At 62.3% G+C, this 55,423-nt stretch carries 59 protein-coding genes, 1 tRNA gene and 1 pseudogene (1 of these 61 cut by a window edge); 38 read left to right on the top strand and 23 right to left on the bottom strand.

Annotated features, from left to right (window positions below):
* Positions 1-349, bottom strand: partial view of an ABC transporter ATP-binding protein gene (locus X735_RS160920; protein WP_023809384.1) — the beginning only. It extends 1,460 nt beyond the left edge of the window; the window shows 349 of its 1,809 coding nt (coding positions 1-349); its start codon is at positions 347-349; the stop codon falls past the left edge of the window.
* 190 nt (positions 350-539) lie between these two features.
* Between X735_RS160920 and X735_RS160925 the strand changes: the two genes are divergently transcribed.
* The 8 genes from X735_RS160925 (at position 540) to X735_RS160960 (ending at position 8,408) form a co-directional block, all read left to right on the top strand.
* Positions 540-1,898 carry an LLM class flavin-dependent oxidoreductase gene (locus X735_RS160925; RefSeq protein ID WP_023809383.1) on the top strand — a complete coding sequence of 453 codons (1,359 nt, stop codon included), beginning with the start codon at positions 540-542 and terminating at the stop codon, positions 1,896-1,898.
* Positions 1,899-1,919: 21 nt separating this feature from the next.
* Positions 1,920-2,696 (top strand): DUF427 domain-containing protein, encoded by a 777-nt coding sequence (locus X735_RS160930; RefSeq protein WP_023809382.1) that lies wholly within the window; start codon positions 1,920-1,922, stop codon positions 2,694-2,696.
* 34 nt (positions 2,697-2,730) lie between these two features.
* Positions 2,731-4,368, top strand: a complete 1,638-nt coding sequence (locus X735_RS160935) for an ABC transporter substrate-binding protein (RefSeq protein WP_023809381.1) — start codon at positions 2,731-2,733, stop codon at positions 4,366-4,368.
* 7 nt (positions 4,369-4,375) lie between these two features.
* Positions 4,376-5,335, top strand: a complete 960-nt coding sequence (locus tag X735_RS160940) for an ABC transporter permease (protein WP_023809380.1) — start codon at positions 4,376-4,378, stop codon at positions 5,333-5,335.
* Complete coding sequence (locus X735_RS160945; protein ID WP_023809379.1) at positions 5,332-6,219, top strand: ABC transporter permease; 888 nt, start codon at positions 5,332-5,334, stop codon at positions 6,217-6,219. Before X735_RS160940 ends, X735_RS160945 begins: the two co-directional genes overlap by 4 nt.
* A gap of 70 nt (positions 6,220-6,289) precedes the next feature.
* Complete coding sequence (locus tag X735_RS160950; RefSeq protein ID WP_023809378.1) at positions 6,290-7,312, top strand: LLM class flavin-dependent oxidoreductase; 1,023 nt, start codon at positions 6,290-6,292, stop codon at positions 7,310-7,312.
* Between the two features lie 42 nt (positions 7,313-7,354).
* Entirely contained in the window at positions 7,355-8,002 is a 648-nt protein-coding gene (locus tag X735_RS160955; RefSeq protein WP_023809377.1) for a ThuA domain-containing protein, read from the top strand.
* Between the two features lie 61 nt (positions 8,003-8,063).
* Positions 8,064-8,408 (top strand): hypothetical protein, encoded by a 345-nt coding sequence (locus X735_RS160960; protein WP_023809376.1) that lies wholly within the window; start codon positions 8,064-8,066, stop codon positions 8,406-8,408.
* 341 nt (positions 8,409-8,749) lie between these two features.
* On the opposite strand, the gene X735_RS160965 is transcribed toward X735_RS160960, so the two are convergent.
* Positions 8,750-10,768: an amidase gene (locus X735_RS160965; protein ID WP_023809375.1), complete on the bottom strand. Its 2,019-nt coding sequence runs from the start codon at positions 10,766-10,768 to the stop codon at positions 8,750-8,752.
* Positions 10,769-10,914: 146 nt separating this feature from the next.
* Here X735_RS160965 and X735_RS160970 point away from each other — a divergent pair, with 146 nt between their 5' ends.
* A complete protein-coding gene (locus X735_RS160970) occupies positions 10,915-11,190 on the top strand; it encodes a hypothetical protein (protein WP_023809374.1) in 276 nt (91 codons plus the stop codon).
* A gap of 15 nt (positions 11,191-11,205) precedes the next feature.
* Here the strand turns inward: X735_RS160970 and X735_RS160975 are convergent, their stop codons facing one another.
* The 4 genes from X735_RS160975 to X735_RS160990 are packed head-to-tail and all read right to left on the bottom strand — an operon-like array spanning position 11,206 to position 15,094.
* Entirely contained in the window at positions 11,206-12,291 is a 1,086-nt protein-coding gene (locus tag X735_RS160975; RefSeq protein ID WP_023809373.1) for a Gfo/Idh/MocA family oxidoreductase, read from the bottom strand.
* A gap of 39 nt (positions 12,292-12,330) precedes the next feature.
* Positions 12,331-13,095, bottom strand: a complete 765-nt coding sequence (locus tag X735_RS160980; protein ID WP_023809372.1) for an ATP-binding cassette domain-containing protein — start codon at positions 13,093-13,095, stop codon at positions 12,331-12,333.
* Complete coding sequence (locus X735_RS160985; protein ID WP_023809371.1) at positions 13,092-14,093, bottom strand: ABC transporter permease; 1,002 nt, start codon at positions 14,091-14,093, stop codon at positions 13,092-13,094. The genes X735_RS160980 and X735_RS160985 overlap by 4 nt, the downstream gene beginning before the upstream one ends.
* Entirely contained in the window at positions 14,090-15,094 is a 1,005-nt protein-coding gene (locus X735_RS160990) for a substrate-binding domain-containing protein (RefSeq protein WP_023809370.1), read from the bottom strand. The genes X735_RS160985 and X735_RS160990 overlap by 4 nt, the downstream gene beginning before the upstream one ends.
* Before the next feature lie 407 nt (positions 15,095-15,501).
* On the opposite strand from X735_RS160990, the gene X735_RS160995 reads away from it, so the two are divergent.
* The gene (locus X735_RS160995; protein WP_023809369.1) at positions 15,502-15,735 is read left to right on the top strand and encodes a hypothetical protein; all 234 of its coding nucleotides are present in this window, start codon (positions 15,502-15,504) and stop codon (positions 15,733-15,735) included.
* A 120-nt stretch (positions 15,736-15,855) separates the two neighbouring features.
* The gene (locus X735_RS161000; protein WP_023809368.1) at positions 15,856-16,053 is read left to right on the top strand and encodes a hypothetical protein; all 198 of its coding nucleotides are present in this window, start codon (positions 15,856-15,858) and stop codon (positions 16,051-16,053) included.
* A gap of 107 nt (positions 16,054-16,160) precedes the next feature.
* On the opposite strand, the gene X735_RS161005 is transcribed toward X735_RS161000, so the two are convergent.
* Positions 16,161-17,117: a hybrid-cluster NAD(P)-dependent oxidoreductase gene (locus X735_RS161005; protein ID WP_196815301.1), complete on the bottom strand. Its 957-nt coding sequence runs from the start codon at positions 17,115-17,117 to the stop codon at positions 16,161-16,163.
* A 211-nt stretch (positions 17,118-17,328) separates the two neighbouring features.
* Positions 17,329-18,186: a LysR family transcriptional regulator gene (locus X735_RS161010; protein WP_023809366.1), complete on the bottom strand. Its 858-nt coding sequence runs from the start codon at positions 18,184-18,186 to the stop codon at positions 17,329-17,331.
* Between the two features lie 134 nt (positions 18,187-18,320).
* On the opposite strand from X735_RS161010, the gene X735_RS161015 reads away from it, so the two are divergent.
* From X735_RS161015 to X735_RS161040, 6 genes are all read left to right on the top strand, one after another.
* Entirely contained in the window at positions 18,321-19,403 is a 1,083-nt protein-coding gene (locus X735_RS161015) for an amidohydrolase family protein (protein WP_023809365.1), read from the top strand.
* An 11-nt stretch (positions 19,404-19,414) separates the two neighbouring features.
* The gene (locus tag X735_RS161020; protein WP_023809364.1) at positions 19,415-19,768 is read left to right on the top strand and encodes a Rieske (2Fe-2S) protein; all 354 of its coding nucleotides are present in this window, start codon (positions 19,415-19,417) and stop codon (positions 19,766-19,768) included.
* A 121-nt stretch (positions 19,769-19,889) separates the two neighbouring features.
* Positions 19,890-21,497: an ABC transporter substrate-binding protein gene (locus X735_RS161025; RefSeq protein ID WP_023809363.1), complete on the top strand. Its 1,608-nt coding sequence runs from the start codon at positions 19,890-19,892 to the stop codon at positions 21,495-21,497.
* Positions 21,498-21,585: 88 nt separating this feature from the next.
* Positions 21,586-22,632 carry an ABC transporter permease gene (locus X735_RS161030; protein WP_023809362.1) on the top strand — a complete coding sequence of 349 codons (1,047 nt, stop codon included), beginning with the start codon at positions 21,586-21,588 and terminating at the stop codon, positions 22,630-22,632.
* Positions 22,629-23,513 carry an ABC transporter permease gene (locus X735_RS161035; RefSeq protein ID WP_023809361.1) on the top strand — a complete coding sequence of 295 codons (885 nt, stop codon included), beginning with the start codon at positions 22,629-22,631 and terminating at the stop codon, positions 23,511-23,513. Before X735_RS161030 ends, X735_RS161035 begins: the two co-directional genes overlap by 4 nt.
* Positions 23,503-25,134: an ABC transporter ATP-binding protein gene (locus tag X735_RS161040; RefSeq protein WP_023809360.1), complete on the top strand. Its 1,632-nt coding sequence runs from the start codon at positions 23,503-23,505 to the stop codon at positions 25,132-25,134. Before X735_RS161035 ends, X735_RS161040 begins: the two co-directional genes overlap by 11 nt.
* Positions 25,135-25,244: 110 nt before the next feature.
* Here the strand turns inward: X735_RS161040 and X735_RS161045 are convergent, their stop codons facing one another.
* Positions 25,245-25,808: a TetR/AcrR family transcriptional regulator gene (locus tag X735_RS161045; protein WP_023809359.1), complete on the bottom strand. Its 564-nt coding sequence runs from the start codon at positions 25,806-25,808 to the stop codon at positions 25,245-25,247.
* Between the two features lie 103 nt (positions 25,809-25,911).
* Between X735_RS161045 and X735_RS161050 the strand changes: the two genes are divergently transcribed.
* The 3 genes from X735_RS161050 (at position 25,912) to X735_RS161060 (ending at position 28,740) form a co-directional block, all read left to right on the top strand.
* Entirely contained in the window at positions 25,912-26,727 is an 816-nt protein-coding gene (locus X735_RS161050) for an oxidoreductase (RefSeq protein ID WP_023809358.1), read from the top strand.
* 85 nt (positions 26,728-26,812) lie between these two features.
* Positions 26,813-27,679: an alpha/beta hydrolase gene (locus tag X735_RS161055; RefSeq protein ID WP_023809357.1), complete on the top strand. Its 867-nt coding sequence runs from the start codon at positions 26,813-26,815 to the stop codon at positions 27,677-27,679.
* Positions 27,680-27,738: 59 nt separating this feature from the next.
* Positions 27,739-28,740 carry an NADP-dependent oxidoreductase gene (locus X735_RS161060; RefSeq protein ID WP_023809356.1) on the top strand — a complete coding sequence of 334 codons (1,002 nt, stop codon included), beginning with the start codon at positions 27,739-27,741 and terminating at the stop codon, positions 28,738-28,740.
* Positions 28,741-28,760: 20 nt separating this feature from the next.
* Here X735_RS161060 and X735_RS161065 read toward each other — a convergent pair whose 3' ends face one another.
* The 3 genes from X735_RS161065 to X735_RS161075 all read right to left on the bottom strand — a co-directional run bounded on the left by X735_RS161065 (position 28,761) and on the right by X735_RS161075 (position 31,033).
* Positions 28,761-29,234, bottom strand: a complete 474-nt coding sequence (locus tag X735_RS161065; protein WP_023809355.1) for a VOC family protein — start codon at positions 29,232-29,234, stop codon at positions 28,761-28,763.
* Between the two features lie 43 nt (positions 29,235-29,277).
* The gene (locus X735_RS161070; protein WP_023809354.1) at positions 29,278-30,426 is read right to left on the bottom strand and encodes an amidohydrolase; all 1,149 of its coding nucleotides are present in this window, start codon (positions 30,424-30,426) and stop codon (positions 29,278-29,280) included.
* A 163-nt stretch (positions 30,427-30,589) separates the two neighbouring features.
* Entirely contained in the window at positions 30,590-31,033 is a 444-nt protein-coding gene (locus tag X735_RS161075; protein ID WP_023809353.1) for an SRPBCC family protein, read from the bottom strand.
* Positions 31,034-31,472: 439 nt separating this feature from the next.
* On the opposite strand from X735_RS161075, the gene X735_RS1000000167130 reads away from it, so the two are divergent.
* Entirely contained in the window at positions 31,473-31,616 is a 144-nt protein-coding gene (locus X735_RS1000000167130; protein WP_023809352.1) for a hypothetical protein, read from the top strand.
* 105 nt (positions 31,617-31,721) lie between these two features.
* Here X735_RS1000000167130 and X735_RS161080 read toward each other — a convergent pair whose 3' ends face one another.
* Positions 31,722-32,414: a DUF2270 domain-containing protein gene (locus X735_RS161080; protein WP_023809351.1), complete on the bottom strand. Its 693-nt coding sequence runs from the start codon at positions 32,412-32,414 to the stop codon at positions 31,722-31,724.
* Positions 32,415-32,572: 158 nt separating this feature from the next.
* Between X735_RS161080 and X735_RS161085 the strand changes: the two genes are divergently transcribed.
* Complete coding sequence (locus tag X735_RS161085) at positions 32,573-33,301, top strand: gamma-glutamylcyclotransferase (protein WP_023809350.1); 729 nt, start codon at positions 32,573-32,575, stop codon at positions 33,299-33,301.
* A 196-nt stretch (positions 33,302-33,497) separates the two neighbouring features.
* Positions 33,498-34,649, top strand: a complete 1,152-nt coding sequence (locus X735_RS161090; RefSeq protein ID WP_023809349.1) for an acyltransferase — start codon at positions 33,498-33,500, stop codon at positions 34,647-34,649.
* Here the strand turns inward: X735_RS161090 and X735_RS161095 are convergent.
* From X735_RS161095 to X735_RS161115, 5 genes are all read right to left on the bottom strand, one after another.
* Positions 34,636-36,615: a glycoside hydrolase family 127 protein gene (locus X735_RS161095; RefSeq protein WP_023809348.1), complete on the bottom strand. Its 1,980-nt coding sequence runs from the start codon at positions 36,613-36,615 to the stop codon at positions 34,636-34,638. The two genes, X735_RS161090 and X735_RS161095, sit on opposite strands and share 14 nt — an antisense overlap.
* Before the next feature lie 23 nt (positions 36,616-36,638).
* Positions 36,639-37,496: a carbohydrate ABC transporter permease gene (locus X735_RS161100; RefSeq protein ID WP_023809347.1), complete on the bottom strand. Its 858-nt coding sequence runs from the start codon at positions 37,494-37,496 to the stop codon at positions 36,639-36,641.
* Positions 37,496-38,422, bottom strand: coding sequence for a sugar ABC transporter permease (locus X735_RS161105; RefSeq protein WP_023809346.1), 927 nt, complete (start codon positions 38,420-38,422; stop codon positions 37,496-37,498). The genes X735_RS161100 and X735_RS161105 overlap by 1 nt, the downstream gene beginning before the upstream one ends.
* A 198-nt stretch (positions 38,423-38,620) precedes the next feature.
* Entirely contained in the window at positions 38,621-39,868 is a 1,248-nt protein-coding gene (locus tag X735_RS161110; RefSeq protein ID WP_023809345.1) for a sugar ABC transporter substrate-binding protein, read from the bottom strand.
* A 62-nt stretch (positions 39,869-39,930) separates the two neighbouring features.
* Positions 39,931-40,974, bottom strand: a complete 1,044-nt coding sequence (locus tag X735_RS161115) for a LacI family DNA-binding transcriptional regulator (RefSeq protein ID WP_023809344.1) — start codon at positions 40,972-40,974, stop codon at positions 39,931-39,933.
* 423 nt (positions 40,975-41,397) lie between these two features.
* Between X735_RS161115 and X735_RS1000000168595 the strand changes: the two genes are divergently transcribed.
* The 3 genes from X735_RS1000000168595 to X735_RS161125 all read left to right on the top strand — a co-directional run bounded on the left by X735_RS1000000168595 (position 41,398) and on the right by X735_RS161125 (position 42,064).
* A tRNA-Cys gene (locus tag X735_RS1000000168595) sits at positions 41,398-41,473 on the top strand.
* A gap of 190 nt (positions 41,474-41,663) precedes the next feature.
* Positions 41,664-41,867 carry a hypothetical protein gene (locus X735_RS161120; RefSeq protein WP_023809343.1) on the top strand — a complete coding sequence of 68 codons (204 nt, stop codon included), beginning with the start codon at positions 41,664-41,666 and terminating at the stop codon, positions 41,865-41,867.
* A 5-nt stretch (positions 41,868-41,872) separates the two neighbouring features.
* The gene (locus X735_RS161125) at positions 41,873-42,064 is read left to right on the top strand and encodes a hypothetical protein (protein ID WP_023809342.1); all 192 of its coding nucleotides are present in this window, start codon (positions 41,873-41,875) and stop codon (positions 42,062-42,064) included.
* A 28-nt stretch (positions 42,065-42,092) separates the two neighbouring features.
* Here the strand turns inward: X735_RS161125 and X735_RS161130 are convergent, their stop codons facing one another.
* Together X735_RS161130 and X735_RS161135 are read right to left on the bottom strand one after the other, a co-directional pair.
* Positions 42,093-42,359 carry a DUF1488 domain-containing protein gene (locus X735_RS161130; protein WP_023809341.1) on the bottom strand — a complete coding sequence of 89 codons (267 nt, stop codon included), beginning with the start codon at positions 42,357-42,359 and terminating at the stop codon, positions 42,093-42,095.
* On the bottom strand, positions 42,356-42,604 hold the full coding sequence (locus tag X735_RS161135) for a hypothetical protein (RefSeq protein ID WP_023760015.1): 249 nt from the start codon (positions 42,602-42,604) through the stop codon (positions 42,356-42,358). The genes X735_RS161130 and X735_RS161135 overlap by 4 nt, the downstream gene beginning before the upstream one ends.
* A 250-nt stretch (positions 42,605-42,854) precedes the next feature.
* On the opposite strand from X735_RS161135, the gene X735_RS0133635 reads away from it, so the two are divergent.
* The 3 genes from X735_RS0133635 (at position 42,855) to X735_RS161145 (ending at position 45,630) form a co-directional block, all read left to right on the top strand.
* On the top strand, positions 42,855-43,217 hold the full coding sequence (locus X735_RS0133635; protein ID WP_023809340.1) for a co-chaperone GroES: 363 nt from the start codon (positions 42,855-42,857) through the stop codon (positions 43,215-43,217).
* A 33-nt stretch (positions 43,218-43,250) separates the two neighbouring features.
* Positions 43,251-44,876: a chaperonin GroEL gene (groL, locus tag X735_RS161140; RefSeq protein WP_023809339.1), complete on the top strand. Its 1,626-nt coding sequence runs from the start codon at positions 43,251-43,253 to the stop codon at positions 44,874-44,876.
* 256 nt (positions 44,877-45,132) lie between these two features.
* Positions 45,133-45,630: a GAF domain-containing protein gene (locus X735_RS161145; protein WP_023809337.1), complete on the top strand. Its 498-nt coding sequence runs from the start codon at positions 45,133-45,135 to the stop codon at positions 45,628-45,630.
* A gap of 12 nt (positions 45,631-45,642) precedes the next feature.
* On the opposite strand, the gene X735_RS161150 is transcribed toward X735_RS161145, so the two are convergent.
* The 3 genes and pseudogenes from X735_RS161150 to X735_RS1000000169625 form a co-directional block, all read right to left on the bottom strand.
* Positions 45,643-46,698 (bottom strand): YeiH family protein, encoded by a 1,056-nt coding sequence (locus tag X735_RS161150; RefSeq protein WP_023809336.1) that lies wholly within the window; start codon positions 46,696-46,698, stop codon positions 45,643-45,645.
* A 139-nt stretch (positions 46,699-46,837) separates the two neighbouring features.
* Positions 46,838-47,215 carry an ester cyclase gene (locus X735_RS161155; RefSeq protein ID WP_023809335.1) on the bottom strand — a complete coding sequence of 126 codons (378 nt, stop codon included), beginning with the start codon at positions 47,213-47,215 and terminating at the stop codon, positions 46,838-46,840.
* 394 nt (positions 47,216-47,609) lie between these two features.
* Positions 47,610-47,726 (bottom strand): annotated as a pseudogene (locus tag X735_RS1000000169625) (cation transporter); the annotation flags it as partial.
* Between the two features lie 270 nt (positions 47,727-47,996).
* On the opposite strand from X735_RS1000000169625, the gene X735_RS161160 reads away from it, so the two are divergent.
* From X735_RS161160 to X735_RS161200, 9 genes are all read left to right on the top strand, one after another.
* Positions 47,997-48,476 carry a GNAT family N-acetyltransferase gene (locus X735_RS161160; RefSeq protein WP_023809333.1) on the top strand — a complete coding sequence of 160 codons (480 nt, stop codon included), beginning with the start codon at positions 47,997-47,999 and terminating at the stop codon, positions 48,474-48,476.
* A gap of 15 nt (positions 48,477-48,491) precedes the next feature.
* On the top strand, positions 48,492-48,875 hold the full coding sequence (locus X735_RS161165; RefSeq protein ID WP_023809332.1) for an ACT domain-containing protein: 384 nt from the start codon (positions 48,492-48,494) through the stop codon (positions 48,873-48,875).
* Between the two features lie 159 nt (positions 48,876-49,034).
* Positions 49,035-50,468: an aldehyde dehydrogenase family protein gene (locus tag X735_RS161170; RefSeq protein ID WP_023809331.1), complete on the top strand. Its 1,434-nt coding sequence runs from the start codon at positions 49,035-49,037 to the stop codon at positions 50,466-50,468.
* Positions 50,469-50,767: 299 nt separating this feature from the next.
* A complete protein-coding gene (locus tag X735_RS161175; protein ID WP_023809330.1) occupies positions 50,768-51,190 on the top strand; it encodes an MbcA/ParS/Xre antitoxin family protein in 423 nt (140 codons plus the stop codon).
* Positions 51,184-51,882 carry an RES family NAD+ phosphorylase gene (locus X735_RS161180; RefSeq protein ID WP_023809329.1) on the top strand — a complete coding sequence of 233 codons (699 nt, stop codon included), beginning with the start codon at positions 51,184-51,186 and terminating at the stop codon, positions 51,880-51,882. Before X735_RS161175 ends, X735_RS161180 begins: the two co-directional genes overlap by 7 nt.
* 65 nt (positions 51,883-51,947) lie before the next feature.
* The gene (locus tag X735_RS161185) at positions 51,948-52,280 is read left to right on the top strand and encodes a metalloregulator ArsR/SmtB family transcription factor (RefSeq protein WP_023809328.1); all 333 of its coding nucleotides are present in this window, start codon (positions 51,948-51,950) and stop codon (positions 52,278-52,280) included.
* Between the two features lie 93 nt (positions 52,281-52,373).
* On the top strand, positions 52,374-53,438 hold the full coding sequence (gene arsB, locus X735_RS161190) for an ACR3 family arsenite efflux transporter (protein ID WP_032908875.1): 1,065 nt from the start codon (positions 52,374-52,376) through the stop codon (positions 53,436-53,438).
* Positions 53,435-53,857 (top strand): arsenate reductase (glutaredoxin), encoded by a 423-nt coding sequence (gene arsC, locus X735_RS161195; RefSeq protein ID WP_023809326.1) that lies wholly within the window; start codon positions 53,435-53,437, stop codon positions 53,855-53,857. Before arsB ends, arsC begins: the two co-directional genes overlap by 4 nt.
* A gap of 63 nt (positions 53,858-53,920) precedes the next feature.
* Positions 53,921-54,241: a metalloregulator ArsR/SmtB family transcription factor gene (locus tag X735_RS161200; protein WP_023809325.1), complete on the top strand. Its 321-nt coding sequence runs from the start codon at positions 53,921-53,923 to the stop codon at positions 54,239-54,241.
* Positions 54,242-55,423: the final 1,182 nt, after the last annotated feature.

The following is a 55,423-nucleotide window of genomic DNA, read 5'->3' as shown; positions in this document are numbered from 1 at the left end:
TTTCGGTGATCTGCCGGCCGATCGTCATGCTCGGATTGAGGGCCGCGCCCGGATGCTGGTAGACGGCGGCGATGTGATTTCCCCGGAGCTGGCGCAGCTGCTCGGCGGAGAGGTCGCGGATTTCCCGGCCCTGGAATTCGAGCGCTGACACCGCCATGCGGGCATTCTTCGGCAGATAGCGCAGGATGGCGAGCGCCACCGAGCTTTTCCCAGATCCCGACTCGCCGACCAGGCCGAGCGCTTCGCCTTCGCCTATATGCAGCGACACGCCGCTGACGGCGGGATGCGATCCCTTGTGCCCGTCATAGGCGATGGACAGCTGGTCGACGTTCAGAACCGAGGAGGACATGGGGACTTGAAACCACTTTCTTCGCGGGCTGCGATCGAGGGCAATCGCTTCCGCTTTCGCAACGCATTATCTCTATAAAATTACTCGGATTAAGCCGGAGCGCAATCTACCTTTCTCGGATCAGCAGAGATTGTCGCCGCCTGCCGAAGCAGCGCGACGGTCTCCGGAGCAGATCTGGAAGGAGGCCGGCATGGCTCGAGACCACATGATCCTCAGCGCATTCTTCTTCAACCCGCAGGGCGATCATCGAATGTCGTGGCGCCATCCGCGGGCACCGGGCCGGGAAGTGCTGGACTTCGAGTTCTACCGCGATCTCGTGCAGGCGGCCGAGCGCGCCAGGATCGACACCATCTTCGTCGCCGACCACGTGTCGATCTGGGATTCGGTCAAGAGCGGCGTTGCCCACTATGCCAATGCCCGCCTCGAACCGCTGACGCTGTTGTCGGCGCTAGCCGGCGTGACCAAGCATATCGGCCTGATCACCACGGCGTCGAGCTCCTACAGCGAGCCCTACAATGTGGCGCGCATGTTCGCGTCGCTCGACCATATCAGCAAGGGCAGGGCGTCTTGGAACGTCGTCACCTCGGCTATGGACGAGGAGGCGCGCAATTTCGGCCGCGACGGCAATATCGAACATGCATTCCGCTATGAGCGCGCGGCCGAATTCCTCGATATCGTCAAAGCGCTGTGGGACAGTTGGGAAGACGAGGCGCTGCTGATCGACAAGGCGTCGGGCTATTTCGCCGATCCCGACAAGGTCCACCCCATCGACCATAAGGGCAAGCATTTCAAGGTGCGCGGGCCGCTCAACGTCTCGCGGCCGCCGCAAGGTCATCCGCTGATCGTCCAGGCCGGATCCTCCGAAGACGGCAAGAACTTCGCCACCGCCCAGGCCGATGCGCACTTCGCCATCTACAGCACCAAGGAGGATGGCATCAAATACCGTCAGGATATCAACGAGCGGCTGGCCCGCCACGGCAGGCGGCCGGAGAGCTTCAAGATCCTGCCCGGCATCCTGCCTGTTGTCGCCGCCTCCGAGGCGGAAGGCCGGGAAAAGCAGGAATATCTGCAGACCTTGCTTCCCGATCAGGTCGGCATCGACCTTCTGTCCAGCTGGAGCGGGTTGGACCTGTCGCTGTTCCCGCCGGACGGGCCATTGCCGCCTCTGCCGGACGAGAGCACGTTCAATGGCGGACGCACGTCGCTCAACCGGGTCAAGCAGTGGGCGAAGCAGAATCTCAGCCTGCGCGAGATCGCCCGCAAGCTTGCCAACAGCGGTTCGGTGCCGACCGTCGCCGGCACGCCGGTACAGATCGCCGACCAATTGCAGGACTGGTTCGTTTCGGGTGCCGCCGATGGCTTCAACCTGATGTTCCCGCTGCTGCCCGAGGACTGGGTGAATTTCGCCGAACAGGTGGTTCCGGAGCTGCAGCGGCGCGGCGTATTCCCCCTCGAATACGCGCCGGGAACGTTGCGCGACCGCTTCGGCCTGGCGCGACCAGCCAATCGCTTCGCCGAACAGCGCGACAATGCGCGCGCGGTGTCCTGACGTCAGGCCGGGAGAACGATCATGACCGTTGCACCAAGATTGCAGCCCCGCGAAGCCACCGCGCCGCAGCTCGTCAATGTCCTGCACAGCCCCAAGCGCGTGCGTGTCAAATTCGGCGGCCGCACCATCGCCGACAGCCGCAACGTGCTGGTGTTGCGCTCCAACCATTTCCTGCCGATCTATTTCTTCCCGCCGTCAGCGGTCGACCCGTCGGTGCTGAGACCCTCATTGCATCGCGAACCGCATCCGGTCGGTGGCGAGACAGCCTATTGGGATATTGATACCGGTGACAGGCGCAGCGCCAACGCGGCCTGGGCGTTCGTTTCGCCGCCGGATGAAAACCTGTCGCCGCTGGCTGGCCGCATCGCCTTCACCTGGAAGGCCGTCGACCAGTGGTTCGAGGAGGATGAAGAAGTCTTCGTCCACGCTCGAGACCCGTATGCGCGCATCGATGTGCTGCAGAGCTCCAGCCATGTGCAAATCTGGTTCGACGGCGAGCCAATCGCCGACAGCCACCGTCCGGTTCTGCTGTTCGAGACGCATCTGCCGACGCGTTTCTATCTGCCGGCGGAAGACATCCGGCTGGAGCGGCTGACGGCGTCCGTCACAACGACGCGATGTCCTTACAAGGGCATCGCCTCCTACTGGTCCGGCCTGCTGAGCGACGGAACGGTGCGCCCGGACATCGCCTGGAGCTACCGGGATCCGATAGAGGAAATGCCGAAGATCAAAGGGCTCATCGCCTTCTATCCGCAGGCCGTCGACCGCATCCATCTCGACGGCGAACCCGTCGCATAGCTTTTCAATCTTCATTTCAGAGCAGGGGTTTAACATGACCAAACGCAGAGATATCGACGCAGTTCGCAACCTGTCGGGGGACATCTGGAATGTCGCCGTCGACGAATATCAGGGCGGCTTTCTCAAGCGCCGCGATCTCCTGAAATACGCCGCACTGCTCGGCCTGACCGGCTTTGCCGCCTCGCAGGGGCTTGGAGGCGCACGCGCCGCGACTGCTGCCGGCGGCACGGTTCGCGTCGGGCTCGGCCAGCCGACCAAGGCGATCGATCCGGTTTCGGTGACCGATCCGGCCAGCATCGGGGTGATCAGCCAGGTCGGCGAGTATCTGATCCTCGACGATCCGAAGGATGGTCTGCAGCCGAAGCTCGCTCTGTCCTGGGAGGCAAACGAGACGGCCAGTCGCTGGACCTTCAAATTGCGGCCAGGGGTGAAATTCCACGATGGTCGCGCGGTCACCGCTAGGGATGTTGTGGCGAGCTTCGAGCGGCTGGTCGATCCGGCCAGCGGCTCGTCGGCCCTGTCGGCCTACAAGGGCATCCTGTCCAAGGGCGGCGCCAAGCTGGTCGACGACGAAACCGTCGCCTTCGATCTCGACGGCCCAAACAGCAACTTCCCCTTCTATGTCTCCTCAGACGTCTACAATGCCGTGATCCTGCCGGCCGACTATGCCGGCGATTTCGAGAAGAATTTCAACGGCACGGGTCCGTTCAAGCTGGAATCCTTCCGTCCCAAGCAAGGCGCCAGCTTCGTGCGCAATGAGGACTACTGGGGCGACAAGGCGCTGCCCGACCGGGTCGAGATCAAGTTTTTCGACGACGAGCAGGCGCAGGTGCTGGCGCTGCAGGCCGGCCAGCTCGACGTCATCCCGAGCACGACGCGCCTGGAACTCGCGATCGAAGGCAATCCCAACTTCAAGCTGCTCAGCGTGCAGGCAAGCTCGCATGACCAGGTGCATCTCAGAACCGACCAGGCTCCGTTCACCGACAAGCGGGTCCGCCGCGCGCTGGCGCTCACGCTCGATCGCGAGGCGATCGTCAAGGGCCTGCTGAAGGGCCGCGCCATCGTCGGCAACGACACCCCGTTCGCGCCGATCTTCCCATCGGCCGATCCATCGGTGCCGCAGCGCAAGCAAGACATTGCCGAGGCCAAGCGCCTGCTTGGCGAGGCGGGCGTGCCCAACGGCTTCGAGGTGACGCTGACCACCGAACGCGCCTATGACATTCCCGACTATGCGGTGATCATCCAGAACTTCGCCAGGAAGGCCGGCATCGACATCAAGCTCAATGTCCTGCCGCAGGACGCCTATTACGGCTCGGCGACCTTCGGCAGCTCACCATGGCTGGATTCGGTGCTCGGCATCACCGACTACGGCCATCGCGGCACTCCCGACATCTTCCTCAACGCCACGCTGAAGAGTTCGGGAGCCTGGAACGCGGCGCATTTCAACAACCCGGCCTATGATGCGCTGCTGCTCGATTACTCGAAGGCGCGTGATCTGCAGGCACAGCGCCTCGTTGCCGGCAAGATCCAGACCTTGCTGCTCGACGAAACGCCGGCGATCATCAGCTACTTCTCGCAATACAGCCGAATCGTCAGCTCCAAGGTCGAGGGCGTGCGCTTCACGGCGATCTCGCATCTGCTGCTCGACCGCGTTTCCTTCGTCCAGGCATGATCGAGACATGCTGACGGGCCGCACTTTGTCAACGCGTGTGGGCACACTTGTCCTCACGCTGTGGCTGGTCAGCATCCTGGTGTTCTTCGCCGGGCAGGTCCTGCCCGGCGATGTCGGCCGCGTGATGCTCGGTCCGTTTGCCGACGCGCAGGCGGTGGCGGAACTGAACAAGCGGCTCGGCGCCGACCAGCCGATTCTCGTCCAGTACTGGCTATGGTTCAGCAAGGCCGTGACCGGTGACTTCGGCACCTCGTTGTCTATGCGCGGGCCGGTGGCGCCGTTCGTGCTCGAAAGCCTCAAGCGCTCTGCTGCCCTTGCCGGCATTATTCTGATTTTTCTCGTGCCGCTTGGTGTAGGGGCCGGCGTCATCGCGGGTCTCAATGCCGGCCGCCTGATCGACCGGCTGATCGTGATGGCGGGCGTTTCCTTCGGCATCGTGCCTGATTTCGTTTCCGGGCTGATGCTCCTTATCCTCTTCGGCCTGTGGCTGAACTGGTTCCCGATCTCCGGCGTTGCGCCCGATGGCGCGGGCTTCTGGACGCATGGCTATTATCTGATCCTGCCGGCGCTGCCGCTGGTGCTGAACCTTGCCGGCTACATCGCCCGGATGACGCGGGCAGGGGTGATCGAGGCAATGGCCGCCGACTATACGCGCACCGCCGTCCTGAAAGGGCTGGAGCGGCGCGAGATCATCTTTCGGCACGTGCTGCGCAACGCGCTGACGCCGACCATCGCGGTGCTGGCGACGCAGACCGGCTACATGCTTGGCGGGCTGGTGGTGATCGAGGCGCTGTTCGGCATCCAGGGGCTTGGCAATCTGGTTCTGAATGCGGCCAAGGCACGCGATTTCCCGATGCTCGAGGCCGGCGTGCTGGTGATGGCGGCAATCTTCGTGCTGTCGGCGGCGGCCGGCGACCTCGTGCTGGCGCTGCTCGATCCGCGGCAACGCCGCCGGACCTCGCCATGACGGATCTGGCGGAGTTTCCCGCACCACGGCGCGCGGTGGCCGGCTTTCCGGCAGTGCGCAGGATCCGCAGTGTTTTCTCCGGACTGGCCCCGTCGGTCGTGGTCGGATCGCTGCTGCTTCTGTTCTGGGTCGTTTGCGCACTGTTCGGCAACCTCTTCGTTCCCTACGATCCCTATGCCGAGGATTTTCTGGCGATGCTGACGCCGCCCGATGCGCTGCACTGGTTCGGCACCGATCATCTCGGCCGCGACGTGCTGTCCCGCATAGTCGTCGGATCGCGCGATATCCTGCTGGTTGCGCCGCTGGCGACGCTGGCCGGCGTTGCCGCCGGCAGCATCATCGGTCTGGTGCTCGGCTATTTCGACGGCCTGGTCGATGCCATCGGCGCGCGGCTGCTCGATACGCTGATGGCGTTTCCGTTCATTGTTCTCGTCACCATGACGCTGGTGGCGATCGGCCCGTCGAACCTGACCGTCATCCTGGTGATCGGCATCGCCTACGCGCCGCTGGTGGCTCGCACCGTCCGCGCCGCCGTGCGCGAGCAGAAGGAGCGCGACTATGTCAGCGCTGCGCGGCTTGGCGGCGAGGGCCCGCTCGCCATCATGTTTCTGGAGATACTGCCCAACATCAGGGAAACGATCTTGATCGAGCTGGTCACAAGGCTGGGCTACGCGTTCTTTTCGATCGCGACGCTGAGCTTTCTCGGCCTCGGCATCCAGCCGCCATCGGCCGACTGGGGACTGGCCGTCGCCGACGGCTACGGCTTCCTGACCGGCGGCAAATGGTGGGTCGTCGTCTTCAATTCCGCGGCAATCGTCTCATTGGTCATGGCGACCAACCTTATCGCACAAGGCATCGGCGCCTTCGAAAACAGCGATGCATGAGCCTTGATCGGGTGCGTCGAAAAATCTCTTTGGCATTGAAGCCTGACGCGCATCCTTATATCGCATGGCTATGAAGAAAATCGGTTTCCTGTCGTTCGGGCACTGGACGCCCTCGTCGCAATCGCAAGTGCGCTCGGCATCGGACGCGCTTTTGCAATCCATCGACCTCGCCGTCGCCGCCGAACAGCTTGGCGCGGATGGGGCGTATTTCCGCGTGCATCATTTCGCCCGCCAACTCGCTTCGCCGTTCCCGCTGCTGGCCGCCGTTGGCGCCAAGACCAGCCGCATCGAGATTGGCACTGCAGTAATCGACATGCGCTATGAGAATCCGCTCTACATGGCGGAAGATGCCGGTGCCGCCGACATCATCGCCGGCGGCCGCCTGCAGCTTGGCATCAGCCGTGGCTCGCCCGAGCAGGTGATCGATGGCTGGCGCCATTTTGGCTACGCGCCACCGGAAGGCAAAAGCGACGCCGACATGGCGCGGCATCATGCCGAGGTATTCCTCGAGACGCTGCGGGGCGAGGGGTTCGCCCAGCCCAATCCGCGGCCGATGTTCCCCAATCCGCCCGGCCTCTTGCGCCTCGAGCCGCATTCGGAGGGTTTGCGCGAGCGGATCTGGTGGGGTGCGGCTACCAACGCCACGTCGGAATGGGCGGCCAAGCTCGGCATGAACCTGCAGAGCTCGACGCTCAAATTCGACGAGAGCGGCAAGCCGTTCCACATCCAGCAGGCCGAGCAGATCCGCATCTATCGCGAGGCCTGGAAGGCGGCCGGCCACAAGCGCGAGCCGCGCGTCTCGGTCAGCCGCAGCATCTTCGCGCTGGTCGACGATCACGACCGTGCCTATTTCGGCCGCGGCAACGAAAGCCGCGACCAGATCGGCTTCATCGAGGAGAACACCAAGGCGATCTTCGGGCGCAGCTATGCGGCTGAGCCGGATGTGCTGATCAAGGAATTGGCGCAGGACGAGGCGATCGCCGAGGCCGACACGCTGCTGCTCACCGTTCCGAACCAGCTCGGCGTCGACTATAATGCGCATGTCATCGAGGCGATCCTGACCCATGTCGCGCCGGCTCTGGGCTGGCGCTGACGCCGGATCGATCGAAGCGGAGTGCTCCAAGGGAGGTACACCATGCCAAAGAAGGCCTTGATCGCCTGGGGCGGCTGGGAGGGCCATACGCCGGAGCAGAGCGCGAAGATCGTTCGCACCTTGCTTGAGCGAAACGGCTTCGACGTCACGTTGGGCGAGGGCACGGCGATGTTCGCCGATCCGGAGCTGTCGTCATTCGATCTCATCGTGCCCGTCATCACCATGTCGACGATCGAGAAGACCGAACTGCAGAACCTGACGCATGCGGTTCTCGGGGGGAGCGGACTCGGCGGTTTCCACGGGACGATGGGCGACAGTTTCCGCAACGAGCCCGACTATCAGTTCATGACCGGCGGTCAATGGGTCGCGCATCCCGGCAACATCATCGACTATCACGTCGCCATCACCCGGCCGGACGATCCGATCACAAAAGGTATCAGCGATTTCGCCTACCGGTCGGAGCAATATTACATGCATGTCGACCCAAGCAACGAGGTGCTGGCGACCACCACCTTCACCGACGCGCATTTTCCGGGGATAGGCGGCGTCGTCATGCCGGTCGTCTGGAAACGGCGCTATGGGGCGGGGAAGGTTTTCTACAGTTCCCTTGGTCACACGGCGGATGAGTTCGCGGTGCCGGAAATGGCGCTGATGGTGGAGCGGGGTTTGCTTTGGGCGGCGCGGGGGTAGCAGCAGGCACGTTTTCGTGAAAACCTGGGTTGAATTCACAGGGCATCCATGGAGATATCAAATGAGTGATTTCGAGTGGTCCGGATCCGAAAAGAAGCTCGCGCGCCATGCCTTCGATACCGCTCTTGAGGCGGCGCTCGCAAAGACGATGGCCGACTTCAAAAGCAAGGCGAGTGCGGTGACGCAGCCCTCCGAGATGTGGGAGCTCGAAGGCTATTTGCGTGAACAGCGACGGGAAATCGATCGCACGTTCGACTATCGCTATTCGCAGCTTCTCTTCGTGTTCGCGCAGCTTATTCGAGCAGGATATCTCGATGAAAAGCTGCTTGGCGGTCTGTCGCAAGACAAGCGGGATGTCATTCAGCGGGACCTGGCCTATGTCGAGAGTCGCTTTGCAAGTGGATGACGAGGGGAACGGCGCTGCCAGAACTGCGAGAGGTTGGCGATCGTTGATTGACGACACTTTTGCGAACCCCACGCTTCGTCATCCTAGGGCGTAGCAGTCGCGAAGCGACGTGGCGAAGACCCTAGGATCCATGCCGCGACTTCCGTGCGGTGCGACGGTGGAGAACTTTCAGTCGCAATCGCTGCATCTGGAAAGAAAAGTTGACCTCAATTGCTCTGGACCGATGCATTCTTCGGTCACAGTCCTGGCATGGATCCTAGGGTCTGCGCCGCGTCGCTTCGCTCCTTGCTCCGCCCTAGGATGACGAATTCGGGGAGGCTTAAGGCACGAATTGCGCAACCTCACCCAATCCCGCCCGTAACCAGATAGGCGCCGGCGCTGCGCCCATCCTCCAGCCACACCACCGCTGTGACGATCGAACCGTAGGAGCCACGCCAGACGCTGTGGAAGCGCTGATGCTCGGCGGCCGGAATGAGCGCGTGCCCGCTGAAGCGCGCACCGCTTCGCTGCAGCGCGACGGCCTCTCCGTTGACATGTACCTTGAGGCAGGCCGTCCCAGACACCTCATTTGGCAGGTCGAGCGTGATGACGATCTCGTCCTGATCGCCGAAAGGCCGCGTCTCGGCGGCAAGCGTGATGGCGAACGCTGACGCCTTGCTGTCGGCTCGGGCGGGGCGGCCTGAAAACACATCGGCGGCAAGTTCTGGCGTGCGCGGCGGGCGGGTGCGGCGCTGCGTGGAGCGTTCGAAATCGCCGGCCATGCGCAGCAGCCTTTCGTCGTCATAGGCCTTGCCGGCGAAAGTCAGGCCGACCGGCATACCGATATCGGCCATCGTACCCATCGGCACGGTGACGGTGGGGATGCCGAAATGGCGCCAGACCAGATTGCCGTTGGCGACCCAGGTGCCATTGCGCCAGGCAAAGGCGGCGGACGCCTCGTCGATGTCTGCATCGGCCGGCCCGACATCGGCAGCGGCGGGCAGCACCACGGCGTCGATGCCTTGCGCGTCCAGCCAGTCCTCGAAATCGATCCGCCTTGTCGCTTCCAGTCCCTTCAGTCCCTCTTCCAGCGTTGGAATGTCCACGAGGGGCGTGACGCCGGACCGTGCCCGCTCGACATATACCCTCAGGTCGAAGCCGCCTTCGTATCGGTCGGACAGCGTGCCGGGCGGTTGCGGGAAGATCTTTGGGCCATCGACCGAGACGAGATCGGGAAGCGCCGGATCGGCATTGGCGCGCAAAAAGTCGTCCCAGCCCCAGATGCAGAGGTCCCAGAGCTCGCGCTCGGCGAACTCTGGGGGCACCAGCCCGCGCTCGACCATGCTGCGCGCGCCGGGGCGGTCGCGTTCATAGTTGGAGACGACGGGAAAATCGACCTCGATCACCTCGGCGCCAAGCCGCCTCAGATCGGCCGCCGCCTGCTCCCACAGGGCAAGTACCGAGGCGCGGGTTTCGATCGGCTTGTCGGCCTCGGTGTCGCGGCCGATATACATTCTGGGCACGCCAAGCCGCATGCCTTTCAACGACCCCGCCAGTGTGAGGTCGGTATAGCGCGGCGGCCGCACGTCGGAGCTTTTCGGCAGCTTGACCCAGGGCTGCGCGCGCCAGAAATCGCCGTGCGTCTCGGGGTCGTCGGCGACAATCACGTCGAGCAGTTCGAGCATGTCGGGGACGCTGCGCGTGTGCGGCGCGACGACATCCATGGTCGGGACCAGCGGCCAGTTGCCGCGCACCGAAATGACACCGCGCGACGGCGTATAGGCGACCAGCGCATTGTTGGTGGCCGGCGCGCGGCCGGACGACCAGGTTTCCTCGCCAAGCCCGAAGGCGCAGAAGCTGGCCGCTGTCGCTGTGCCGGAGCCATTGGATGAGCCCGATGCGAAGGCGGCGGTGAGATAGTCGCCATTGTACGGACTTTCGGCGCGGCCATAGACGCCGCGCTGCATGCCGCCATTGGCCATCGGCGGCATGTTGGTCAGCCCGATCAGCACCGCGCCGCCGGCCCGCAGCCGGGCGATGGTGAAGGCGTCCTCATTGGCAATGAGATGCTCGAAGGCCGGCGAGCCGGCGGCGACCGTCAGGCCTGATACCTTGTAGCTGTCCTTGGCGGTGTAGGGGATGCCGTCGAGTGGCCCGAGCACGGTGCCGTTGCGGCGGCGCTGGTCGGAGGCGGCAGCCTCCTCGAACATGCCAGGGTTGAGCAACGGGACGGCATTGAGGCTGATGCCGTGCCGGTCGAAATGCGCGATGCGCCTGAGATACGCCCCGACCAGTTCGACGCTGGTGACGGTGCCGTCATCGAGCGCGCGGCGCAATTGGTCGATCGTCGCTTCGACGAGATGAAAGCCGGCATCGGTCATCACGGGTCCCACATTTCCACGCACCATGGATGAGCGAGGCAGCTGGCTTCGGCAAGAGCCTATCGCGGTCATCTCCGGAACTTTTGTCCGGCTGGCGGTTTTGGATGTATGGTGTGATTCCGGAAATGGCCAGGAGGGTATTGGCGATGACCACGAAATGCGTTGCGATCCTAGCTCTCGCTGTCGCCATGGGCTCAAGCGTTTGCGCCCCGGCTTTCGCTGGCGACCGGTATCACGACCGCCGGGTCCACTCCGAACGCTACGTTCCCGCCGAAGGCGATCTCATCGACATCCTGTTCGGCGGCCCGCGCTACTACGATCAGCAGTTGGTCACGACAGCAGCCGGCGCGTGCTCCTATCATCGCGTCGGACCCGACGCGAATGCGTTGAACAAGATCAACGATCATCACTGTGGGAAGTAGGCGGCAGGCAGCGCCTCAGCGCCCGCCACTCTCCTTCATCCGCTCGATGATCTCGGCCATCAGCGCCAGGTCGCGGCGGGAATCGGCGAGGTCGGTCAGCGGCTTTGTGCCTTGGGTGATGTGGCGGTGGAAAGTCTCGAGTTCTTTCGAGAAAGCATCGCCGTAGAGAGGCCCGAGGGTTTTCGTCACCGGGCCGAACGGGCCGGCATCGGTGACCTCCAGCCGCGTCGGCAGGCTGCGGATGTAGGGCGTGTCGTAGATGATGCGCACCCGCCTGTTGTTCGAGCGCACCTCGATCATGGCGTCGAATAAGCCGAGATCGTCGACCACCGCGTCGTAGAGACAGGCGAAATGGCCGTAGTCGAAGGTGACTGATGTGTTGGCGCCGCCGTTGGTGCGGTGCGCGGCCAGCACGCGCGTCGGCTCGCCGATCAGCCCACGCATCGCCGAAATGTGGTGCGAGGAAAGTGCCGTCAGCCCGCGATAGGCGCGCACCAGATCGGCCGGCGCGTCGGCGCCCACCACCTCGCGGATCAGCGCGTCGCGTTCGCTTGCGCCACGCGCCAGCAGGGCAGGGTCGATGTCCTGGGGGTAAAGGACGTTCTGGCTCTTCTTGAGGAAATGCCGGCCCTCCGAGATCAGGTCGAAGATGCGGACATGGGTGATGTCGGCGAAGGCGGGCAGCTCGTCCCTGGCGGCCAGATAGGCGGGCGCATAGCGGCGCATATAGCCGACGAACAGGGTCTTGTCGTAGCCCGGCATCAGCGCCAGCAGATCGTCGATTTCGCGCACCGTGAGGCAAGCGGGCTTTTCCAGCAGGATATGTTTGTTGGCAGCAATCGCCGCCCGCACGAAGCGGCTGTGGGTATCGTCGGATGACAGCACGAACACAGCGTCGATGTCGGGCGAATTAATCAGCGCCTCGGCCGTGTCGAAGGCCTTTGCCGTCGCAAATTCGGAGGTGACGAGTGACATCAGGCTGGGCGACACGTCGTACACGCCCGCGATCACCCAGCGGTCGCGCTGATCGCCCAGCACAGGCAGATGGATCGACTGCGCGACCTCTCCAAGACCTATCAGTCCGACACGAATTGGTGCCACAGGCGAACTCCCTTTGATTTCAAGTCTGATGCTGCAGGACTATGCCGCGCCGGTTACCAGCGCGACGAGCTCATTTCCGGACGTTTCGGAAGCGCGCACGGTCGCCGCCATCTTTCCCGCCCGCATCACCCAGATCTGGTCGGACAGGCGGCGGACCTGATCGAAATTGTGGCTGACCAGGATGACGCTGACGGATTGCTCGCGCAGGCGCCGGATCAGCGCCTCGACATTGGCCGTCTCCTGCACGCCGAGCGCCGCCGTCGGTTCGTCCATCACCACCAGCTTGGCGCCGGAGCCGACAGCGCGGCAGATCGAGATCGCCTGCCGCTGGCCGCCCGACAGACGCCGCACACGCTGGTTGATCGACGGCACGTTGATCGACAGCCGCGACAGCATTAAGCGGGCCTCGCGCTTCATCGCCTTGCGGTCGAGGAAAGCGAACGGGCCGATGCGGCGCACGATCTCGCGGTTGAGGAACAGGTTCTGCGCGACCGTCAGTTCGTCGATCAGCGCCAGGTTCTGGTGCACGGTCTCGATGCCGGCCTTGCGTGCCTCGTCGGGATTGGCGAAGGGCCGCGCCCGTCCGTCGAAGAACAAATTGCCGGTGTCCGGCTGATGCACGCCGACCAGGCTGCGGATCAGCGTCGACTTGCCGGCGCCATTGTCGCCGATGACGGCGGTGACCTCGCCGCGACGGGCCTGGAAGGCGACGTCGGTGAAGGCGCGGATGCCGCCGAAATGCTTGCTCAGCCCTTCGCAGGCGATGATCGCCTCAGTGGCGGGGATATGATGGGGAGCGCTCATTTCTGATACCGCATGATCAGCGCCGCCAGCACCACGATGGCCCCCACGGCAAGCGGTTGGTAGAAAGCCGAGACGTTGAGCAAGGTCAGGCCGTTGACGAGTGCTGTGAGCATCAGCGCGCCGATCGCCGGTCCCAGAATGCTGGCGCGGCCGCCGAACAGGCTGACGCCGCCCAGCACCACCGCCGCCACCGAATTCAAGAGCAGGCTGGTGTTGATCTGCGGTTCGGCCGAGCCGATGCGGGCGACCAGGAGAATGGCCGCGATGCCGGCGCAGAGACCGGAAATCGTATAGGCGGCGATCTTGACCCGGTTGGTGCGGATGCCCAGCGCGCCGGCACTTTCAGCCTGGCCGCCGGTCGCCAGCAGATGCACGCCGAAGCGCGTGTGGTAGAGCGCGATATGGGCGACGATGACGGCTGCGATCGCTACCCAGACCGGATAGCCGAACGGTCCGAACGAGCCCGAGGCGAGCCTGAGCAGGAAGGTCGAGCCGACCATGGTCGGTTCGCCGCCCGACAGGATGAGCCCAAGCCCGGTGATGCCCGACAGCGTGCCGAGCGTCACCACGAAGTCGGGGATCTTGCCTGCCGTAATGATCAGCCCGTTGAGGAAGCCGACGGCGCTGGTGGCGAGAACCGCGAGCATGCAGGCGATGAAGATGCCGTAGTCGGCGGCATTGACGAGGCCGAGGATGATGGCGCCGAGCATGACGGCGGCCGCCAGCGACAGGTCGATGCCCGAGGTGGCGATGACGAAGGTCTGGCCGATCGACAGCACGACCAGGATCGCAGCCGCCAGCAACAGCGCCTGCAGATTGGCGACGCTGAGAAAGACCGGCTGGGCGATGCCGAAGACGATGACGAGGCCGACCAGGCCGACGACGGATGCCCAGTCGGCCCAGAAGGAGGGATCGAGGAGGAGAGCCGCCAGGGAGGGACGGCTCTCCTCCGCACCCGCCGAATGGGCGGCGGGCGCGTTGTCTGCAGGTGTGCTCACTTCAGCATCTCGCGGAAGGGATCGGGATAGTCGCCGCCCGGACGCGGAAAATTCTTCAGCGAGGCTTCGGCATTGTCCTTGTTGATCAACAGCACCGGTGCTGGCACGTTGGCCGGCAGTTCCTTGCCCTTGGCGGCCACTGCACAGGCCTCGAGGCCCATGGCGCCGACGACATAGGGATATTGGGCGACGGTGGCGGTGAGTTCGCCTGATGCGATCGACTTCAGCGCATCGACGATGCCGTCGAGGCCGATCACCTTGACGTCCTTGCCCGAGGTCCGCACGGCGCGCTCGACGCCGAGTGCCATGATGTCGTTGGCGGCGAAGAAGCCGGCGAGGTCCGGATGGGCAGCGAGGATATCGGTTGCGGCGGTCAGCGCCTTTTCGCGATCCCAGTCGGCGCTGACCATCACCACGATGTCGAGTTTACCTTCCACCGCCTGCTTGAAGCCCTTGATGCGGGCGTTGGAGCCGACATCGCCGACGATGCCGGCGACCAGCGCGACCTTGGAGCCCTTCGGCACCAGCTTCAGCATCTCTTCGCCGGCCAGCGCGCCGGCGGCGACATTGTCGGTGCCGATATAGGTCGAGACGGCAAAGCCGGCGGCCTTGGCCTGCTCGGGGTCGATGGTCGAGTCGATGTTGACGATCGGCTTCTTCTTCTGGGCGACCGGCACCAGCGCCTGGACGAGATTGGAGACGCTGATCGGGTTGACCAGGTAGCAATCGAAATCCTGCATGGCCATGGCGGTCAGGCGGTCGGCCTGGCCGGTGGCGTCACCCATGTTGGCGGCGGCCTGGACGCTGACATTCACGCCGTTTGCCTTGGCCTGCTCCTCGATGCCCTTCTGCATGGTCTGGAAGAACGGATTGTCGAGGCCTTTGACGATGGCCGCGACTTTCGCCGTATCCTCGGCATGGGCGGGCGCTGCGACGATGGCTGCAAGTATGCCTGCGCCAAGCAAGTTCGTGCCAAGCTTCAGGCAATTGAACATACGCATGGTTTTCCTCCTCCTGATTGTTTTATGGGCTGCATCAATGTCGCTGTCCGGCGACTGCAATGTTAGACGGCACGCAAGCGACCCGGCGCCTAGCGCGATGGGTCTCGCCAACAGAATGCTGCCCGCTTGGGATGTGGACTGCAGCCCAGGTTCGGGCGCTTTCGACGTCAGGCATTGCTCCTCCCAGAGCGCCGGCCGATGCCATGCCAGCGTTTGCGCATGTTTTATAAAAAATTGACACGCGTCAAGATTTAAAATGTGCGTAGCGATTTTGACTGTGCGCCCTGCGGGCATGACTGTCCTGGCGGTATGCGCTACAACCAAGGCGCGAAAAAAAGTGCCGGCCTCAGGGAACCGGTTGGGGATGTCCGCGTTGGTCGCTACTTTTGTGCAGAGGGAGGTTTCGGGTGGGGCGTTTCGAAATCGTGGAAGAGCCAACGGGTACGTTTTCGATTTTCGACACAATCACGGAATTGCCGGCAACGGTCGAAGGGGGCGTGTGCATTGGGCTTTATAGGCACGAAGTGCCGCTGGCGCTGCTTGCAGCGGTTGAAACGGTCCAGCCCGGCCCTTTTTCGCTGCTGCCCTCATTGTCGGTGTTGAACGACTGGCGGGCCCATCGAGACGGTCTGCTGGCATGAGCAAAGGTGCCTGATGTCGCATCGAAAATCATACCGTATGGGAAATCACGCCCTGTTGTCGAAAGCGGCGGTGAGGCATGGAAAGCAAGGGGAGGTTGCAGTGCGTCGGGAGGTGAAGCGATGTCTGATCAGGACGACCTGATCCGAGCTGCCATCGGTCGGCTGCTCGCCGAGAAGACAGGCGCTGCCGTCATATCGATGAGAGAGAGCATCACCGAGCTTCTGGCGCTGACCGGTGCCGCGCTGGACGAAAGACTGCAAGACCTGCTGCTGGAAATGGCCGAAGTCCGCGGCATGATGGTCGCTCTCGACTTCTGAGCAATATCGGCTGGGGTCGATGGGCATCAGTCCGCTACGCCGGCAACGCCTTCACCGGCAGTTCAACACTACTGCGCCGGCTTCAATGCTGAACCAAGCACCCGGGGTTAAAGATCGAGCAAAACCGTTCCTTGCGGGCGGCTGCAACATGCCAGGACATAGCCGGCCGACTTCTCTTCAGGGGCCAGACCGCCGAGATCCTCCATGGCGACTTCGCCGGACAACTTGGCGATGCGGCATGTGCCGCAAACTCCCTGCTGGCAGGCGGTTGGGACGTAGACGCCACATTGGCGTGCCGCCTCCAGCAGCGTCTCTCCGGGCAAGCAGTTATGCACGATCCCGGAGCGGACGAAACGGACCGAAGATGGTATTGTCGAGGCCGGTTCCAACTGAGGGCTGCTGACGCCGCCGAAGCTCTCCTGGTGGTACCGCGACGGAGCCACGCCAATCGCATCCAGGCAGGCACGTGCGGCTTTCATGTACGCTTCAGGGCCACAGGCAAAGATAGTGCGGTTGTGGAGATCGGGAACGAGGGTCAGCAGCATCTGGCTGTCTATTCTGCCAGTCGGCCCCCTCCAGGTGGGATCTTCCTGGCTACAAACGCACGTTACTTTTACGTTGGGAAAGCGAGAGGCAAGTGCGTCCAATTCCCCTCGAAAGATTATGTCACCAGGCGTTCTGGCACTATGAACGAATGAGATATCCTGGTCGGCCGCGCGGTCGGTAAGCGCACGCAGCATGGACATCACCGGCGTTATCCCGCTGCCGCCCGAAAGGAAGAGCGGCTTTTCATATGGCAGGTCATCGAGATTGAATGAGCCGAGCGGCCCTTCGATCTCGATCTCGTCGCCCGCCCCCAAATTGTCGTGGAGCCAATTCGAAACCAGGCCGCCCGGTGTTCGCTTCACCGTGATCTGCAGGTCGAGCGGTCGCGTCGGTGGTGACGAAACAGAGTAGGAGCGCGTCACCGCGGCACCCTCGATCTTAAGGTGCACGAGCACATACTGGCCCGCGCTGAAGCAGAACATCCGATCCGTCGGGGATGTGAAAACGAAGGTTTTCACATCGGGCGTTTCCTCGATTACACGACGGCAGAGTACAAGCTGCGATGTGGTTTGTGCCCATTGCCGATGACGCCTCATCGGGAGGAGGTCGGGGGCCCCAAAGGAAACGTGTGCGTTCATCATTCATCTCGGTTTGAAGTCGAGCCAAGATGCCAGTTCCAGGCCCCCCGCAACAGAAGCATCCCTCCCAAGTTATGATCGATTATTTCGATTACATATCCAGTGACATCACGGCAACGTGAAGGGCGCGGATTCCCTTGCGGATGATCGGTTCGTGTTTGCGGCGCGCCAGGATGGCCGTGTGTACCGGCTGATGCAGCGTCGGAGCGCCTTCGACGATGAACGATGGGCGTTCGAGGGCGAACCTGCGCGCATCGTCACTTCTCATATAGCAGGTGCCGCCCGTGCGCCGTAGCATCATCTCCGCCAAGGTTTCCGATCCCATGGAAAGGCGACAGATCGCCAACTCGCCGAGCAATTCGGCATGGGCCTTCTCCAGCAGGACCGTATAGCCCGGACGAATGTAGGTTTCGGGATCGACCTCGGAGAGGGTTCTGGCCACCGTGGAAACCATCACATATTCCTCAACCATCAAATGCTCATAGGAGATTTCGGGTAGGTATCGCGGAGCGTAAAGCACTGCGATGTCGAGATTTCCCATGCTTAGGTCGCTGACCATCTGGTTTGAATAATCCGACTCGACATGGATCGACGATTTGGGAAGAGCCTGACACAGCGTCTCCACCCAACCCGGCAAAACCGAGCGGGTCATCCCGACCTGCGCGGCGACGCGCAAGGTGCCTTCGAAACGATTGAACGCCCGGACATCGTGGCGAGCCTGCGACCATGTGGACAGCAAGGATCTTGCATAAGCTTCGAACCGGCGCCCTGCGGCGGTCGGCTCCGCCCCGGCGCGTCCGCGCTGGAACAGTTCGGACCCGATTGCGCTCTCGAGGTTCTTGATGCGGGTGCTGATCGTCGACTGGGTCAATCCTAGCCGATCCGCGGTGCGATTGAAGTTTCTCGATTCGATGATGTCGAGAAAGGTCTCGATGTGATCAAGTTGCATGAAATCTCCAATCGAAAAACTCGATCATATTCGACGTATCATAAGCTTGATCAAACAATACTCAAGGCGGAAGCTGCAGCAGATCAGCGGCCGGCAGCGCCGCCGGGACGAGGTACGGATACGGAGCGGAAGAAGTGTTCATAGTGGACTGCGACTGTCATAATTACTGGTCAAGCGCCACCGTGTTGGAGCCCTATCTCTCCGGCTTGTGGAAAGACATGTTCATCGAGGGCGAGAAAACAGGCCCCGTTGGCGCCTTTCCGCATGGTCATCGGCCCTGGTTCCACCCGCAGGACTTCTCCCGCAAGGACATCCGTCCGAAAACGGAAGCCGACAACTATCTCATCATGAAAGAGAAGCACCTCGACAAATACAAAGTCGACGTGGCGATCCTGACCGGCGATGAGCCTATCGAGGCGTCGACCCTGGCTAACCCTTACTATGCCAGCGCTCTGGTCAGCGCTTACAACGATTATCAGATCGATCAATGGTTGCCGAAAGACGATCGTTTCATGGGCTCGATCATCATCGCGCCACAGGATCCGAAGCTCGCTGCCGCCGAGATACGCCGTCTTGGCAGTCATCCGCGCATGGTCCAGGTTCTCGCCTCCCAGGGGTCCGTCAAGCCGTATGGCGACCCGTTTTACCATCCGATCTACGAAGCCTGCGCGGAAGTGGGGTTGCCATTCGCCATTCATCTGGGCGGGCATGGCGGCGTGAATTCAACTGCCATTGCTCCTGCCCCGACGACATTCTTCTGGGAAACGCATGCCATTCTGCACATGTCGGCGATGTCGCACGTGGCAAGCATGATCGCCCATGGCGTCTTCGAGAAATGGCCGGACCTCTACTTCGTGATCATCGAGTGCGGCGTCGCCTGGGTTCCGTCGGTCCTTTGGCGCCTGGACGCCGACTACAAAGCGCTGCGCAAGGAGACGCCATGGCTGAAGATGCTGCCGTCTGAATATTGCCGGCGCAACATCCGCTTTTCCACGCAGCCGCTGGAGCAGCCTGCAAACATCCAACATCTCTGGTCCACGCTCGAGGCGATGGACGGCGAAAACACGCTGATGTTCGCATCGGACTATCCGCACTGGGATTACGACGATGCCAACACGCTGCAAATCCCTCCTGCCTGGAAGAGCAAGATCATGGGACTGAACGCGCTGGAAGTCTACAAACGCATCCCCCGCGCGCAAGCCGCGAATGCCGCCTGAGGAAGCATACGATGCCCGAGAAGACCTATATCTGCCGCGTCGACGAGATCGAAACAGGGTCTCCGTTCATCGCCAAGATCCGCAGCCTTTCCGTCGGGATTTTCCGCATCGGAGATTCATTCCACGCGCTGCTCAATGTCTGTCCGCACCGCGGCGCTCCGCTTTGCGAGGGGCCGCAATGCGGCACAACCGCGCCCGTTGAACAGGCGCAATTCATCTATCATCGCGAAAACGAGATCGTTCGATGCGCCTGGCACGGCTGGGAGTTCGACATCAAGTCGGGCGCGGCCTTGGTCGATCCCTCCGTTCGCGCGCGCACATTTCCAGTCACCGTCGAAGCCGGCGGCATCTACGTGACGGCCTGATTGGCGCAAGCCGATTGGGATTGGAAAAATTCGAAGGAAAGGTGGCGGGAGCCAATAAGCAGATTTGTTCGCCGGTGCTTGACGAGAAATAACGCGGAGAACTCCGCAATGGGAGAGTCAAATGTCAGAATCTGAATACAAGCTTGGTATCGCGCAAAGCCTGATCGGAGGCGGCAAGGTTTCCCGCCGCGACTTCATTCATCTTGGGCTGGCCGCGGGCCTGACCGTTGCCGCCGCCGACCGGCTGTTCGTGAGCACGGCGCGGGCCGAACCGATGCAGGGCGGCTTCGCCAAGCTCGGCATGGCTCATGGCGCGACGACGGATTCGATCGATCCGGCCGGCTACCCCGACACGTTCACACAAACCGCTTTTTCGGGCTCGCTGTCCAACAGCCTCACCGAGGTCGACGCCAAAGGCAATGTCCAACCGGACCTCGCCGAGAGCTTTGAAACTTCGGATGGGGCCAAAACCTGGGCCTTCAAGCTGCGCAAAGGCGCAACCTTTCATAACGGCAAGACCGTGACGGCGGATGACGTCGTGACCTCCTTGCAATATCACATGGGCAAGGACACCAAATCGGCGGCGAAATCGCTGTTGGACTCCGTCGCCGACGTCAAGGCGGACGGCCCGGAAACGGTGGTCTTCACGCTCAAGGACGGCAACGCCGATTTCCCTTACATTATGAGTGACTACCATCTGGTCATCATGCCGGCCAAGGACGGCAAGGCGGATTGGGCTTCAGGCGTTCGCACCGGTGCTTTCGTCCTCGAGAATTTCCAGCCCGGTGTTTCGGCCAAACTCAAGCGCAATCCAAACTACTTCAAGAATGGCAAGCCCTATCTCGACGAGGTGGAGTTCATCGCAATCACGGATCTTGCCGCCCGCATGGCGGCGCTGTCCACGGGGGAGGTGGACTATATCGGCCGCGCCGACCTGAAGACCCTCGGCATGTTGAAACGCAATCCCAAGGTGGAAATCGTCGAAGTCACTGGCTACGGGCACTATACCTTGCCGATGAATGTCACGATGGCGCCGTTTGATAATCCGGACGTGCGAATGGCGTTGAAATGGGCGATCAATCGCCAAGAAATCGTCGACAAGATTTTTCTTGGCCACGCTACTGTGGCCAACGACAACCCCATCGCGCCGGCCATCAAATTCGCCAAAGATCCGCAACCGCAACACAGCTTCGATCCGGAAAAAGCAAAGCACTACCTGAAAAAGGCCGGAATGGAGAACCTGAAAGTGGATCTCTCGGTCGCCGATGCCGCTTTTGCCGGCGCCGTGGACGCGGCTTCGCTCATTCGCGAAACGGCGGCCCAATGCGGCATCGACGTAAATGTCGTGCGTGAGGCCGAGGACGCTTATTGGGACAATGTCTGGCTGAAGAAACCCTGGTGCGCTTCCTATTGGAGCGGTCGGGCCACGGCCGACTGGATGTTCACGCAAGCCTTCGCCGCCGACTCCAGTTGGAATGAGTCTTTCTGGAAAAATCCCCACTTCAACGAATTGCTTGTCCAGGCGCGCGCCGAGACGGACGAGGCCAAGCGAGCGGCGATGTATGCCGAGATGCAGCAGTTAACCCACGATGACGGCGGCAGCATCGTGCTGGTCTTCAACAATTTCGTCAGCGCGCAATCCAAAAAGCTCGCACACGGTGATGTGGCGCCCAACTGGGAGAACGATGGACTGAAAATGGCCGAACGCTGGTGGATCGCCACGGCATGAGATGGCGGGCCGGAGCCGCGATGGTCTTGTGGCTCCGGCCGGCTTACTCCGAGTGCAGGGCTGCCGCCCAAAGGGAAACGCCACGCACATGAACCCCGTCGCAAGAACGGTCCTGCAGCGCCTTGGCCTCGGCCTGGTCACTTTGTTCATCGTGTCCATCATCATCTTCTCTGCGATCGCAATGCTTCCAGGCGACTTCGCCAAGGCCACGCTTGGGCAATCGGCGACGCCCGAAACGGTCGCCGCGTTCCAGCGGGAAATCGGCATCGATCGTCCGCCTGTCGAGCGCTACTTCGTTTGGGTCGCCCAGATGCTCCATGGCGATTTCGGCTCTTCGTTTGCGAGCCGCACCGGATATCGGCGTACCGTGGCCGAGATCATCGCACCCCGCCTCTACAACACGATGTTCCTTGCAGCGGTGACGGCGCTGATAGCCGTTCCGCTGGCCTTAGGGCTTGGCATTCTGGCTGCGCTGTACCGCAACGGCTGGTTCGACCGGCTGGTGAATGTCGCGACACTGACAACCATTTCATTCCCGGAATTTTTCGTCGCCTATATGCTCGCCTACCTGGTGATCTCGCGCGACACGTTCATCGGATCCGATTTCGCTCAAACGCTGCCTCATTGGCTCACTGTCTCGCTGAACTGGGCGCTCAATGCGGTTCCTAAATTTCCGACATTGTCGAATGTGAACGATCAGACGCCATTTTGGGAGCATCTCTGGAAAGTGGCCCTGCCGGCAATCACCCTTACGCTCGTAATCGTGGCCCACATGATGCGCATGACCCGAGCGGCCATCATCAACATGCTGGCAAGCCCCTACATCGATATGGCGCGCCTCAAGGGAATGTCCCCGATCGTGATCGTGCTGAGGCATGCCCTGCCCAATGCCTGGGCTCCGATCGTCACTGTGGTGGCGTTCAACCTGGCGTATCTCATCGTCGGAGTGGTCGTGGTCGAGGTAGTGTTCGTCTACCCCGGCATCGGCCAACTGATGGTTGACGCGGTGAAATCCAGGGATGTTCCGGTTGTCCAGGCCTGCGCCCTGATTTTCGCCGCGACTTACATCCTTCTCAACTTGCTAGCCGACGTTATTTCCATCGCCACCAATCCCAGGCTCTTGCACCCACGATGACCAGATCCGACTCTGTCGCGGCGGTTCGGAGGCTGAGGCGCTCGCGTGCCACCCGGGCGAAAACTGCGCTGAAGAAGGCACCGTTCAGCGCGTGGTTCGGCATCGTCGTGATCCTCGGCTACGTCTTTGTTGCGGTTTTCGCGCACTGGATAGCCCCATATGGCGAGACGCAGGTTTTCAGCGAAGCCTTCGCGCCGTGGAGCCAGGAGTTCAAACTGGGAACCGATCAGCTCGGCCGCGACATGCTCACCCGCTTGATCTACGGTGCGCGCAACACCATCGCTATCGCGGTGGCGACCACGTTGCTGTCCTTCGCGGTCGGCGTCTCGCTCGGCCTTCTTGCCGCATTGTACAGGGGGTGGCTCGACCAGATATTATCGCGTGCGGTAGACGTGCTGATGTCAATCCCGAGTCTGATCTTCGCGCTGGTGCTGCTGACGATCTTCGGCTCGTCGATCACCAGCCTGATTGTCATCATTGCGCTTCTGGATTCCACCCGGGTCTTTCGGCTTTCTCGCGCCGTCGGGCTTAACGTGGCGGTGATGGAATATGTCGAGGTGGCACGATTACGCGGCGAGGGACCGAAATGGATCATCGCCAAGGAAATCCTTCCCAATGTCATGCCGCCACTGGTCGCCGAGTTCGGCTTGCGATTCTGCTTCGTGTTCCTGACAGTTGCGGCGCTGTCGTTTCTCGGCGTCGGTATTCAGCCGCCGACGGCCGATTGGGGATCAATGGTGCGCGAGAACGCGACCCTGATCACCTACGGCGATGTCACCCCGCTACTTCCGGCCGGCGCGATTGCTCTCCTTACCGTGTCCGTGAATTTCGTGGTGGACTGGTTCCTGCAAGCAACAAGCGGGTTGCGGGATGAAAAGTAGCGGCCCAGGCCCACGCGAAAAAGGAAAGGATCTGCTTCAAATCCGCAATCTGCATGTGGAGGGGTTCTCGGATGAGCGGTGGCATCCCATTGTCCACGGGGTCGATCTGACGCTGAAGCGGGGCCAGGTTCTTGGGCTGATCGGAGAGTCAGGCGCCGGCAAGTCCACCATTGGCCTTGCCGCTATGGGTTATGCCAAGCCGGGCTGCCGGATCACGCAAGGCTCGGTCCTGTTCGACGGGATTGATCTTCTGGCGGTCAATGAAAAAGGGCGCCGTCGCCTCAGGGGCTCCCGCATTGCCTATGTCGCGCAAAGCGCGGCTGCCTCTTTCAATCCGGCACATCGGCTCTTGGAACAAACTGTCGAAACCGCGGTGGCGCATGGAATTGCCGGCCGGGAAGAGGCGAACCGGAGCGCCGTCGATCTTTATCGACGCCTTCAACTCCCAGAACCGGAGACCATAGGCTTTCGTTATCCTCATCAGGTCTCCGGCGGGCAGTTGCAACGGGCAATGACAGCGATGGCAATGGCTTGTCGTCCGGACCTCATAATATTCGACGAGCCAACAACGGCGCTCGATGTGACCACGCAGGTTGAAGTTCTAGCTTCCATTCGCAACATCGTGGAGGAATTCAGCACCGCTGCAATCTATGTGACGCATGACCTGGCGGTGGTGGCGCAAATGGCGGATCGTATCATGGTTCTGCGCCACGGACGTACCGTGGAGGAGGCTGACACACGCCAGATGCTGGCCTCGCCCAGCCAGGAATATACAAAGACGCTCTGGGCCGTACGCAAGCTCGCCAAGCCCGAAGTTCCAGCCGATGACTATCTGCTGACGATAGACAACGTTACCGCGGCCTATGCAGGAAAGGTCAAGGTGCTCCAGGATGTCTCCATCAAGGTTCCGCGCGGAAGAACCGTGGCTGTGGTCGGCGAATCCGGTTCGGGAAAATCGACGCTCGCTCGAGTCGTCACCGGCCTTTTGCCGCCAATTTCAGGTTCGATTTCTTTTGCCGGCCGGCTTCTTTCCACGGGCCTGAAGACGCGGCCGAAGGAGGTCCTGCGCCGCATACAGATGATTTATCAAATGCCCGACAACGCCCTGAATCCGCGCCAAACGGTCGAAGAAGTCATAGCGCGGCCGCTCGAATTCTACCTCGGCCTTAAAGGCGCGCGGAGGGATCGCCGGATCGGCGAACTTATGCACATGGTCGAGATGAGCGAAGATTTTCTGGAACGCCTGCCTGGCGAGCTGTCGGGTGGCCAAAAACAGCGCGTCTGCATTGCCCGAGCGTTGGCTGCCGATCCGGAGCTTATCATCTGCGACGAGATCACGTCCGCGCTCGACCAGATCGTCCAAGAGGAAATTCTCAAGCTTCTCATACGTCTCCAACGTGAACTCGGAATGAGCTACATCTTCATTACCCATGACATTGCTACCGTGCGCGCGATAGCCGACGAAATCGTCGTCATGCACCGCGGCAAAGTCGTCGAGCAAGGATTGAAGAGCGAAGTTCTCACGCCACCGCACGCGGCCTATACCGAACGGCTATTGTCCTCTGTTCCGGAAATGAATCCGGACTGGCTGACAAGGCTGCTGGCCAGCCGGAAGATCTGACGGATCGGCTATCCGTCAACGCCCGGCATATTCCTCACGATCAGCTTCCTTCGCGATCACCCGATGTCAGCCATATGGCCGGCAACGCCGTTACGATCTTTCCTGGAGCGCTAACGCTGCTCGATCAGCGTCTTCGCCGCATTTTTCCCCACCGCGAGGATGCGATCGGACAATTCCGTTCCGCCCACGGCGCGGGCCATTTGCAGCGTGCCGAGGAGCGTTGCAAAGACAGCCAGCGCCACGCCCTCCGGATTCTTGGCCTGCGGTAGCGCTTCCGCCAACTGGCGCACCAAAGCCAGCAGGTGGTCTGTATAGGCTTCACGCGTTTCAGGCGGCTGACGGGCGAGCTCCGGCAGCAGCGCAGCTGACGCGCAGCCCTTTCCGGGATTGTCCCGGTGCTCGGCCGACAGATACATGTCGATGGCCATCTCCACGCCCGAAGCCAATGCTTCCGCCAGTTGCTGCGCCTGAAGCTCCATCGCCGCCGCCACGCTTTCGCGGACAAGCTGCGCCTTGGATTGAAAGTGTGGATAGAAGGCGCCGTTCGTCAGCCCGGCGTCGCTCATGATGGTCGCCAGTCCGGACGCAGCTATGCCGTCGCCGCGAAAGCGTTCCGCTGCGACCTCCATGATCCGTCCGCGCGAGGCGTCCTTCCGGCCCTTTTCGTAGCGCATGGCTGCTATTCCTTTCTGCTATTGCATTATGAACGTAATCTGATATTACGACTGTAATTCAACGGGCGCAAAAAAGCTAGCCCTCATGATTTTGGAGCACGAAATGAATGCGAATTCCGGAAAAACCGCTGTTGTAACGGGAGCCTCTTCGGGCATTGGCCGCGCCAGTGCCGAGGCTCTGGCAAGGGCGGGGTTCACGGTCTTCGGAACCAGCCGGCGCAAGGCCGACGACGGCCCGGACGGGGTGACCATGCTGGTTTGCGACGTGACCGACGGTGAAGCCGTTGCCGCACTCGTTTCGACGGTGCTGTCGCAAACCGGCCGGATCGACCTCTTGGTCAACAATGCCGGCGTCGGCCAGCTTGGAGGCGCCGAGGAATTCTCGATTGCACAGGTGCAGGCCTTGTTCGACGTCAATCTGTTCGGCGTCATCCGCGTGACCAATGCGGTGCTGCCGTCGATGCGGCGGCGTGGCGAAGGGCGCATTGTCAATATCGGCTCTGTGCTGGGACTGGTGCCGGCGCCGTATTCAGCGCATTATTCGGCAGTCAAGCACGCGCTCGAGGGCTATTCTGAATCGCTCGACCATGAGGTTCGTGCCTTCAATATCCGTGTCTCGGTCATCGAGCCGGCATTCGTTCGTACTGTCTTCGACCAGAACGGGCTCCAGCCGGATTCGCCTTTGCAGGAATACGATCAGGCTCGAGCTACGCTGGAAGCGCTGCTTCGCGATGTGATGCCTGTCGCCGATCGGCCCGAAGTGGTGGCGCAGGTGGTCGTCAAAGCAGCGACCGATGCCCGTCCGCAACGGCGCTACACCGCCGGCAAGGCAGCGCGCCAAGTCAGCCTGCTGCGTCGCTTTGCTCCCGCAGGGATATTCGACAAGAGCCTGCGCAAACAGTTCCGCCTGCCGGTTTGAACAACAACGAGCAGAGGATTTCACGCACATGCGTCTAGGAACGACAACACGATTGGCCAGCCCCCACAAGGCGGAGGTGCCAAGCATGACACATGGGTTCAAGCGGTCGCCCCACTTACGGGCATCGTTCCAGGACACGCCAACGCATTCCGTCGATGTCGGCGGCACGGCATTCGTCTATCGGCAGCTCGGACCAAGGACGGGCGTGCCGGTAATCCTGCTGAACCATCTCGGCGCTCAACTGGACAATTTCGATCCACGCATCGTCGATGGCCTCGCCGCGGCCCGGTGGGTGATCGCCTTCGACAACAGGGGCGTTGGTGCTTCAGGCGGCAAAACGCCGTCACGCGTCGCCGGGATGGCACGGGATGCGGTCGCCTTTGTCCGGGCGCTGGGGTTCGATCAAGTCGATCTCTTCGGTTTCTCACTCGGCGGCTTCGTGGCGCAGGAGATCGTGCTGACCGAACCCAGGCTTGTGCGCAAGCTCATCCTGGCCGGCACCGGACCGGCCGGCGGCCAAGGCATCGACAAGATGACACCACTTACGATCGTGGACATGATCAAGGGTGCGCTGACTTTTCGGGATCCGAAATACTATCTGTTCTTCACCAGAACGGTGAATGGGCGTCGCGCCGCGAAGGCGTTCCTGCAGCGGCTGACAGAGCGCAAGGCCGACCGCGACAGGCCGATATCGCTTAGCGCATTCGGCGCGCAACTCCGGGCGGTGAAGGCTTATGGACTACAGGCGCCGCAAGATTTGAGCGCCATCCGCATCCCCGCGCTGATCGCAAATGGCGATCACGACAGGATGGTGCCGAGCGTCAATACCCACGATCTCGCCCGCCGCATTCCGGGGGCGCAATTGGTGATCTATGCGGATGCCGGCCATGGCGGGGTGTTCCAGAACCACGCGGATTTCGTTCCGAAAGCATTGGCCTTTCTCGAGGCCTGACACCTCTCACCGGGCGGCTTGCGTCCCGAACATCAACAATCTCTCAGAAAGTCACTGCCATGAAGGCATTCGTCGTCGACAAGTATAGTAAGAACGGCACGCTGCGGCTGGCCGAAATGCCGGAGCCGAAACTCGGGGACAGCGATGTCCTTGTCGAGGTCCACGCCGCGGCGGTGAACCTGCTGGATTCCAAGGTCAAAACCGGAGAGTTCAAGCTGATCCTGCCCTATCGCCGACCATTCATCCTGGGTCACGACGTGGCCGGGAGGGTTGTCCGCGTGGGATCGAAAGTCCGCAAGTTCAAACTCGGCGACGACGTCTATGCGCGGCCGCGCGATGGCCGGATCGGGACATTTGCCGAGTTCATAGCCATGGATGAGGCGGATGTGGCGCTGAAGCCCGGGAACCTCAGCATGGAAGAGGCGGCCTCGATCCCGCTGGTCGGCCTGACCGCCTGGCAGGCGCTCATCGAAAGGGCCAACCTGAAGAGGGGACAGAAGGTCTTCATTCAAGCCGGATCCGGCGGCGTGGGGACATTCGCCATCCAACTGGCAAAGCATCTCGGCGCGACCGTTGCGACCACCGCCAGCGCGGCGAGTGCCGGTCTGGTCAAGGGGCTCGGCGCCGATGTCGTCGTCGACTACAAGAAAGACGATTTCGAAAAAGTGCTGTCGGGCTACGACGTCGTCTTGAACAGCCAGGACACAAAGACACTTGAAAAGTCACTGAATGTGCTGAAACCGGGAGGCAAGCTCATCTCCATCTCCGGCCCACCGGATCCCGACTTCGCCAGGGAAAAGGGACTGAACATGGTGCTGAAGCTGGTGCTTCGCCTGCTGAGCCGCGGTATTCGAGCGAGAGCCAAGCGCCGTGGCGTGACGTTCTCGTTTCTCTTCATGTGGGCGCAGGGCGAGCAATTGAGCAAGATCGCATCGCTCATCGAAGCTGGTGCGATCCGCCCGGTTGTCGACCGGGTCTTTCCCTTCGAAGCCGCCAACGAGGCGCTGGCCTATGTCGAAACAGGACGCGCCAAGGGCAAGGTCGTCATCAAGGTCAGATAGCAACTCAGCTGCGATCGAGGTCAGCCGCGCCGGGCTGCATCGATCGCCGCGACGTCAATCTTCGTCATCTCCATCATCGCATCAAAGGCGCGTTTGGCTTCCTCGCCGCCGGCCGCCATGGCCTCGGTCAACGTGCGCGGCGTGATTTGCCAGGACACGCCCCATTTGTCCTTGCACCAGCCGCACGCGCTCTCCTGGCCGCCATTGCCGACGATGGCATTCCAGTAGCGGTCGGTTTCCTGCTGATCGTCGGTGGCGATCTGGAACGAGAAGGCCTCGCTCTGCTTGAATGTGGAGCCGCCGTTCAATCCGATGCAGGGAATGCCGGCAACGGTAAATTCGACCGTCAACACGTCGCCTTTCTTGCCGGACGGAAAGTCGCTCGGCGCACGGTGAACGGCGCCCACCCTGGTGTCGGGAAAGGTCTCCGCGTAGAAGCGAGCCGCAGCCTCGGCGTCCTTGTCGAACCAGAGGCAAATCTTGTTCTTTGGCATCGTTGGCATTGCGTGTTCCTTTCGGTGTTAGAGTTGGCGGAGGTCAGCCCAGCAAATTACGTGCCGTGCGCATGAAGATCCTTGACCCGATCGGGATCAGGTCGTCGGGAAAGTCATAGTCGGGATTGTGCAAGGCAGGGTGCCGCTCGCCTGCACCGAGGAAGAACATCGCCGACTTGGCACTATGGCCGAACAGGCCGAAATCTTCAGAGGCGCGCATCGGCAGGGCTTCTTCGCCGTGCGCGACGCCCTCTTCATCGAGCGCGCGCCGCAGATGCTCCACCGCGTCCGGCGCGTTGACGCTGGCGACGAAGATCTCGTGATAGTCCCAGCGGACGGAAAGGCGATGCTCGCCCGCGATCCTGGCGACCAGTGCTTCGGCAGCAGCGCACAGGTTTGCCATGCGCTCGTCACGCCGGGTGCGCAGCGTTGCCCACACCTCGGCGTGAGCCGGCGCGATGCCGAACACGGCTTCGCCCATCGCGGCATGGGTGACCGTCAGCATGGAGAAATCGTCATCGGCGAAGGTTCCGCGCCCGAGCGCCGGCAGCGCCGGCATCAACTCACTGATCGCCAGCATCGGCGAGATGCCGGTCTCCGGCATGGACGAATGGGCGGTCTTGCCTTCCAGCACGATGCGCATGCCGCGTGATGCACAGTTGACCACGCCGGCTTTGAGCCGCACCTCGCCGAACGGCACGCCGGGCAGGTTGTGCAATGAGAAAGCGAAATCCGGCACGATCTCGCCGAAGCGCGGATCGGCGACGACGCCGGCCGCGCCATTGCCGGTTTCCTCCGCCGGCTGGAACATCAGCACGACGCGGCCGCTTGCAGGCCTCTCGCGCCCCAACTGACGGCCGAGGGATGCCAGGATCGCGGTGTGTCCGTCATGGCCGCACATATGCGACTTGCCCGGCACGCGCGACGAATGCGGCACGCCTGAAAGTTCTTCGATAGGCAAGGCATCGAGTTCCGAACGGAACAGCACCGTCGGCCCCGCTTTGCCGCTGTCATATATGGCCGCGACGCCGTGCCCGCCGAGCTGTGTCAGCACCTTGTCCGGCCCCGTATCGGCGAGGAAGGCGACGACCTCTTTTGCGGTCTTCTCCTCTTCATTCGAGATTTCCGGTTGCTGATGCAGCTTGCGCCGCCATTCGGTTAGTTCGACAATGTCTCGATTGGTCAAAGTCATGCTTTTTCAGCCTCCGCTGCACTCTTCATTTCATTGACACGTCCAGTCACAGGGGGTGTCAAACGCAATGTTGAATTGCTAGCGATAAAGGGCAGTTCCCGCCACAGTCCAAGTTTCGGGCTTCGGCAGGCCAGAAACGACCGTTCTCCCAGCCACTCTCAGCCTATTGATTGATCTCGGGCTCGACGAGCTTTGCCAGATTTCTGAGCGACTCCTGCCAGCCGAGATAGCAGGCCTCGACCGGAATGACGTCCGGAATGCCCGCCTGGGTGATGTCGATTTCAGTGCCGACCGACACTTTTTTCAAGACCACGGTCACTCGTATCTCGCCGGGCAGGTTGGGATCGTCGAACCTGTCGGTGTAAAGCAGGCGCTCGCCCGGAACGAGTTCGAGATATTCGCCGCCGAAGGAGTGGCTGTCGCCGGTGGTGAAATTGCGGAACGACATCTTGAACGTGCCTCCGACCTTTGCCTCGAAATTATGGACCGTGCAGGTGAAGCCGTTTGGCGGAAGCCACTTGGCCAGCGCGTCCGCTTCAACGAAGGCGCGATAGACCTTTTCCGGGCTGGTCGTCAGAACGCGGTGCAAACGTACGGTGCCGGGCATTGCTGGATCCTTTCATGAATGCCTGTTCGATACCCCAAGGACGGACGAAGGCTAGCCAGTCCGACATTGGTTTGCGAATTTTTTGGGTTTGCGAATTTTTTGAGGCGCACGGCCTGCGTACCCACAGGCATGCCGTTCGACCCCGCGCCTGTCGGGCGAGGCGGCGGACGAACTGCACCGGCTCTGGAGCTGGCGTTCACCTGCTAAATCGGGTTCCTGAGCCATCTTGTTGTTCAGGCGCGGTTTTGCCGATTGGCGCGAACGGCCGCGCGTCCCGGCCAATGCTTCGAACGCGCTAAATAGGGCAGCGCGTCTTTGCCGTCCATGTGCCGATCATTAGAATTTGCATCTGATCAGAGTTGATTTCCTATCAGGCCGTTAATGCGGCCATGCTTTTAATAAGCATTTGCTAATAAATCCTCCGAACCTGAGGCAAGCAATGACCAAGAATCTCGGCAATGCACGTCATACGCCAGCGAAGGACCAGCAGGTCTCCCTTCTAGGCAAAGCCGCGCCGGCACTTTTTCCGCTGGTCGTGGCGGCACTGGGCTACATGATTGGCAAGCAGTTCTTCGGCATCTAGCCGCGAAGACAGGGTCTTCCGTTCCCCAAACGTCCCGGCGGACCAACCATGTCAACGCCGCGGGGCGCCGTTGACATTGCAGCGGCGTGTCGCCGGACATCAACGTCAAACATGGACGTCGCCGAAGGAAAGTTCGCCGTCGTCGCCGGCCGCGAAGAAGGCGAAGGCGAGCAGCCCGACATAGAAAGCCGCCACAAAGACCACGATCGCCACACCGGGAATCGGGCCAAGGGCGGCGCTGTCTACGGCCTCGCGAAGCGAGCCGACAAAGCCGGTCCTGACACCTGCGGACTGAAGGCTGGGGGTCGATATCTTCAGCACCCAGGCCAGCAGCAGGATCAGGAAGAGATAGAGATAATTTCGCCGCAGGCGGCGCGCCAGCGCGACACGTTGCGACAGCAGGAATTTCGGCGCGCGCAGGCCTTCGCCGACGATGAGCAGCCAGTCCGAGGCGAAGTCGGGCTGTGGGGAAAAGATCTGGGCGAAATAGTGGCGTTCGAACTGGCGTACGCGCGCCCGATAGAAATCGAAGAACCGATAGCGGCGCGCCTCGATCCACAGCAGCAGCAGGATCAGCAGCATGGCGAACAGCAGCACGCCGTGATGCGCACTGGCCGTCGACAGCGATACCGAAAGCAGCGCCGCCACCACCGTGATTGCCCAGTTGGTTGTCCTGTCCAGCCGGTCGCGCCATCCTGCCATGCGAGCGATCTCGGCGCGGTGGAAATGGGACAGCGTGTTGACGCGCTCCGCCGATGAAAGGACGGGGCCAGCGGGCTTTGCCGACGCGTCGTTCATGGCATCCTCCGGCAAGGAACAGAACAGTTTGCCGGCAACATCGTTCCAAGACGCGTCACGCAAGAGCGGCATCGGCCACTCGTGATCTATCTCGGCTGCACGGCCCTTGAGAATCCTTCAGCCTTCGGCAACATGGCGGTAGGGCTGGGAGCGCGAAGATGAGCAAGGCTATTTCCACCGCATCATCGAGGGTCCCGCGCAAGGCGCCGATGGCTCTGACCGAGGATCTCATCGCGCGCACCATGCGTGCTGTCGAGGATGCCGGGCCGACGCCGGGCATGGTTCACATGATCGATGCCGACTATGCGCGCATCCGCGACGAGGTGCTGGCCGGCGCTCCGGCCGGGCCGCTGAAACTATTTGCCTATGGCTCGCTGTTGTGGAAGCCCGCCGGCGAGGTGAGGGGCGGAGAACGCGCGGTGGCCAGCGGCTGGCATCGTTCGTTCTGCTTCACGGTGCAGCGTTTTCGCGGCACGGTCGAGCAGCCCGGCCTGATGATGGCGCTCGATCGCGGCGGCCAGTGCCAGGGCATGGTGTTCGAGATCGCGGAGCCGCTGGCGGCTAACCTCGAAGCGCTGCTGCGCCGCGAAATGACCATCCTGCCCGCCGTCAACGTGCCGCGCTGGCTGCAGGTCAGGACCGAAGGCGGCCCATGTCGCGCGCTTGGCTTCGTCGTCGATCCCGCCAATCCGCGTTATGCCGGCAAGCTCGACAAGCAGGCGATCGCGGCGACGCTGGTGACAGCCGCCGGTCATTGGGGCTCGGGCGCGCAATATCTTTTCGAGACGATCCGCCACCTCGAAGCCTGCGGCATCCGCGACCGCAATCTGTGGCGGTTGCAGGAATTGGTGGCCGTGGAGATCGGGCTGACCATCGCCCAGAAGTGATCCGCCCAGAAGTGATCCGCTCAGACGCGGCACGCTTCAGTCGTGTTTGGCCCCGGATGTTTGCAGGCCACAGCACTTTTCGAAGCAAATCTCTGATTTTGGAAGTCTCCGCAGTGAGGGTTTAATGAATTGAAAACAGTTCTGGCCCAACGATGACCTGAACACCGGCGCAGGAAACGGTGCGCGTGGGCAAATCATGAAATCCTCGACCGGAGAGCATTACCCAGCGCTGGATCATGTTCGTGGCCTGGCGGCCTTTCTTGTCTTTTCCTGGCATTTCCTTCATGCGTCTCCTGAAGGCCCGGTGCCTTATGACTTCGTGCCGGCTCTTCCCCTCTTCAGCGTTCTGGATGAAGGGCATACTGGCGTTTCCCTGTTCATGGCGCTTTCCGGGTACCTGTTCGCCAAGCTGCTCGATGGAAAGCAGATCAACTATCTGCCCTTCTTTGCCAACAGGGCCCTCAGGCTGCTTCCGCTTCTGCTGGTCGTGATATGTATCGAGGCTTGCCGCAGGTACCTGGCCGGACAGTCCCTCGACGGGTATTTCACGGGCGTCGGATTGGGGTTTCTTTTTCCCACCCTCCCGAATGGCGGCTGGTCGGTAACGATCGAAGCGCACTTCTACCTGTTGCTGCCGTTCTTGCTGATGGCATCCAGGCGGTTTGTGTTCGCGCCCTTGCTGTTCATCGCGGCAGCCATTGTGCTGAGGTCCGTCCTGTATGTGCAGATCGGCGAAGTGCAGTCGGCGGCGTCCGTAACCATCATAGGCCATGCGGATCAGTTCCTGGCCGGCATTCTTGCCTTCCACCTGCGTGCCCACGCGAAGAACCAACACTGGCTGGCGCTGGCCGTTCTCATGGCTTTTTCGGGGTTCTTCTGGTGGTTCGATGCAGCCGGCGGATTTTACCAACTGGGCCGCTATCCGTCGCCTCATTGGATATGGATCATCCTGCCGACCCTGGAGGCGGCAGCCTATTCATTCGGCATCGCCTACTACGACACGAGCTTTTCGAAAAAGCGAACAAGCCCGCCGTTCAGGATACTGGAGAAGGCGGGGGCCTACAGCTATTCGATCTATCTTCTGCACCTGTTCTTCGTCATGCAATTGGCGGCGTTCATAGACACGAATGTCATGAGCATCAGCAATTTCTACGTCGCATGCCTCTGGTCCGCATTGTGCTTCGTGGCGACGATCCCGATCGGCTATCTCAGCTACACCTGCGTCGAGGCGCCATTCCTGCGCCTGCGTCTGCGCTATATGGACCGAAAGCCCGAAACTGCGGCATCGACCGCGGCTGAGCTTGGATCGGTCATCGCCCATAGACCGACCTCGTTCAGCCGTCCCTGAGCCACACCAGCATTTCGCCGGGCTCGCGGTTGTCCCAGGCGAAATAGGGAATGGCGGTCAGGCGCGTCTCGGCGGTGGTCGGCGGCTCGGGCCTGTAGAGCCCGTCCTGCCAGCCGTCGGGGACATCGGCAAGTGCCGCGGTCGACAGCGTCACCACACCGCCGAGAAGTTCCGGCCGGTGCTGCGCTTCGATGGTGGCCGTCCGCGGCAGCGTCAGGCGATGCGGCTGGCTGTCATTGTCTGATGCCTCGACGCAATAAATCAGCGGACCGCGCGACAGCGCGACGCGGCCCGCATCCTGGCGCACCTGCGGGTTGGCATAGAGCCGCTCGATCGGCATTTCGAGATCGAGCCGGACATTGTCGCCCTTTTTCCATGTCCGCTTGATCGCGGCGTAGCCGTCGCTGGTGATTTCAGCCAGCTTGATGGCTTCGCGGTTCACCTTCAACTGGGCACTGGCGCTCCAGGCGGGAATGCGCAGGTGCAAGGTGAATTCGACCGGCGCCTGCGGTTCGAGCGCGATCTCGACGGCGCCGTCCCAGGGATACCTGCTCGTCTGCGTCAGGCTGACCGGGACGCCCGATATGTCGAAACGGGCGGTCGAGTCGCCATAGAGGTGGATGGCCAACGCATCGTCGGCCAGGCTGTAGAAATAGCTGCCGATCGAGGCGACCATGCGCCCGATATTGGGTGGGCAGCACGGGCAGCGGTGCCATTTCCACCTGTTGTGCTTGCCCCGGCTTTCCAATGGATTCTCGTAGAAAAACAGCGAGCCGTCGAGCGACAGGCCCGAGATCGAACCGTTGTAGAGGGCGCGTTCCATCATGTCGGCGTAGCGCGCGTTCGGCCCCATGCCAAGCATGCGGCTGGCCCAGAACACCAGGCCCACCGCTGCACAGGTCTCGGCATAGGCGCTCTCGTTGGGCAGGTCGTAGTCGCTGGTGAACCCCTCATTGTGCGCCGATGGTCCCAGTCCGCCAGTGATATAGAGGCTCTTGGTGGTGAGATCGTCCCACAGAAGGTCGAGTGTCGACCGCAGCGTGTCGTCGCCATATTCGGTGGCGATGTCGGCCATGCCCGAATAGAGGTACATCGCTCTGACCGCATGGCCGACGACCTTGTCCTGTTCGCGCACCGGGATGTGTGACTGGCTGTATTCATAGGTCTTGAAATGATAGGCCTTCGGGTCGGCGCCGCGGGCGCGGGCCTCCTCGTCGAAATAATGTGGCTGCTGCCCGCGCTGGTCGATGAAGTATTTGGCCAGCTCCATGTATTTCCGCTCGCCGGTCACCCGCGCCAGCTTGACCAGTGCCAGCTCGATCTCCTCATGACCGCAATAGCCCTTCTTCTTGCCGGGCTCGGGGCCGAGCACCGACGCGATATGGTCGGCATAGCGGCACATGATGTCGAGCAGCTTGCGTTTTCCCGTCGCCTGGTAATAGGCGACCGCGCCCTCGATCAGGTGGCCGGCGCAATAGAGCTCGTGGCAGTCGCGCAGATTGGTCCAGCGCTTGCCGGGCTGGATGCGCTGATACCAGCTCGAGAGATAGCCGTCCTCCTGCTGCAGCTTGCCATACATGTCGATGACGGCATCGATCTTCTTCTCCAGTTCGGGGTTCTTGCGCCGGTAAAGCGAATAGGCCGCGGTCTCGATCGTCTTGCCGAGATCGGAATCCCAGAACATCTGCGTGGTCACCGTCGATCCGGTGAATTCCGCGCCCTGGCGATCGGCTTCGTCGGGAGAGGGCGAGTGAAAGGGGATGACTATGCCGGGCGAGGGGCGGTCCGGATCGATCTGCTCCAGCATGCGGGCCTCGACGCAGCGCTCGTAGAGGATGTCGGCGGTGCGTGTGGCGACAGCGTCGGCGCGGTCGCCCCAGAAGCCGTGCACGTCGACCTGCGGCACCGGCAGCGGGCGGAAGGCGAGCTTCGGTTTTCCGGTTTTTGCGGATGGCGATGCGGTCATGAAACTTACTCCATTCGGTCTGTCTATTTGACGGCCCCGGCCATCAGGCCGCGGATGTAGAAGCGCTGCAGCGCCAGGAACAGGATCAGGCACGGCACCATCATCACGGTGACGCCAGCCTGCACCGCGCCCCAGTCGATGGCGCCGAAGCGGCCCGACTGCAGTGCGGTCATCATCACCGGCAGCGTGAACTTGGATTGGTCGGTCATCAGCACGAGGGCGGCGAGGAATTCGTTCCAGGCGCCGAGGAAGGCAAACAGGGCGATGGTGACGACGCCCGGCCAGACCAGCGGCAGCATCACCTTCAAAAGCATTGTGAGATTGCTGGCACCGTCCATGCGGGCGGCCTCCTCGATTTCGCGCGGCACGGCGTCGAAGGCGTTGCGCATCATGAAGATCGAGAACGGCAGTTGCAGCGTCACATAGACGCCGACCAGGCCGGTCAGGGTGTTGTGCAGGCCAAGCTTGGTCAGCACCAGGAAGATCGGCGTCAGGATCGACTGGAACGGGATCATGATCGTCGACAGGATGAGGATGAAGAACAGGTCCTTGAACGGAAACCGGAACCGCGAAAAGCCGTAGCCGGCCAGCACGCTGACGGCGACCGACAGCACCACCGTCATCACCGAGACATAGATGCTGTTTTGCGCCGAGACCCACAGCCCTTCGCCGAAGCTGTTGAGCGTGGCGTAGTTCTCCAGCGAGAAGCCTGTCGTCGGCCAGGGCGGCAGCGGCGGCAGGCGCGCTTCGGCCGCCGGCTTGAACGCCGACAGCACCGCCCAGACGATCGGCGCGGCAAACAGCACCGAGGCGATGATGCCGGTCGAATGCTCTGCGACGCGGCTCAGGAGCCGGCGGCTACGGGAGGCGGCCTGCGCCATCAGTCGAGACCCTCGGGTTTGCGCAACAACCATAGCTGGACGAGGCTGAGCGCCACCAGGATGACCAGCAGCACCATGGAAAGTGCCGCGCCATAGCCGAGCTTGAACGACACGAAGGACTGGTTGAAGATCCAATAGACCGCCGTCAGCGTCTGGTTGCGCGGGCCGCCGCGCAGGATGATGTAGAACTGGTCGAAGGCGAGGATCGAGCCGGCGACCGACAGGATCAGCGCCAGCGCCAGCGTACGACGCATCAGCGGCAAGGTGATCGCCCGGAACCTGGCGAACGGACCGGCACCGTCAATGACTGCGGCCTCCTGCAGATCCTGCGGGATCGATTGCAGGCCGGCCATCAGGATGATCATGGTGAAGCCGGCGACCTTCCAGACGACCATGGCGATGATCGACCAGAAGGCCGGCTGGAAGGTGGCCAGAAGGTTGAACTTCCTGTCGATCAGGCCGAGGTCATAGGCGGCCGGGCTGAACAGGCCGGAATCGACGTTCAACAGCCACGACCAGAGCAGGCTGGCCGAGGCGAAACCGACAACCGCCGGCATGAAGAACATGGTGCGGTAGAGATTGGTCAGCGGCCGCGGCCTTTCGACGAACAGCGCCAGCGGAAAGGCCACCACGAAGATCGCGATGGTGACGATCACGGTGTAGTAGGCGGTGAAGCGCAGCGCGTTCCAGAACCTGGTGTCGCGTAGGATGGCGACGTAGTTGCCGAGGCCGATATAACTGTGCTCGCCCATCAGCGGCCAATTGTGCAGCGACATCCACGCCGTCATGCCGAGCGGGATCAGGAAGAAGACGACGACCAGCGCGACAGCCGGCGCGACATAGAGCAGGCCGATCCATTGTTGGCGGCTGGCGACCCTGCGGGCGCGGGGCGGGGCAGGGGTTGCTGCGGTTGTGATAGAGCTCATGCCGTGCCTGTTCTTCCGTCGGATACAGTTGGCCGCCCCACCTCCCCCTTGTGGGGAGGTCGGACCGAAGGTCCGGGTGGGGGTACTGGCGCTGCCCCCACCCCGCTGCTTTGCAGCGACCCTCGCCACAAGAGGGAGGGTAAAGAACGCGCCGGCCACCCGCCCAGGGAGACGGGCGGGTGGCCGGGTAGGCCGCCGCTATTTTTGCGGCGCCTGGTCGATGATCGACTGCATCGTCTCTTGTGCGTTGGCTATGGCGCCATCGACATCGTCGCCGAAGAAGACCTCGTTGATCATCTGCGTCCACGGCCCGTTGGCGGAGTTGATCAGGTCGTTGAACACCACCGAATAGGGTGTCTTGCCCTTGGCCATAGCCTCGGCGGCGATCTGATAGCGTGGATCGAGGTCCTTCAGTGCCTCCTTGGCGATGTCGCCGCGCACCGGCAGGCTGCCGTATTTGGCGAGGATGGTCTGGCCCTCGAGCGAATAGGCGAAATCGAGGAACTCCTTCACCACGGGCAGTTTCGTGGTGCCCTTGGTGACGACGAAATTGTCGCCGCCGGCAAAGGACGACCAGCCGCTGTCCTTGCCCGGCAGGAAGGTGACGCCGTAGTCGACATCGGGATACTGGGTGTTGAGCGCGCCGATGGCGAAGGCGCCGGACGGCGAGATGCCGATATTGCCGGCGGCGAAGGCGGCAAAGAAGTTGGCGCCGGTGTCGGTCTGCGCACCTGCCGGGACCAGGTCTTTCTTGACCATCGAGCGGTAGAGATCGATGGCGCCGCGCAGCTGCGGGCTGTCCAGCGTCGCTTTCGAGCCGTCCTCCGAGAGGATGTCGCCACCCGACGCCCAGATCAGCGGCGTGAAGGTGAAGATGTTGCAGCCGCCGCAATTGCCGGAGAAGTAGAAGCCCTTGATGTTGCCGCCGAGCGCGTTGACTTTCTCGGCGTCGGTCGCGATCTCGGCCCAGTTGGCAGGGCCTTTTTCAGGGTCGAGGCCAGCCTGCTTGAACAGTTTCTTGTTCCAGATCAGCACCGAGGCGTCGGCGGAGAACGGCAGCCCGTAAATGTGGTCCTTGTAGGTGCCGGTCTTCACATGCGCAGGCGACAGGCTCGAGAAATAGGGCAGGGACTTGGCCCAGTCGGTGATGTCCTCCAGCTGGCCGGCGGCGGCGAAGGAGGGCGTGTAGATCAGGTCGAGCGACAGCGCGTCGGGCGCGGTGCCGCCGGCCGCGGAGGCACCATATTTCGGGATGATCTCGGCATTGGGGATGATGTCGAGCTTGACCTGGTTGGTGTGCGCCTTGTTGTAGGCGTCGACGATCCTCGGCATGAAATTCGAGCCGTCGGCGCGCACCCAGATGTTGGCCGTCTCGGCGGCCGCGGCACCGATGCCGCCACCCAGAACGGCAGCGGCCAGGGCCAGTTTGGCAATAAGGTTCCTCATGTTCTCCTCCTCCAGGGTTGGCCGCGCTCCGCGGCTTGGCGCCGACTGCGCGGCGCTTGGTTTCAGCCATCCAGCGGATGGCCGCATGACTGCCGCACCACCAGCCGGCACGGCAGTTTTCGAATGCCCGGCGCGGCGGGCTTGCCGCCGACCAGCGAAAGCAGGGTCAGCCCGGCCTCGCGCCCGAGAGCAACCAGGTTCATGTCGATGGAGGTCAGCGGCGGACGCGTCGCCTCGGCCACGATCTCCCAATTGTCGAAACCGATGACGCCGATATCGCCGGGTACGTCGAGGCCGCGTTCGCGCAGAGCATCAATGACGCCGCGCGCGATCTGGTCGTTGCCGCAGAAGACCGCGTCCGGCCTTTCGCTTTTGCCGTCGAACAGTTGCGCAACCGCCTGGTGACCCCAGGCTTCCGACCAGGAGCCGAGCAGCGGCTCGCTGACCGTCAGGCCGTTTTCGACGAGCACGTCGCGGTAAGCCTGGACGCGCGCGTGCACCACGGCAAAGCTCGCCGGCCCGGTGACGTGGGCGATGCGCTTGCGGCCCAGCCGGCAGAAATGCTCGACGGCCAGCCGGGCGCCGCCAACATCGTCCGAGACGAAAGCGACGGCGTCGGGATCTGGCTGCGTGAAGGCATAGATCACCGGGACGCGCAGATTGGAGAGGTCGACGGGGAGATGGCGATCGATGCGCTTGCCGGTGGCGATGATGCCGTCCACGCGCTTGTCGAGCATGGCGTCGACATGCATCTGGCCCAGCCGCGGATCCTCCTCGACATTGCACAGGAACACCGAGACGCCATTGTCGACCAGCGCGTCCGAAATGCCCGACATCAACGGCAGCGAGAAGCGGCCATAGGTATCGTTGGTGAGCAGGCCGACGGTGAAGCTACGGCGCCGGAGCAGGCTTTGCGCCAGGCTGTTGGGTCGGAAGCCAAGCCGCCGGGCGGTCTCGCGAATGCGTTCGCGCGTCTCGGCTGTCATCCGGCCCTGGCCGTTGAGCGCCTTGGATGCGGTGGCGACGCTGACTCCGGCCTGGGCGGCCACGTCACGCAAGGTGACTGGCTTGGAAAAGACCGGAACAGGCAGATCGTCCGATGGCATCGCGCCGAGATCCTTGGTTGGGAAAAGGTTTTCTCTTGCCGAGCCGGATAAGGCCCGGCAGGTGGCCGAGCCCGACGACGATTGTTTGAGAAAACCTTTTCTCAGATGAAGCTAAGCCAGATCGAATCGCTGTTCAAGGGGAAAAGTTGGTTGGCCTCCGCTCCTCTCCTCCGAAATGCAACGCGGGGTAAAAGCAGCCTCGGAAGCGCGTAGCTCAGGGGAAGAACGTCAGTCGCAGTGCTGGAGGCCCTCGGTCGAGACGGGGCGGGCTGCCGCTTGGGGCGTGAAGGATTTCAACTCTGCGCCGGAAGCGAGACCCGGCAAGGTTGGCTGGCGAACGCTCTGAAACTCGACCCCGAAAATTCTGAACAATCCCTCGGGATTAACCTTTCCGTAAATATTTGGCCGCTACTTCACAGCCATGGCCTCGTGGCGGAGCGGCTACGCTGGAGACGGCAAATCTCTGAAGCCTCGGTTCGATCCCGAGGCGAGGCCTCCAAAATTTGGCGTCCCAATCTGCCCCGGGCGCAGTCAGTTCCCACGAATAGATTGTGTGTTGCGAATGCAGTAGGGACTGGCCGTCAAAGCAGTCCTGTCTTGAATTTGGCATGCAGGCGCTCGCGAAAAAAGTGCTATGGAAGGGGTGCGAGCGTTCTTGCTTCGCTTTTCCCTGACATTCGAGGCCTTTCGTGCGTGAACCGTCGCTGCTGCCCGTCTTTGGAAAACTTGGCCTCAAGGCCCCTGTCGCCTTGGCGGCGGCACCGGTCTCGTCGGCAGGTGTGCCGCACCTGCGGAAGCTTCTGGCCGTGCATGGCGGCATGGTGCTGAAACTGTCGGTCGTCGCCTGGACGGTGCTGATCCTGGGCGCCGTGTTTTTCACGATGCAAGGCTGACCGCCATGGCCAACCGCTACACGCTGCGCATGGAGCTTCCCCAGAGCTGGAGCATCATCGATGTCTTCACCGGCCAGCCTGCGGTTGTCCGGCAAAAGGTGATGGTCGGGATGGGGCCGCGCGAGGCCGAGGACATGGTCGTGCAGATGAATGTCCGCGACGTCAGACGCCGCGAAAGGGCCGAGCGCAAGACCTGATCGCGGTCAGCGCCAACTCGCCGCCATTTCAGCCGAAATCGGCCGCCGTCAGCACATACATGCTCTTGCGGGTGCGGTCATAGGCCTTCGACGCCACCTCGCGGATGGCGCTGCTCTCGGTGTCGAATGTCTGGAGATAACCGGCTTCGTCGGCAGCTGTGCCCGGCCGCATCTTGGCCATGGCGTCGGCAGCGACGGAAAACGAGATCTGGAACATGCCGTCATGGCCAACGAAACGAATGCGCTGGCCCGCTTCGTCATAGCTGCGGCTGCGGTTGGGAAAGGTGAGGCTCATGTCTTGGCCTCCGTGGCTTTCTTGGTCACCCGCTTCTTCTTCGGCGTCGGATTGAGGGCCTCGGCGACACGATCGGCCTCTTCCTTGGCCAGCCGAAGCTCCCTCAGCCTTGCCGTCTTGATTTCCCTGGCTCTTGCCTCGGACATATATTCGGCGGTCGCCTTGTTTTTCTCCGCTGTCTTCTTCTGCTTGTCGACAAAGCGGGCTTCAGCTTTTTCCATGATCGTCTGATTGCCTTCGGCCATCGAAGAAATCTCCCTTGTGCCTGAAATCGTGAAAGTGAACTTGTCCGATAAATAGGCACTCGATCGGCAAAATTCAATCTTTTGAATTATTTGACATTCTGCGGATATCACGAAACGGCCAGCTGAAATAATACTTTTGAATATTTAATATGGTCCGCGAATAATTTTTGGCACTCCTATCTATCGAGTGCCAACGCGTCTATAGAGGAGGGGCGTGGCCGCCTGTGCCGGCCCCAGAAAGAAAGTTCCCATGAAATTTCGGCCACTCCACGACCGCGTCGTCATTCGTCGCGCCGAAGGCGATATCAAATCCAAGGGCGGGATCATCATCCCCGACACTGCCAAGGAAAAGCCGCAGGAGGGCGAAGTCATCGCCGTCGGGCCTGGCGCACGCGACGAAAACGGCGCGCTTGTTCCGCTCGACGTCAAAGCCGGCGACTTCATCCTGTTCGGCAAATGGTCGGGCACCGAGGTCAAGATCGACGGCGAGGACCTTCTGATCATGAAGGAAGCCGACATCATGGGCGTCATCGACAAGAGCGAGACCGGGATCATCGACAAGGGCGAGACGGCTGCAACCGACAAGACCGTGGCCGCCAAGAAAGCTGCCTGACCTCATTTTCTCCGAACGAACTGGATAAAAATCATGTCTGCCAAGGAAATCAAATTCTCCACCGATGCGCGCGACCGCATGCTACGCGGCGTCGAGATCCTCACCAATGCGGTGAAGGTCACGCTCGGCCCCAAGGGCCGCAACGTCATCATCGACAAGGCCTATGGCGCGCCGCGCATCACCAAGGACGGCGTCACCGTCGCCAAGGAAATCGAGCTTGCCGACAAGTTCGAGAACATGGGCGCCCAGATGGTGCGCGAAGTGGCCTCGAAGACCAACGACCTCGCCGGTGACGGCACCACCACCGCCACGGTGCTGGCCGCCTCGATCCTGCGCGAAGGCGCCAAGCTGGTCGCCGCCGGCATGAACCCCATGGATTTGAAGCGCGGCATCGACCAGGCGGTTTCCGCCGTGGTCAAGGAAATCCAGGCGCGCGCCAAGAAGGTCAAGTCGTCGGCCGAGATCGCACAGGTCGGCACCATCGCCGCCAATGGCGATGCCAGCGTCGGCGAGATGATCGCCAAGGCGATGGACAAGGTCGGCAATGACGGCGTCATCACAGTCGAGGAAGCCAAGACCGCAGAGACCGAACTCGACGTCGTCGAAGGCATGCAGTTCGACCGCGGCTATCTCTCGCCCTATTTCGTCACCAATGCCGACAAGATGCGCGTCGAGCTGGAAGAGCCCTACATCCTCATCCACGAGAAGAAGCTCGGCAATCTGCAGGCGATGCTGCCGATCCTCGAAGCGGTGGTGCAGAGCGGCAGGCCGCTGCTGATCATCTCCGAGGACGTCGAGGGCGAGGCTCTGGCGACGCTGGTCGTCAACAAGCTGCGCGGCGGCCTCAAGGTCGCGGCCGTCAAGGCGCCGGGCTTCGGCGATCGCCGCAAGGCGATGCTGGAAGACATCGCCGTGCTGACATCAGGCCAGATGATCTCCGAGGACCTCGGCATCAAGCTTGAAAACGTCACCATCGAGATGCTCGGCCGCGCCAAGCGTGTGCTGATCGAGAAAGACACCACCACGATCATCGACGGTGCCGGCACCAAGGCGACGATCCAGGCGCGTGTCGCCCAGATCAAGGGCCAGATCGAAGAGACGACCTCCGACTACGACAAGGAGAAGCTGCAGGAGCGACTGGCCAAGCTCGCCGGCGGCGTTGCCGTCATCCGCGTCGGCGGCGTCACCGAGTCGGAAGTCAAGGAAAAGAAGGACCGCATCGACGATGCGCTGAACGCCACCCGCGCGGCGGTTGAAGAAGGCATCGTGCCCGGCGGCGGCGTGGCTCTGCTGCGTGCCCGCTCGGTGCTTGGCGGCCTGACCGGCGCCAATGCCGATGTCACGGCCGGCATCACGATCGTGCTGCGGGCGCTCGAAGCGCCGATCCGCCAGATCGCCGAGAATTCCGGCGTTGAAGGCTCGATCGTCGTCGGCAAGCTCACCGACAGCAAGGACCACAATCAGGGTTTTGACGCCCAGAACGAGGTCTATGTCGACATGATCAAGGCAGGCATCGTCGATCCGGCGAAAGTGGTGCGCACCGCACTGCAGGATGCCGGTTCGATCGCAGCCCTTCTGATCACCGCCGAAGCGATGATCACCGACATCCCGCCGAAAGACGCTGCCCCGGCGGGCGGCGGCGGTATGGGCGGCTACTAAAACCCGGGACTTGTCCGATCTCTTTGAGAGGTGAATGACGGCCCCGATCGGGGCCGTCATGATTCTCAAGATGATCGCAAAGTTTACGCATAGCTGCCTTGCCGTCCGGCTCAGCGCCGGGAGGCACCCCTGATCTTGCGGCTTTCGGAGGGGACGCAATCCACGCTAGACTGTGCGGGCGGCCGTCTGGTCGCGGAGCTCGCCGACTTTGGCAAGCGATCGGACGAACAGCTATCCTCGATACGGAGACACGTTCATGTTTGCGGCCAAGGCCATCGACACCTCAGACAAGGCCGCGTTCTACCGCGACCTCGCCACTCAGCTTAAGGCGCTGCTCGACGGCGAGCGCGATTCGATCGCCAACGCCGCCAACACCGCAGCACTCATCTTCCAGATGGTGCCGGACCTCAACTGGGCCGGGTTCTATTTCCTGCAGTCGGACGAGGAAATGGTGCTCGGGCCGTTCCAGGGCAAGCCGGCCTGTATGCGCATCGCCGTCGGCAAGGGCGTGTGCGGAACGGCGGTCGAACTCGGCACCTCGATGCTGATCAAGGACGTGCATGATTTTCCCGGCCACATCGCCTGCGATGCCGACTCGCGCTCGGAACTGGTGGTGCTGCTCGAGGACGATGAAGGCGTCTTCGGCGTGCTCGATCTCGACAGCCCGCTGCCCGGCCGCTTCGACAAGGCCGACCAGGCCGGCATCGAGACGCTGGCGGCGATCTATGCCGCGGCGAGTTCGTTCGAGGACTAGGCCCGGTTTAGACTAGGCGAATTTCACCAGCAGCAGGCTGAAGCAGCCGATGAACAGGAAGGCCGAGAAGGCGAGCGCCAAGGGGCGCAGGCCGCGTGAGCGCAACTGCGAGATGTCGGCCTGCAGGCCCATGGCGGCCAGCCCCATGGTCAGCATGATGGTGGTGGCGAGCGCCATTGCCGATTTCACCTCGGCCGGCACGGTGACGAGGCTGTTCAGCGCCACGATGGCGACGAAGGCGGCGACGAACCACGGCATGGGCGGCCGCGCCGCCACCTCACTGCTGCTCCTGCGGCGCGCCATCAGGCCGAGCGCGACGACCATCGGCGCCAGCATGGCGACGCGGGTCAGCTTGGCGACGGTGGCGATCTCGCCGGACTGGGTGCCGTTCTGGAAGCCGGCGCCGATGACTTGCGCCACTTCATGGATCGAGGCGCCTGCCCACAGGCCGAAAGCGTGCTGGTCGAGGCCGAGCATGGGCGCCATGAGCGGGAAGCCGAGCATGGCGACGGTGCCGAACAAGGTGATCGAGGCGACGGCGTAGGTGACGTCCTCGTCGCGCGCATCGGTGACGATGTTGGTGGCGACGATAGCCGAGGCGCCGCAGATCGAGGTGCCGGCGGCGATCAGCTGCGCCAGCTTGGCGTCGACGCCGATCAGCCGACCGAGCGTGATGGTGAAAACGAAGGTGGCACCAAGCGTGGCCGCGACAATGCCGACGCCGCCGGCGCCGATCGAGACGACTTGGCCGAGCGTCAGCTGGAAGCCGAGCAGCACGATGGCGAAGCGCAACAGGCGCTTTTGCGAGAATGCGATACCGGCTTTGGCGTGCACCGGTGTGCCGAGCACGTTGGAGTGGATCATGCCGGCAACGACGGCCAGGATCATCGGGCTGAACAAGGCGACGCCGGAGACATTGCGGGCCGAGAAGGCAACAGCCGTGATCATCGTGACAAGGACGACGCCGGGGACGATGCCATTCCAGTTGAGGGATTTCCGCCTTGGTGTCAGATCAGCAGGAAAAGCGCTTTTCGGAATATCGTTCGCGAAGTGGGAAACGGAAGACAATGCAATGCTCCAGGCGAGTACGCGGGGAGAATGTCATTCCTCAAATAATCTTTCCAACGAATTATTTTCGTCATAATGATCGGTTTTTACGAACGATCGGTCGGGCATTGGCTGTGCGTCATCTTCTGGCCGACCTGGATTAAAGCTGCGCTTCGATCGCCGCCTTGTCGATCACCGACCAGACGTTCCTGATTGTGTCGTCGAGGAATTCATAGAAGACGTTCTCACTGAAGGAGATCTTCCGGCCGTTGATGGGCAGGCCGAAGAAGGTTCCCTTCGGCGTGCAGTTGAACTGGAGCCGGCTGGCTATGAACGGCGGTTCGGCGATTTGCAGTTGGATGTCGAAATAGAGGTCTGGGATCTCCCGAAAATCGCGCTCCAGCATTTCGCGGTACCCCGCCAGCCTGACGCGGTCGCCATTGTAGTGGACCTCGTCATGGACGAAGCGATGCAGATTTTGCCAATCCTGATTGTTGAGGCAGGCGATGTAGCCTCGATAGAGGTCGGTAACGGTCACGGCGATGGCTCCGGTGCTTGGTCTGGGTCGAGCAAAAAGATAGAACGACTGCGGGTGCAGTCCAGATGCGACATCGCCTGCCGGCGCGCCGCCTAGAACATGCCGCGGTCGTTGCTCCGCTGGTCGTCGTCCACCAGATGCGGCTGATAGATTCCCGTCCGCGCCGTCCGCCGCCAAGGCCGGGCCGGGTCCGCCGGATTTGTGTGGATATCGGCGACGGGGATGGAGGGTGTTCCATTGGCCGGGCATTGCGCCGCCACCGGCCGCCGGGGGCAACGATTCCCGAAGGCGCGGTCAGGCTGTGTTGCGCGGGGAGGGAGAAACTGGCCCAGTAATTGTTGCTTGCCGCGCGTCCCTGCATCTCGACGGCGAAAGCCGGCCGTCGGCGGCGGTGATTGTCGGATGCGTCCTCCAGAAAATCGATGCTGTCCGCGAACAGCGATGCCGATCCGATCCAGACGGCTACGGCAAACTCGATCCCGAAATAGGCCAGGTTCAGGATGGCAACCATCCGCACCCTTGTTCAGCGTTCCGGTCATATTTTGTCCATCGATCAATTGCCGTTTATCGCAAGGCCCGCAGCGATTCCATGACATGAGACATTACCGATCGAGCAGCCGCCTTGACAGCGCCACGCATCATGTTCCAGCTTGGCGCCATGTTCGTCCTCGCGCCCACCAACACCAAGCGACGCCGCACCTGCACAGTGCGGAGCGGCAGACTGATTGCGCGACGACAAAGACCGGCAGGATAGATCCNTTTTCATATCTGGAGCACTTTGATGACCACCAATTCTTCTATCCGGCTTCGGCCCGCCGAGCCCGCTGACGCCACCGCGATCCGGGATATCGTTCGTGCCGCCTATGTCAAATGGGTGCCGGTGATCGGCCGCGAGCCGCTGCCTATGCGCGCCGACTACGACAAGGCTGTTGCCGAGCATCCGTTCGATCTCGCCGTCGAGGATGGCGGCATTGTCGGGATGATCGAAACCATCCTGGCCGCAGATCACCTCTGGATCGAGAATGTCTGCGTGGCACCGGATGCGCAGGGGAGAGGGATTGGCCGGCTGTTGCTGGAGCTGGCCGAGCGCAAGGCAATCGAAGCAGGACGTGCCGAGCTTCGCCTGCTGACCAATGGCGCCTTCGAGGCGAATGTGTCGCTCTACAAGAGGCAGGGCTATGTCATCGATCGGGAAGAGCCGTTCATGGGCGGCATGACGGTCTATATGAGCAAGAGGCTCGCGGGATTACCGGCAATCTGACGAAGGAGTTCGATAATGGCTGCCAGGGTCAGGCTTAAGCAACTCCTAGGGCTTTACGCGGTTTCCCGGCTGGAGGCGGGCGAGATCATTCCCGGTTGGGCGGACGGGCCAGGCTTCGTCAGCATCACAAGGACTGACGACGAGCTTTCGATCGTTTGCTTGCAGGACCGCGTGCCGCATGCCGTCAAGCAGGATATCGACTGGGTGGCCTTCAAACTCGAGGGCCCGTTTGCCTTCGATGAAACCGGTATCGTGCTGTCGGTTATCAGGCCGTTGTCGGAAAACGGGTTGGGCATCTTCCTGGTGTCCACTTTCGATGGTGACCATCTGTTGGTGAAAGCGACGGATCAGGCCGCCGCGAGGCGGTTTCTGGTCGAGGCCGGGCATATCTTGCTGTAGTCCATCCTCACCACTACTCGCTGGCCCAACCGCTCTGGCTCAATCACTGCCGCACTGGCTCAACGACTTCGGGGGTTGCGTTTGACAGCGGCGTTTGTGCATCGTTATCTCCAGCCAGATATGACGGCCCGGCGCGGCCATGCGGCCAAGGAGAAAACCATGTCACACAATCTGCAATTCTATATCGATGGCGCGTGGGTCGATCCTGTTGTGCCCAACACATTGGACGTCATAGATCCCTCGAATGAGGACGCCTTTGCGCAGATTTCGCTAGGCTCCAAGGCCGATGTCGACAAGGCGGTGGCTGCCGCCAAGCGCGCCTTCAACAGCTTTGGTTTTACAGAGGTTGGTGAGCGGCTCGACCTGCTGAACCGCATCATCGCGGTCTACAAGAAGCGCAGTGGCGATCTTGCCGTCGCTGTGTCACGCGAGATGGGCGCGCCGCGCCAGATGGCGTTGGACAGCCAGGTCGGCATTGGGCTGGCGCATCTGACCAAAATGGCCGAGACGCTGAAGACTTTCGAATTCCGCCACGTGAAGGGCAACCATCTGGTGGTCAAGGAGCCGATCGGCGTCGTCGGGCTGATCACGCCGTGGAACTGGCCGCTCAACCAGATCACCTGCAAGGTCGGTCCGGCGCTTGCTGCTGGCTGCACGATGGTGCTGAAGCCCTCCGAGATCGCGCCGCTCGACGCCATCATCTTCGCCGAAATCCTGGACGAGGCCGGCGTGCCGAAGGGCGTCTTCAACCTCGTCAATGGCGACGGTCCCGGCGTCGGCCAGGCGCTGTCCAGCCATCCCGACATCGACATGGTGTCGTTCACCGGCTCGACCCGTGCCGGCATCCTGGTGGCCAAGGCCGCCGCCGACACGGTCAAGCGCGTGCATCAGGAGCTTGGCGGCAAGTCGGCCAACATCCTGTTCGGGGATGTCGACCTCGCAAGCGCCGTCAGCAAGGGCGTCGCCGGCTGCTTCAGCAACAGCGGCCAGTCCTGCAACGCGCCGACGCGCATGTTCGTGCCGCGCGACCGCCATGAAGAGGCGGCCGGCTATGCCAAGGCGGCTGCGGAAAAGTTCACCGTCGGCCCCGCTGACGCCGCCGGCACCAAGCTCGGCCCGGTCGTCAGCCAGGTTCAGTTCGACAAGATCCAGGACCTGATCCAGGCCGGCATCGATGAAGGTGCGACGCTGGTAGCGGGCGGCCCAGGCCGGCCGGCCGAGCTTAACCGCGGCTACTATGTCAGGCCGACGGTGTTCGCGGACGTCACCCACGACATGCGCATCGCGCGCGAGGAGATCTTTGGGCCGGTGCTGGCGATCATGCCCTATGACAGCGTCGACGAGGTGGTCGAGACCGCCAACGACACCGTCTATGGCCTCGCTTCCTACATCCAGGCCAAGGACATGAAGAAGGCGCGCGAAGTCGCGGCGCGCATGCGCACCGGTAATGTCTACATCAATTATCCGCAGTGGGACGCCGGCCTGCCGTTCGGCGGCTACAAGCAGTCGGGCAATGGCCGCGAATATGCCGAATACGGGCTCGAGGATTTCCTCGAGATCAAGGGCATCGCAGGGTATGAGGCGGCAGAGTAGACGGGGTACTGGCGGCGACTTTCAGGACTTGGGTTCCTCGCCCCCGCAAAGCGGGGGAGAGGTGGCCGCGAAGCGGTCGGAGAGGGGGCTGCGACGCTGGCAAGTTCCCTCTAAATCACCTAAGGCCGCGCCGCCCCCGCTCCGTCTCGGCTTCCCCGAGCCACCTCTCCCCCACTTCCGTGGGGGCGAGGAACCCAAACCCTGCCACGTCCCGCCATCCTCTTCCCATCAGATGCGGTTTAACTTATCTTGCCAATTGGCAAATACATGCTATATGTCTGCCAACAGCGAGGCACAAAATGCAGCTTCAGTCCATCGTCACCACGCCGGCCACGGTCGGAGCCGCTATCTCGGATGAAGAAGCTGGCGCGCTGGCGCGCACCACGGTCAATCTGTTCAAGGCCTGGAATCTCACCGACCTGGAGGCCTGCATCCTGCTCGGCGGCATGTCGGCGCGGACCTGGGCGCGTTGGAAGACTGGGGCGAAGGAAGGCGGCGTCGGCAGGATCGACCGCGACCTGCGCACCCGCTTGGCGCATCTGATGGGCATCCATAAGGGCCTGCGCTATCTGTTCACGGACCCGGCGCGCGGCTATGCCTGGATACGCAAGCCCAATACCGCCTTCGGCGGCCAGTCGGCCCTCGATCTGATGCTGCGCGGCGAAATTTCCGATCTCTCGGCGATGCGCGAATGGCTCGATGCGGAGCGTGGTGCATGGTGAGTGGGCTTGCGGTCCGGCGCGGCGTCCATTGGCACCAGACCTTCCGCATCATCCGCTCTATCCACCCGCCGATCGACCTGTTCGAGGACATTGCCGATCCGCGCGACTGGGAGGCGTTGGCCTCGGTCGAGGCGAAGACCAACCCGCGCATAAGGTTCGAGATCGGCGACCTCGGCAAGGTGTCGGCCGCAAGGCGGGTTTCCGGCCCCGGCGCCAGCTTCGTGATGGCGCCCTTCGTGCACTGTTCGACGCTGCGGCCGGGACGCTTCTCGGATGGCAGCTACGGCATCTACTATGCGGGCGACAGCGAGGAGGTGGCGCTGGCCGAGACCATCCACCACCATCAGAAATTCATGCGTGCCACCAACGAGGGGCCGGGCTGGACGGCGGATTTCCGCGTGCTGATCGGCAGCGTCGACCGCGACCTCGATGATGTCAACGCCGTGCCCGGCGTGCTCGACCCGGACGACTATTCCGCCTCGCAGGCGGAAGGGCGGGCGCTGCGGGCAGCAGGCAGCGACGGGCTGGTGTGGAACAGCGTGCGCATGCCGGGCGGCGGCTGCATCGGCATCTTCTGGCCCGACGCGATCACCATTCCAGTCCAGGGCCGCCACTACAGCTACCACTGGGACGGCGCCCGCGTCGACTTCGTGCGCCAGCACGATACGGGAAAGGTGCTTGCCGTCACATGATGGCGGCGGACACTCTTTACAGATCGCTGGGAAGCCGATATCCATAAATCCAAGGATTCGGATATATGGATAAGAAAAGCACTTTGAATGCGCTGGCCGCACTTGGCCAGGAGACGCGGCTGGATGTCTTCCGGCTGCTCGTGCGTGCCGGTCCGGAAGGTATCCCGGCGGGCGAGATCGCAACGAGGCTCGACACGGTCCAGAACACCATGTCGGCGCATCTGAAGGTGCTCGCCCATGCCGGGCTGATCCGTCCCGAACGCGACGGAAGGACCGTGCGCTATGTCGCCGATATGACCGGCTTGCGCGACCTGCTGGCCTATCTGATGGAAGATTGCTGCAATGGCGCGCCGGAGCTCTGCCGTCCCGTCATCAATGCCGTGACCTGTGACTGCTGAGGGGCTTGTGACTGTCCGCCGCGCGCCGTTCGAACAAGGAAAGCCATCATGACCGATCATGCTTTGAACGCAGCTGTGGCGGTGCGGCCCGGCATCGGCTTCGTCGAGAAATATCTGACGGTGTGGGTTGTACTGTGCATCGTCACGGGCATCGCGCTTGGCCATCTGCTGCCGGGCGTGTTCGGAGCCATCGCGTCGGCCGAGATCGCCAGGGTCAACATTCCTGTCGCCGTGCTGATCTGGCTGATGATCGTGCCGATGCTCTTGCGCGTCGATTTCGCCTCGCTGGCCAGGGTCGGCACCTATTGGCGCGGCATCGGCGTGACGCTGTTCATCAACTGGGCGGTGAAGCCGTTCTCGATGGCGCTGCTGGGCTGGCTCTTCATCGGCTGGCTGTTCCGGCCATGGCTGCCCGCCGTGCAGATCGATTCCTACATTGCCGGGCTGATCATCCTTGCCGCGGCGCCCTGCACGGCGATGGTTTTCGTCTGGTCGAACCTGACGCGCGGCGAGCCGAATTTCACGCTTTCGCAAGTGGCGCTCAACGACGCGATCATGATCGTCGCTTTCGCCCCCATCGTCGGCCTGCTGCTCGGCCTGTCGGCGATCACCGTGCCATGGGGCACGCTGATGCTGTCGGTCGCACTCTACATCGTCGCGCCGGTGATCGTCGCGCAGTTAGTTCGTGGCCGGCTGCTGGCAGCGAGGGGACAGGTCGGGCTCGATGCCCTGCTTGCCACGCTGCAGCCCTTGTCGCTGATTGCCTTGCTGGCGACGCTGGTACTGCTGTTCGGCTTCCAGGGCGAGCAGATCATTGCGCAGCCGCTGGTGATCGTGCTGCTGGCAGTGCCGATCCTGATCCAGGTCTATTTCAACTCCGGTCTTGCCTATCTGCTCAACCGCCTCAGCGGCGAGCGGCACTGCGTGGCTGGACCATCGGCGCTGATCGGCGCGTCGAACTTCTTCGAGCTGGCGGTGGCCGCCGCGATCGCGCTGTTCGGGCTGAATTCGGGCGCGGCTCTTGCCACCGTGGTCGGGGTGCTCATCGAGGTTCCGGTCATGCTGTCGGTGGTGTGGATCGTGAACCGCAGCAAGGGCTGGTACGAGAAGGGTGGCGCCGTCCGGAATACCATGTCGACTGGGAAGGCCTCGAAATGACCATCACCATCTACCACAACCCCGATTGCGGCACGTCGCGCAACACGCTGGCCATCATCCGGCAGTCGGGCGAGGAGCCGGAGGTGATCGAATATCTGAAGACGCCGCCGTCGCGACAAAGGCTAGTCGAACTGATCGCCGCGATGGGCATCACACCGCGAGACCTGCTGCGCGAGAAGGGCACCCCCTATGCCGAACTCAGCCTTGCCGACCCGAAATGGTCCGACGAGCAGATCGTCGATTTCATGCTGGCACATCCGATCCTTATCAACCGGCCGATCGTGGACAGCCCGCTCGGCGTCGTCCTTGCACGGCCGTCGGAAAAGGTGCTGGACATCCTGCCCAACCCGGAGATCGGTGCGTTCACCAAGGAGGATGGCGAGGTGATCACAGGCGCCTCGGGCAAACGCGCCGGCTGATGTTATTTCCATATTTTTCGAAATTAAGTTGACGGCGCGAAAAGTGCCGCGTAGTTTATTTCCATGAAACTCGAAAAAGCAGCTGCCCAGCTTGAAGCACTCGGCAATCCGACGCGACTTCAGCTCTATCGCATCCTGGTGCGCGCCGGTGACGACGGGCTTGCCGTCGGCAGCGTCCAGGGCAAGCTCGACATTCCGTCATCGACGCTGTCGCATCACCTCAAACGGCTGGTCGACACCGGGCTTGTCACGCAGGAGCGGCAAGCGACGACGCTGATCTGCCGCGCCAACTATCCCGGCATGAATGCGCTGATCGGCTATCTCGCCGACGAGTGCTGCGCTGACGCCGTCTGCGCGCCCGCCGTCGGCAAAGCACTGGTTTGATTTTTTTGCACTTATAATTCGAACATACCGGAAGGATCGAACCTATGGACATGATGGCAAACCTTCCCGTCGCGGTGATCGGCGCCGGCCCGGTCGGGCTGGCAGCCGCGGCGCATCTGGTCGAGCGCGGCATTCGTCCGTTGATCCTGGAGCGCGGCGAAAGCGTGGGTGCGGCGCTGCTCGATTGGGGCCATGTGCGGGTGTTTTCGCCATGGAAATACAACATCGATACGGCGGCGCGGGCGCTGCTCGACCGCTCCGGCTGGACGGCGCCGGACAGCCAGGGCCTGCCGACCGGCGGCGAGATCGTGCGCGATTATCTGACGCCGCTTGGCCGGCTTCCCGCGATCGCCGCCAATTTGAAGCTCGGCGCCGAGGTCACCGCGATCACCCGTCAGGGACACGACAAGGTCGCCAATGATGGCCGCAAGGACGCGCCCTTCGTCATCCGCTATCGCGATGCCGGCGGCGAACACCGCGTTCTCGCGCGCGCCGTCATCGACGCGTCCGGAACATGGTGGCGGCCAAATCCGATCGGCGTCGACGGGCTGCCGGTTTCCGGCGAAGGCGAGGCGTCGGCACGCATCGCCTATGGCATTCCCGACGTGCTCGGCAAGGCGAGAGAAGACTATGCGGGCAAGCGCATCCTGGTCATCGGCGGCGGGCACTCGGCCATCAACGTCGCGCTGGCGCTGATGGAGCTGCAGGATGCGGCGCCTGGCACCGAAATCTTCTGGGCGCTGCGCCACGCCAGCATCGAGAGATTGCTCGGCGGCGGGCTGAACGACCAGTTGCCGGAACGCGGCGCGCTTGGGCTGGCTGCCAGGCAGGCGATGGCGGATGGCAGGCTGAACATGCTGGCGCCCTTCGCCGTCAACGGCATCAAGACGCAGGGCGAGGGGCTTGTTGTCGATGCCGGCCTGGGTGGCAAGCCGTTCAGCCTGGCCATCGACCGCATCGTCGTCACCACCGGCTTCAGGCCAGACCTGTCGTTCCTGAGCGAAATCCGCATCGCGCTCGATCCCGCCGTCGAGGCGCCGCCGGCACTGGCGCCGCTGATCGATCCAAACTTCCACTCATGCGGCACGGTTCCCGCGCATGGCATTGCAGAGCTCGCCCATCCCGAACCGGGCTTCACCATCGTCGGCTCGAAATCCTACGAGATCGGAAGAGCACACGTCT

It is taken from the genome of Mesorhizobium sp. L2C084A000 (assembly GCF_000502875.1).
GTDB lineage: Bacteria > Pseudomonadota > Alphaproteobacteria > Rhizobiales > Rhizobiaceae > Mesorhizobium.
The sequence above is the reverse complement of the archived record's forward strand: the minus strand, read 5'-3'. Positions and strand labels throughout refer to the sequence as shown.

Bases quoted from the DNA above. Each gene is read 5' to 3' on its own strand.
- X735_RS160925 (WP_023809383.1), top strand. From the start codon at position 540: ATGGCTCGAGACCACATGATCCTCAGCGCATTCTTCTTCAACCCGCAG.
- X735_RS160930 (WP_023809382.1), top strand. From the start codon at position 1,920: ATGACCGTTGCACCAAGATTGCAGCCCCGCGAAGCCACCGCGCCGCAG.
- X735_RS160935 (WP_023809381.1), top strand. From the start codon at position 2,731: ATGACCAAACGCAGAGATATCGACGCAGTTCGCAACCTGTCGGGGGAC.
- X735_RS160940 (WP_023809380.1), top strand. From the start codon at position 4,376: ATGCTGACGGGCCGCACTTTGTCAACGCGTGTGGGCACACTTGTCCTC.
- X735_RS160945 (WP_023809379.1), top strand. From the start codon at position 5,332: ATGACGGATCTGGCGGAGTTTCCCGCACCACGGCGCGCGGTGGCCGGC.
- X735_RS160950 (WP_023809378.1), top strand. From the start codon at position 6,290: ATGAAGAAAATCGGTTTCCTGTCGTTCGGGCACTGGACGCCCTCGTCG.
- X735_RS160955 (WP_023809377.1), top strand. From the start codon at position 7,355: ATGCCAAAGAAGGCCTTGATCGCCTGGGGCGGCTGGGAGGGCCATACG.
- X735_RS160960 (WP_023809376.1), top strand. From the start codon at position 8,064: ATGAGTGATTTCGAGTGGTCCGGATCCGAAAAGAAGCTCGCGCGCCAT.
- X735_RS160965 (WP_023809375.1), bottom strand. From the start codon at position 10,768: ATGACCGATGCCGGCTTTCATCTCGTCGAAGCGACGATCGACCAATTG.
- X735_RS160970 (WP_023809374.1), top strand. From the start codon at position 10,915: ATGACCACGAAATGCGTTGCGATCCTAGCTCTCGCTGTCGCCATGGGC.
- X735_RS160980 (WP_023809372.1), bottom strand. From the start codon at position 13,095: ATGAGCGCTCCCCATCATATCCCCGCCACTGAGGCGATCATCGCCTGC.
- X735_RS160990 (WP_023809370.1), bottom strand. From the start codon at position 15,094: ATGCGTATGTTCAATTGCCTGAAGCTTGGCACGAACTTGCTTGGCGCA.
- X735_RS161000 (WP_023809368.1), top strand. From the start codon at position 15,856: ATGTCTGATCAGGACGACCTGATCCGAGCTGCCATCGGTCGGCTGCTC.
- X735_RS161010 (WP_023809366.1), bottom strand. From the start codon at position 18,186: ATGCAACTTGATCACATCGAGACCTTTCTCGACATCATCGAATCGAGA.
- X735_RS161020 (WP_023809364.1), top strand. From the start codon at position 19,415: ATGCCCGAGAAGACCTATATCTGCCGCGTCGACGAGATCGAAACAGGG.
- X735_RS161025 (WP_023809363.1), top strand. From the start codon at position 19,890: ATGTCAGAATCTGAATACAAGCTTGGTATCGCGCAAAGCCTGATCGGA.
- X735_RS161030 (WP_023809362.1), top strand. From the start codon at position 21,586: ATGAACCCCGTCGCAAGAACGGTCCTGCAGCGCCTTGGCCTCGGCCTG.
- X735_RS161035 (WP_023809361.1), top strand. From the start codon at position 22,629: ATGACCAGATCCGACTCTGTCGCGGCGGTTCGGAGGCTGAGGCGCTCG.
- X735_RS161040 (WP_023809360.1), top strand. From the start codon at position 23,503: ATGAAAAGTAGCGGCCCAGGCCCACGCGAAAAAGGAAAGGATCTGCTT.
- X735_RS161045 (WP_023809359.1), bottom strand. From the start codon at position 25,808: ATGCGCTACGAAAAGGGCCGGAAGGACGCCTCGCGCGGACGGATCATG.
- X735_RS161050 (WP_023809358.1), top strand. From the start codon at position 25,912: ATGAATGCGAATTCCGGAAAAACCGCTGTTGTAACGGGAGCCTCTTCG.
- X735_RS161055 (WP_023809357.1), top strand. From the start codon at position 26,813: ATGACACATGGGTTCAAGCGGTCGCCCCACTTACGGGCATCGTTCCAG.
- X735_RS161060 (WP_023809356.1), top strand. From the start codon at position 27,739: ATGAAGGCATTCGTCGTCGACAAGTATAGTAAGAACGGCACGCTGCGG.
- X735_RS161065 (WP_023809355.1), bottom strand. From the start codon at position 29,234: ATGCCAAAGAACAAGATTTGCCTCTGGTTCGACAAGGACGCCGAGGCT.
- X735_RS161070 (WP_023809354.1), bottom strand. From the start codon at position 30,426: ATGACTTTGACCAATCGAGACATTGTCGAACTAACCGAATGGCGGCGC.
- X735_RS161075 (WP_023809353.1), bottom strand. From the start codon at position 31,033: ATGCCCGGCACCGTACGTTTGCACCGCGTTCTGACGACCAGCCCGGAA.
- X735_RS1000000167130 (WP_023809352.1), top strand. From the start codon at position 31,473: ATGACCAAGAATCTCGGCAATGCACGTCATACGCCAGCGAAGGACCAG.
- X735_RS161080 (WP_023809351.1), bottom strand. From the start codon at position 32,414: ATGAACGACGCGTCGGCAAAGCCCGCTGGCCCCGTCCTTTCATCGGCG.
- X735_RS161085 (WP_023809350.1), top strand. From the start codon at position 32,573: ATGAGCAAGGCTATTTCCACCGCATCATCGAGGGTCCCGCGCAAGGCG.
- X735_RS161090 (WP_023809349.1), top strand. From the start codon at position 33,498: ATGAAATCCTCGACCGGAGAGCATTACCCAGCGCTGGATCATGTTCGT.
- X735_RS161095 (WP_023809348.1), bottom strand. From the start codon at position 36,615: ATGACCGCATCGCCATCCGCAAAAACCGGAAAACCGAAGCTCGCCTTC.
- X735_RS161100 (WP_023809347.1), bottom strand. From the start codon at position 37,496: ATGGCGCAGGCCGCCTCCCGTAGCCGCCGGCTCCTGAGCCGCGTCGCA.
- X735_RS161105 (WP_023809346.1), bottom strand. From the start codon at position 38,422: ATGAGCTCTATCACAACCGCAGCAACCCCTGCCCCGCCCCGCGCCCGC.
- X735_RS161110 (WP_023809345.1), bottom strand. From the start codon at position 39,868: ATGAGGAACCTTATTGCCAAACTGGCCCTGGCCGCTGCCGTTCTGGGT.
- X735_RS161115 (WP_023809344.1), bottom strand. From the start codon at position 40,974: ATGCCATCGGACGATCTGCCTGTTCCGGTCTTTTCCAAGCCAGTCACC.
- X735_RS161125 (WP_023809342.1), top strand. From the start codon at position 41,873: ATGGCCAACCGCTACACGCTGCGCATGGAGCTTCCCCAGAGCTGGAGC.
- X735_RS161130 (WP_023809341.1), bottom strand. From the start codon at position 42,359: ATGAGCCTCACCTTTCCCAACCGCAGCCGCAGCTATGACGAAGCGGGC.
- X735_RS161135 (WP_023760015.1), bottom strand. From the start codon at position 42,604: ATGGCCGAAGGCAATCAGACGATCATGGAAAAAGCTGAAGCCCGCTTT.
- X735_RS0133635 (WP_023809340.1), top strand. From the start codon at position 42,855: ATGAAATTTCGGCCACTCCACGACCGCGTCGTCATTCGTCGCGCCGAA.
- groL (WP_023809339.1), top strand. From the start codon at position 43,251: ATGTCTGCCAAGGAAATCAAATTCTCCACCGATGCGCGCGACCGCATG.
- X735_RS161145 (WP_023809337.1), top strand. From the start codon at position 45,133: ATGTTTGCGGCCAAGGCCATCGACACCTCAGACAAGGCCGCGTTCTAC.
- X735_RS161160 (WP_023809333.1), top strand. From the start codon at position 47,997: ATGACCACCAATTCTTCTATCCGGCTTCGGCCCGCCGAGCCCGCTGAC.
- X735_RS161165 (WP_023809332.1), top strand. From the start codon at position 48,492: ATGGCTGCCAGGGTCAGGCTTAAGCAACTCCTAGGGCTTTACGCGGTT.
- X735_RS161170 (WP_023809331.1), top strand. From the start codon at position 49,035: ATGTCACACAATCTGCAATTCTATATCGATGGCGCGTGGGTCGATCCT.
- X735_RS161175 (WP_023809330.1), top strand. From the start codon at position 50,768: ATGCAGCTTCAGTCCATCGTCACCACGCCGGCCACGGTCGGAGCCGCT.
- X735_RS161180 (WP_023809329.1), top strand. From the start codon at position 51,184: ATGGTGAGTGGGCTTGCGGTCCGGCGCGGCGTCCATTGGCACCAGACC.
- X735_RS161185 (WP_023809328.1), top strand. From the start codon at position 51,948: ATGGATAAGAAAAGCACTTTGAATGCGCTGGCCGCACTTGGCCAGGAG.
- arsC (WP_023809326.1), top strand. From the start codon at position 53,435: ATGACCATCACCATCTACCACAACCCCGATTGCGGCACGTCGCGCAAC.
- X735_RS161200 (WP_023809325.1), top strand. From the start codon at position 53,921: ATGAAACTCGAAAAAGCAGCTGCCCAGCTTGAAGCACTCGGCAATCCG.